Below are 57671 nucleotides of genomic sequence, written 5' to 3' on the forward strand. Positions count from 1 at the left end.
ATGGACAACAGATTACAACCGTCGCTCGATAGCGGAAACGGCGATGTACCGGGTAAAACAGCTGTTCGGGGGTTCACTGACGCTGCGTGACTACGATGGTCAGGTTGCGGAGGCTATGGCCCTGGTACGAGCGCTGAACAAAATGACGAAAGCAGGTATGCCTGAAAGCGTGCGTATTGCCTGAAAACACAACCCGCTACGGGGGAGACTTACCCGAAATCTGATTTATTCAACAAAGCCACATACTGCTTAAGGTCGTTCAAAGTAAGGATTGTGGGGAGACGACAAAAAATCCAGAGGCGCAACATACCAGCATCTCCGAGCCGTTTTTTAACCAGTCCTCAAGATTATCGTGCGATCTCGTTAGTCGTTCGATATCCGCTCTCCACTGCTGGATTTCATTACCGTTCCAGTCGATATTTAGCTCGATTTGTTTGGCAACGAACCGGTGTTTACCTCTGTTAACTGTGGGTTCATAGTCCTTACGTTGATCTTTGATGAGATCAGCCTCATAGAGGAAATCATCGTTTTTGTTGTCGGTATAATCAAAAATTACCTTAATTAAATCAATATCAACGTTTTGTTTTTTGATGAATAAACCCTGTGTTCCGCTTCCGTTCAAGTCCCGGCTAAAGTTAATGTTGAGATGGCGGCGGAGTGAGAAGAAATAGCTGTGACCGTGCATAGTCAATGCAATTATGGCTATGTCATTGCAGTTGTAGGGTGTATGTGTATCTATGATGTTACCTTTAATTCATATTCGGTCGAGAGCGCCAGGAAACTAACCTAATATACCTTTTTTCTACACCAGTATTTGGATCAATTTTCATCCCTTTGGCCTGCTTCTTGTTGATTAACTCTCAGCGATGTTTGAAATAGGCCATCAGTGGTCAGAATCATTTTTTACTTCCACTTTTTGCTCAGATTTGACCCTAAGGTCTAAGTTCCAATACGTTTCGCTCAATTACTATCACCCCTGATAAATTATTCTATGATTACGTGGAGGGCGGGGGATTCAGGCAATGTTAAGAAATGAAAGGTTTAAATGCGAATATTACAGGTGGAGGAGATGGTGGATACCCCCGACTGACAAGGGGAGTTGATGGCGCTGAGTTCACCCCCTTGCCTGAAGAGGAGTCTCCCCGGTCTTCCCCCGGGGATGATGGCAGGTAATTTGTTGTTAAATAAAGTAAATTATGAAATCCCCCATTTCCCCCGTATTCTCTGCTTCATTATGAATAATCTTAGAGAAAGGAACCGTAAAGGACCGTAGAAAGACCGTAGCTGTGAGGTGAGGGAAGGCACATCAGAGGGTGTTGAGGTGTCTAAAAGTAACGAACATCTGCGAAAATGGCGAGAAATCCAGCAAACAAATAACGTGTTGCAACGACCAGAAATCTACCGTAGCCAGAAAAGGAAAAAGCCCCGCTTTGCAGCGAGGCCTTATGAATATTGGTGCCGGACTCGGAATCGATGTTTCTTTTTAACTTGCTGATATATTTGATTTATTTTTAATGTGGTTATTTTTGTACCCTCATTTATACCCTCGCTCCCGTCAGATACGAATTTAAAACCCAAATCGGGGACGACAATGGAATGGTCATCTGAGGATAGTGTGTTGACACTTCATGGTGGTGTTTTGTCTGGCGACGCACCTGGTGCGTCACAAGGATCCAGTAACAAACCACCAGAAGAAAAGCACCAGGTACGTCAGTATTATTTTGACCTTAAGTAGAAAAGCCTGGCAAGGAGTTTGTTTAGACCCTGTGCTGATAAAGCAATTCCACTTACGTCCAGACAGGTAAATCATCCTGACTACTGTCTGGATGCCAGCGTGCCAGGGTAATGACGGGCGATAATGTCATTCAGCTTATCAACCAATTCTGGTCGCTTAAATGTGATATGCGCTGTTCCCTTCTGAAAGTACTTAACAGTAAACATCTCATCCTCATAACTGGTGCTGTGCCTGTTTTCATGAATATGGTCGCTGAGACGACGGGTGACATCAGCGCGGTTGTCAGGAACAGGTTTTCCGTCAAGTATCATCAGCATCCGCTCAAGGTCAGCTAACCGAGCGCGCTGCCAGCCCCAGTTAAGCCCATACCCCCACCGATCATATTTAACCAGCCCGTTCACGATGATCTTCTTTCCAAACTTATACGGGCAATTACTCTTGTAATTCCAGCTCAGGCCCTTAAACACGTTAATCACACCACGCTCAAACACCTCGCCTTTGCTCTGGTGCAATTGTTTAAATGTGCTAAGGATGTTTTCTTCACAGACAGCGGGAATATCGTCTTTCTCCAGGCTGTGGTACCACTCGTCGCGGGCCTTTGCGTCCATCAGGCTGAGCATTCCGGAGCGTTGCATCAAATCCCGCCATATATCGCGATCGAGATTACGGGTAATGGCTTTTATTGCCGTTTCTCTTTTTTCCATCAACCAGCAGCCGCAGCGAAAATTCTGCTTCATAGCCCAGTCCACGGCGGTTTTTCCGCCGATGCTGCGGGTCAGCGTCGAAACATCGTCAAGTTGTTGCATGAGCACTTCAATCTGCGCCAGCGCGGCATTCCGTCCGCTGACAATACGCTCAATGCTGGTGGAGCAAATCATGCCGGTGTGGTCGGTTAACACTTCGGGTTCGGTGAGAGTAAGTTCTGACATCATTTTTCCTTTATATAAAGCAAAGCGCCAGCCGGTAAGGCTGGCGCTTATACATGAGTGATGGGTCTTGTCAGGCGGCTAAACAGTTCCGGCCTGTTGCAGAAGCTGCAGATGATGGAAATCGCGAACGTCCTGCAATGCCTGGGTGATATGGGGTAACAGTGTTGCTGAATCGGTGTTGTCTTCGTCGTTGTCGAAAATAATGTCGGTGTCGCAATCGATGTTGCCCTGAAGCCAGTCAATCAGAATGGTGAGAGCGGCTTCGGTGGTTAATTCTGGCATGTGAAAACCTTGTGGTGATTGAAGTGGGCTACCAGTCAAAGGTGGCAGAGCCGGGCAGCACTTCGCCACAGGCATCAAGATGAACAATGCCAGCGGAGTAACGACGCATAATAGTCACCACCAGGCGGCGACAGGCTTTCGACAAACCAAGGCGTTTTAGCCGCAGCACTGGAAATGACCACGCATTCAGGTAGAGCAGATAACCTGAGCCGGTATAGCTAATCCATTCCGACTCGCCAAAGTCTTCATGCTGGTGCGACAGGGCATACAGCAGCGAATTGTCTTCCTCGGTGATATGTGCGGTGCTGCACTGAATGCTGTTAACGCGGGCGATGGGCGGAAGCGGATCTTCAACGACCAGCTTTCCGGGGGAGTCAGCAACGCGAAGGGAATAACCGTTGTCACAGACCACGTTAATCAGGTCGGCCAGCTCAATCCCATCAATATCTATGGCGATCCGGCCCATATTGAGGGCCAGAACGTTGATGGCATCGGCTTCCACTGTGAGGGACAGCTTCATTGTTGTTCCTTTTTGTATTTGCCGGTAATGAGATCTGTCACAGGTCTGTAGCCATGACGGGTCATCAGCCCGGTCGCCTTCCGGGCTCGGAGGATATCAATACTGCCGATAAGCGGTGACTGTGTGTCTGCGCTAAAGCCGCGTCTGTCAGTACGGACCAGGTCGTACTTTTCCACGATAAAGTTCACCGCGTCGCACAGTGAGATACCGGCGTCGATATGCTCCTGGATCACGCCATCGTTGCCAAATGGCGTGTCGTTTAGCGTCAGACCGTAGTGACGATCCAGCAGATGGTTCAGGAGGTGCTGCCAGATATCCACGGGGGACGGACGTGGTGAGGTCTCATGCGTGGAGGATAGTGGTTGGGTTTGCACAACTGGATCTCTTTGATGATGGGTTAAAATGAGGAAAAGCTGTGAGAAGGTTTACGCGGTTGCTGCAGGTGTCGGGTAAATCGCGATGTACACGTATCCATGCGAGCCGAGGCTGTCGGCCTCGCAGGTCAGCCCTTTTGAGTATAATGTGACGCAGTGCTGATGGCGGGGATTGAGTTCACCGGAAACCAGCATCAGCTCAAGCTGTTTGAGCTGTACCGGAAACGCCTGGTCAAGATGGCGTAAATCCGCGTCGCTGAACGTGCCGGCGATACTCGCGCGGTCGGCGAGATAGTGCAGCCGGTTGCCCTCCTGCACCAGACGGGCACCAAAACAGGGCGTGATACTGCGTTTAAGCCCCCACCAGGGTTCAGTGATATCGTGGTTTTCTGCCGGTATTTTATTCGACAATTTTAGCCTTCCTTAAACGTGAATTAATTCAACGTGACGCTGCGTAATACAACATAGGGGCCGTTGCGGTCCTGACGACGTTCTGCGAAGACCGCGAGCACACCGCTGATATCCTGGACTTCCCGCCCGGCATAGTGGCAGATGCTGCCGGACCACTGATACCGCCCGGTACAGAAGCGAAACAGGCGGGACTGCGGATGCTGGCGGTATATCGCCATTGCCTGGCGTTTGCTAATAATCTTCATAGGGTTATTTTCCTGTTGTGCTACAGCCAGCCACGTTCTGCAAACGAGGCGATTTCCATACCGCCGACCACCAGGTGGTCCAGCAGGCGGATATCTACCAGGTCCAGGGCCTGTTTCAGGCGTTCTGTGATTCGTTTGTCGGAATCACTGGGTTCGGCATGTGTTGACGGGTGGCAATGCGCGACAATGACAGCGGCGCAGTTATGCTTCAGACCGGATTTCACCACTTCGCGGGCATGGACCTGCGTATGGTTGATGGTGCCGGTAAAGAGCGTTTCATGGGCTATCAGGCGATGCTGGTTATCGAGGAAGAGGGCGGTAAATTCTTCACGCTCCAGTGAAGCAAGCTGCAGACGCAGCCAGTCGCGGACGGCATGGCTGGAGGTAAATGACGCGCCGGGCTCGCGTAGCTGGCACGCCAGCAGGGTTAAGGCTTCCCTGACCGTCTGCTGGTCGGCAGGGGCTAATTCACGGGCAAACAGTGGTAACTGTTGTTCCATAGCTGCTGACCTCAGTCGATGATGTGCATGATGGTGTTACATTCCGCGTGGTTGAGCGCGTAATCCCGCAGGCGGTAATAGTGCTCTGTCATGGCATCGCATTCGGTACGCATGGCGTGGTGGCTGTAAGTCATCAGACAGACCGCAATCCCTGCAGCTTCGGCACTGAGTTCACCGCCGTTACCGTTCATCGGGTTGTACAGCGTCCACGGCTCATCGGTGTCCGGTTCCGGTGCCATAAATGCGCCGCCGTTGCTGAGTGAATAAAAATTCCAGATACCCCCGCAGTAATCAGCACACAGACGGTCCATCCAGGCGAAGATCTGCGGCTCCAGGGTAATCCACTGTGGTATGCTGCCGAAGTGCTGCGGCCAGAAGCAGATACGCTGTTCGTCAGGTACCTGCGTTACGGTCAGTTCAAAATCAGGTTCGTTAGCAGCAGATGCGAGGTTGCTTTGTGTCGCGGTTGTCATGGGTATGTCTCCGTCAATAAAAAACGCCAGCGGCGATGGCTGGCGTATGGGGTAATAAAGGATGGTCCGGGAGATGGTTGTCGGGAATGGGGGTTGTCAGTCGGTGAGTAACGACCTGCGGATGCCATAGCGCCGGATATATGGGGTAAGTCCTGCACCGGCATCGGGCTCAAAATTCCAGGCACGCCAGACCATGCTGCCATCATCGTCGCGCACAACCAGACGAAAATGCGTGGTCTGGTCATCTTCGATGGTGACGTTGTGGTAACGACTGATAATGGCTTCGGCCTGCTGCCGGGTAAAAGAGCCAGGTGGTAGTAACAGGGATTCAGGCATGATGATGGCCTTAAAAAGTAAAAAGCCCTGTTGCACATGGGCAACAGGGCTGGTCGAATCACTTATGTGAAAATCCGTCAGGGTTGATCGAGACAATCCTGCCAGGTGATATCTTTCAGCGCATCGTGCAAGCCACGGGCACTGAACGGTTTCGATTCCCCTGACTGAAAGGCGGTGAAAGCCACTTTGTCTTTTGCTCCTGTGTGCTTCAGTGCTTCAAAAGCCACCTTAGCCGGAACAGCCTCGCCCGGAAGCAGTGTTTCATTCTCAAGCGAGTATTTTTCATTGTTTATCAGAAGATACACCTCGCTCATTCCTTCATCAGAGGTGGCGCGGTAATCCTCCTTCGGGAGCTGCCAGGCCACAACCATCTTTTTATTGCTGCAACTGATGGTCAGCTTCTCTCCGGCCTGATTGTCGCTGCTGAGTGCAAACTCCATACCGCCCGTATTGCCGTACCATTCACCCCACTGTTGTTCGGTCACTGTTGCATGAGTGAAGGCCGGGGCCAGAAGAGACAGCAGGACAGGTAAACAGGGTTTAATTTTCATACTGTTATCCTTTTCAGTTCATTAGCGCTGATTCAGTTTTTCTTTATACGCGTCTATCTGTGCCTTTAGCTGTGCCAGCGCAGCCGAAGCGATATCGGCGTCAACACGGATAAAATCCTCCTGAATCACGCTGAACCTGACCGGAATTTTAAATGTACTGGCACCCGGTCCTCGCAGAATAGCCGTTCCTGTTTGAGTGTTATCACCGACCTGCTGCGCATTCTCAATCATCAGGCATGAAACATTTTCCTGAATGGAATCCCATACTTTTTGACCAATGGCCCCGCAGGCGGCTGAGTGATATTGAGTAAGGTTCAGATGTGCCTTTTTCGCTTTATCGAACTCGCTCTCTTTTTGCGGGTGGGCTTTATAATAATCGCGCTTTTTCTGTAACTGCTCTTCCCGGCGCTTTTGCGCCTGCTGCTGATTGAGCTTATCAATCTCATCCGTGTCCGGACGTGCCGTAATGACACCGTCACTGAGGGTCATGCGGACCGGGTAGATATTGCCATTACTCAGGTTAGCAACCGCCAGATAACGGCCTTCAGATAAGGTTCTGGTGATATCGACTGAAACACAGGACTCCCGCGAATTGAGGTTCTCAAGCATATCGTTTACTGCCAGACAGCCTGATGCTTTGACCGTACTCTCTGGTGATGCAGCAAAGCTGGAGCCAGCAATCATTGCCAGCAGAGGTAATAATTTAATCAGTTTCATTTTTTTCCTTACTGAAATCAGATGAATAGTTTTTGTGAATACATAAATGCCCCGGATAATACCCACCGGTACATCAGTGGGTAGTGTCAGGGCAAGGAGTCGGCTGAATACCCCGATTTTTGACGATACTGGTGATAACAGCATCGGGCTCCTCTTTGCTGCCAGGTGGATAAAAAACTGCACTATTCCGGCCTGTTATCAGCCGGAACAAACGCAAGCAGTGACTGCTGAATAAATCGAAAATGGGGTAAGGCCTGAATGAACACCGGGTCTTCAGCCAGACGACATAAACTGTCGTTACGCCGGAAAGACTCCTGCAGGGGTTGAACCAGATGAATTTCATCCAGCGTGAAAACGGCAATATGTCCGTTATGCTCGGCAATCAGATACCAGGTCTGCTGGTGGATGAGTAACCGGCACGGAGCCAGTCGCTCGCAGCGCTGCCCGTCAGCAAGCAGTGTGACTTTTCTGCGGTCAGTAATTGCCTGAACCAGTCGCCAGAATGACAGAGGCACTGACGGTGAGGATGCCGGACTGGCAGGTGGTATAACGCAGGGGGCTTCATCACACATCAACAACGTATTCACCAGTCGGCGGTCAAGGCCCGGAAAAAGCCCGGCCAGCCCGCTGCGGTGGGCAAAGATAAGCACATCAGGTACCATCTGCATCTCACTGCCAGCGGTGCGCAGACGGCAGTAGCCGGACTGATACTCAAGGTCCAGGTACATCAGACGTTCACGAAAATCCCGCCGCAGCGTGCGAACCGATACGCCAAACTCAGCGGCCAGTTTGCGCACACTCAACGTTTCACCCGCCACCAGGCGGCTGATTATCAGTGACAGCCTGACAGCCAGCCGGTCATGGCGGCGTTCTGCCTGTGTCATGAGAGGTTCTCCGGGAAAGTTAACTGACTGAAAATGATGTGATTACTTTAAAGAGGGGCGCGGTCAGGGTATGGACACCACAGTAACTATTTTTCATTTCTGCAAATGTCAGTTGTGGCGGGGGTTACAGACAATCTCCGGGGAGTGAGGACCGCCAGCACGTCGCAATGCGGACAGGTGGTGTCCGATATTAACAACGTGGCAACATGAAACGTCTACTGCAGTTGTGTGAGCAGTGTTTCTGCCATCACCCACAGCGCACGGTTAAGCTTCACGTCCCCGTCAATGCCGCGCACGGCACGGGTATGTGTCCGTCCACCTTTAGCATTACGCCCACTGAGTCCGCCCTTAATCAGGTTTTCCTGCACACGTTGATAAGTAGTCCACAGGTCATTGCTCTCATCCTGCCAGCGGCGCGGGGAGAGTATCTGCGATTCAGTAACCGGCTGATGGTCCTCACCAAAACGATACGTCAGCGCGGCTTTTGCCAGTGCCTGCTGCGCAGGTGGCGGCAACAGCAACGACTGCATGGCATCCCGCTTTTCTTCCACACGGTCAAAAATCCCCAACACCTCATAGGCCCCGTCAATAACCTGACTCACCACGTCCCCCTTGTGTGGCACCCGTACCTCGCCAAAGGATTCGCCACAGACAAGACCGTTCTGACACACAGCTCTGAATAACCCCGGCAGCATCTGGTACGAGCTGGTGCCGTCATGTGAATTAAGAAGAATAATTTCCGGTACCTGCTTACCGGTAATCTGCCCCTCCCGGCGCAGACGCAGCATGTGCTTTGTGTGTTCGCGACGACCAGGATCACGTACACGGGTCTGACAGGCAAAGAACGGCTGAAAGCCCTCCCGCTGCAGACTGTCCAGCAGAGAGATGGTGGGAATATATGTGTAACGTTCACTACGGGATTCGTGTTTGTCTTCGCTGAATACACTGGGTACCACGCGGAACAGTTCTTCACGGGTTAACGGACGGTCACGACGAATAAGATTTGCAGCGCCAAAGCGCGAAGCCAGACGGGTCATAAGCAGATTCCTCATAATGGGGAAAACTAATAAAAGAAAGCCCCGTCGCACAGGCGACGGGGCTCGGAAAACAACTGGCAGGATTAAATACTCAGAAGAAGAAATTCCAGACGCTACGGGCAACCGACACCACTGTATCGCGTACCGCCCTGATAACTGCCCGCACCGGGGCCGGTATCAGCGGTAGAGCGCTCACCGCATCCAGCGTCGCGCCGACGGTTTCACCAAAATCGTTACGCGCTTTTTCCTGGACTGTCGCTGTGCGAAAGGGAGACTGCAGTTGCGCCACTACCGGGCTGCTAGCTTCACGAGGCAGGCAGCGGATCATCCGTTCGGCCATTATCCGTAATCCCCACCTGGCCCGGACCGATACGGCACATACCGGATGCACCGGCTGGAACAGTTCATGCAGCAGGCAGATTTTGCGACTGATATTCAGCTTCTGTGCTGTGGATAATTGACTGTTACTGCTGGTGGGCTCGACCTTGTCCGACTGGCTGATAACAAACAGCACTTTATGCCGATATGCTTCACCAATAACCTGTCGGTAAAAATGCTCATCCACCGCCAGCGCGCGGTCATCAGCCTTAATCAGCCACAGCACCAGGTCGAGCTGGTGTAGTTGTTCGCGGTACAGCGCAGCATATTCCGCATCGCGTGAACTACTTTCCCCGACACCGGGTAAATCCACGAGGGTCATCACACGTTCTCCCACCTGCAGACGAAAGCGCAGTGGCTCACGGGTACAGGCAGCAACATCGCTGACCGGCGATACCTCACCGGCAAACAGGGCATTGCACAGACTGGATTTACCTGCACCGGTTTTGCCCATAATTCCGATCACTGGCTCATAGTGAGTAAGCTGGTTTATCTGCTGCAGAATCCGCTCTGATGTCCACTGCGGCAGGCCAGAAAGTGATTGTATAAAGGTCTGCAGACCTTCTTTTTCGTGCATCGTCATTCCTCTGAAGAATTAAAATGAAAACGGCAGTACCCGAAAGTTCTGCCGTCACATCAGGGCTGTTCACGAGGATGATATATATCTGAATATTTTTTTGATTAATCGTTTTTTACAGATCTCATTTTCTTATAAGCATCATCAATATATGCTTTAAGTAAGGCATTTGGTTCAATGCCTGTCGCATCCTGCAACGCAAGTAATTTCTTTTTAGACTGTGCTGTCAGTTTAATACCTGAGCTGTCTTTGGCTTTTTTATCCCTGTGGCGTTTTTGGATCCAGGCGTTTCGGGCTCGAGCCAGAAAGTGTTGCTTATTTTTGTCTGCATCCAGTTCGAAACTATATGATTCATTTTTGATGAAAGCGTGCTGTTCTTTGCTCCAGCCAGCCCAGTTATCAAATGTCGCCAGAAGAAAATCATTCATTTGTTTTCTGGTGGCAGGAGATACATCGCAACCAATAAAGCTCTTTTGCATATAATCCCACAGCCAGAGGAGATTATCCTCATCATCAAGATCAATCCATGAAAAAGGTTGAGGGTAATTGCCAAACTCAGTACGCCATGATTTATAAAGGCGATCGATGACTTCTATTTTGTCATTAACGCTCATAGCCAGATTATCAACGAAAGTCATGCTTGAAGAAATATAGCTTTCTTCAGAGTCGTATAATGGACTTAGCGATTGGAAATTAACACCGTTAGCTACGTGAGAAACTACATTTTTTATGGCTGAAGGGCCATTATCAAGAGTAAAATCCTGAGCGTTAATTGTATTTATTGCTTTTTCTCTGTTTAAGTCTGCAATCAACTTTTTAACGCCTTTAACATCTTCCACGCCTGCCTTATCATTTTTTGAATCAACATCAATTTCCCATTGACTCGTTGACTGAGTTATAAGTACATCATCTTTGATGATCGGAGTTGATATCAATAAACCCTCTGCGAAATTGATGTCTGAATTATTTAACCTGGAGGTAAGTAATATATCGTTACTGACAAGCCAAAAGTATGAATAACATGCACCACGTCTGCTTGATTTCATCCAGTCAAAATACTTATCAGGAACAATATTGATAGCAGCATGCTTTTTCATCTCTCTGATTATTTTTTTTCGCTCTTTAAGATTTTTACAGAGAGAGTTTAAAGCTGTGTTAATTTCATCAGCATACTGAGCAGCAGAGTGGTAACTTTTTGTTGTATTGGTGTCAATCCATATCCCATACCTAACAGCCAGGTACCCCAGGTACTGGTTGTATCTCCTCAAACGCCTGTAGTCCATCAATGCCATACCGTTCCCCTGTCACGTTTATCGTGCATCCTGATGTATCAAAATCACCCGTCAATCAACCATGAAAAACATAATTTAACAGTAATAAAAATGCTTTAAAAGCATAATTATTTAGTAATGATAATCAGGCTGTTTTTTACAGCATAAGTGCGTTTTAATGGGGTTAATTAGGTTATCTGAAGAGTATGACAAATTTACACAATGTCAGTAAACTATCCTGATTACAGAAATGGCGATTTTTTACAGGAAAAACCTTTCATTTGCCCTGATAAGTGACACTGTCGTATCGCAAGTGATGATGTATCCGGAAGGTGATGAAACGGGCAGAGACTTGCCGGGGGCAGCTGCGTGTCGCACAGCGACTTCACTCAGACAGGTGAATAAAAATGAGAGGTAAACAGGTGTTGATTAATGTTGGCTATTAATTTGGGTTAATTAGTATAATTAATAATGACGTCACCTGAAATATACTACATCTTTACTCTGTTCCATAATCTTCTGCCTCACTCTCACCACTGCATATATTCAAACTTGTAAAAGGGTGATAATTTACATACAACGCAAATCCTCTGAGCATAAACAGCGAGGATTGAGCCATGCATTTCCCCTATCCCAGTAACACCCGTTATGATATTAACTGGTTTTTATACTCTCTCATTAACAGTCATCTGAATGATATGCTACACCGATACTCAAGGGTACTGGGTGTAAGGATTGATTTATTCTATATAAAGTCGACTTCCAGATTTCGTCAGAGCACTTACAGAACAATTGAGTCAGACGTGCGGAAATTAATGAAAAAAACAGAATCCTGTTCGTTCGTAACTGGTTACTTCTGGGTCATTGAACGTACACCAGATCATGGTTTTCATGCACATGTTATATTCTATCTCGATGGTCATCATACACAAAAACCATTTCCGCTGGTACAGAGAGTTAGTGAGTTCTGGAGAGAGATAACAAATGCAGAGGGTTATTATAACTGGAGCAATTACAAGAAAAATTATCAGGCTGATATTAACCGAAAAATTAACCATTCGGATATCAAGAGCATTAATGAATTAAGATACATCATCAGCTATCTTGCTAAAGAGGAACAAAAAAATGGGATGTATATCTGGGGAAGTAATGAGGTTCCTCCGCCAAGTGGGTTGGGCAGACCCAGAAATAGCGATAGTCTTTAGCGTGGTTTATTTTTTACAGAGCCAACAGTTGATGTGGAGGAGCGAGTAGTAATAATTACTAACACCCGCTCCGGTTAACAGATATTACCGGGAAACATCGACATGCTAACTAAACCTGCTTTACTGGACGATCAGTTTATTGACATGAAATTCATCACTCAACTTACTGGCCTTAGCGATAAATGGTTCTATAAGCTAATACAGGATGGCTTATTCCCGAAGCCAATTAAGTTGGGCAGAGCTTCCCGATGGTTAAAAAGCGATGTGGAAGAGTGGTTGCATTATCGTATTTGCGAATCCAGGAAATAATTCCACCGGCTAAACTGCACATAAAATCATCTTTACCAAAAAGTAAGCTCACTTTGATTATCCACAAATTAATATCTCCTAAGAGTATTCCCTGAGGATCAGAGATGCATGAATCTGCTTACACTCAGCATTAATGAATTCCACTCATAGTCTCTATCCTCTTGCCTAGGGAAGGTGCGAACAAGTTCCTGATATGAGATCATCATATTCATCCGGAGCGCATCCCAGAGGGACATCATGAGCCATCAACTCACCTTCGCCGATAGTGAATTCAGCACTAAGCGCCGTCAGACCCGAAAAGAGATTTTCCTCTCCCGCATGGAGCAGATTCTGCCATGGCAGAATATGACCGCTGTCATCGAGCCGTTTTATCCCAAGGCGGGCAATGGCCGACGGCCCTATCCGCTGGAGACCATGCTGCGTATTCACTGCATGCAGCATTGGTACAACCTGAGCGACGGTGCCATGGAAGATGCCCTGTACGAAATCGCCTCCATGCGCCTGTTTGCCCGATTATCCCTGGATAGCGCCCTGCCGGATCGCACCACCATCATGAATTTCCGCCACCTGCTCGAGCAGCATCAACTGGCCCGTCAATTGTTCAAGACCATCAATCGCTGGCTGGCCGAAGCAGGCGTCATGATGACCCAAGGCACTTTGGTGGATGCCACCATCATTGAGGCACCCAGCTCGACCAAGAACAAAGAGCAGCAACGCGATCCGGAGATGCATCAGACCAAGAAAGGCAATCAGTGGCACTTTGGCATGAAGGCCCACATTGGTGTCGATGCCAAGAGTGGCCTGACCCACAGCCTAGTCACCACCGCGGCCAACGAGCATGACCTCAATCAGCTGGGTAATCTGCTTCATGGAGAGGAGCAATTTGTCTCAGCCGATGCCGGCTACCAAGGAGCGCCACAGCGCGAGGAGCTGGCCGAGGTGGATGTGGACTGGCTGATCGCCGAGCGTCCCGGCAGGGTAAAAACCTTGAAGCAGCATCCGCGCAAGAACAAAACGGCCATCAACATCGAATACATGAAAGCCAGCATCCGTGCCAGGGTGGAGCACCCGTTTCGCATCATCAAGCGGCAGTTCGGCTTCGTGAAAGCCAGATACAAGGGGCTGCTGAAAAACGATAACCAACTGGCGATGTTATTCACCCTGGCCAACCTGTTTCGGGTGGACCAAATGATACGTCAGTGGGAGAGATCTCAGTAAAAACCGGAAATAACGCCAGAAATGGTGGAAAAAATAGCCTAAATAGGCTGATTCGATGTGTTTGCGGGAAAAAAATCGGCCCAGATCCGCGAAATTTTAATCAGCGAGTCAGCTTGGGAAGAAATGACCTGCTTATTCGCACCTTCCCTAGGATTATCAGTATTCTAAATACCTGTTAATATGCGTTTATCTTTTCATGTCCAACGGATCACCATGCTTAATCAACAGGCACGTACACAGTCGGCTACAGCTAAAAAAACGGCCACTCGTTTCTGCTCATTCTCAGCGCTCTGATGGCTGTTACCTCTTTATCAACCGACATCTATCTTCCAGCTATGCCCGTCATGGCAAAGGATTTACAGGGTGATGCGGAGCTGACAATCACGGGGTTCCTTATCTGCTTTTGCATTGCACAACTGATTTGGGGACCCATTAGCGATCGTTATGGACGTCGACTGTCGCTGTTTATTGGTTTAGGTCTATTCATCATCGGCTCAGTGGGCGGCGCGTTATCAACAGATATCGTGCAAATAGTCTTCTGGCGTGTTTTTCAGGCGTTAGGTGCCTGTACCGGGCCGATGTTGGCACGAGCAATGATCCGTGACCTGTTTAGCCGTACTCGTGCAGCACAAATGCTTTCGACTCTGATGATCATCATGGCCATCGCGCCGATTGCCGGGCCCCTGATCGGCGGGCAGATGATTAAAGTTACCTCATGGCATGCCATTTTCCGGCTGCTGGCGATTATCGGGACATTAATGCTGATGTCTTTATTCTGGTTACCGGAGACATTACCTGCTGATAAACGCTTGCAAGCCTCCGTAACCAGAGCATTTCACAACTACTATGCCTTGCTCACCAACGCCAGATACATGCGGTTTACTCTGTGCCTGATCTTCTACTATGTTGCAGCCTACGCCTTTATCACCGGTTCTCCGTTTGTGTACATCACGTACTTCGGCGTCGACCCGCAGCATTACGGTTGGCTGTTTGCAGTAAACATTATTGGACTGATGGCGGTGAGCATGGTCAACAGACGCCTGGTTCACCGCTAACGCATCTGCCTGAAGTGGGAATCAAAGGGAATACCCACTTCCCGTTCTCTGATTTAAATAATGTGCAGATTGCTGACCTGGTGAGTAAATTCCTGAAGGAAAAAGATCTGCAATAGGAAGCGGTAGTATTGAGCCTTCAATAAAGAAGGCTCAATACAAACATCAGTTTTATTAAAAAATGGGAACGTGACGGTCTGCTAAGAGCGAAAAGCGGACATCCAAGAATTGATGAAAAGTACAACATCTTCAGGTAATAAATAAATTTCGCCGAAATAATGTAATTACCGACCCGAAGGCCGGTAATTGTTAACGCTGATAACCTTTTACCACGCGTAAGCTTCAGGTGCCTCTCCGCCTGGCCCCGGCCAGATGGTATCCAGCCTTTTGAGCGTATCATCTGAAAGAGACAGCGTCAGGGCATTGAGATTCTGACGGAGCTGTTCAACTGTACGCGGACCACTGAGCACGGCGCTAACCACCGGGTTCTGCAGTAGCCAGGCCAGCGCGACGTCTGATGGTGTTTCCCCCAGCTCATCACACAGTGTTTCCCAGGCCTCCAGTTGTGGCCGCAGGCGGTTGATTTGTGCCTGCAACTGCGGTGATGCCCGGCGGCCACCGGCAATTTTCTTCAGAACACCGCCCAGCATCCCCATCCCGACCGGACTCCAGGGGATCAGGCCAATGCCGTAATGACGCAGCGCCGGAATGATTTCTAGCTCAATCGTGCGTTGGGTCAGATTGTACAGGCTCTGTTCCGATACCAGCCCCAGCAGGTTGCGCGCGTCAGCCTTGCACTGTGCAGTGGCAATATCCCAGCCAGCAAAGTTACTGCTGCCAACGTAGCTGATTTTACCCTCACGGATCAGCTGTTCCATGGCCTGCCAGATCTCCTCCCAGGGCGTGTTCCGGTCGATATGGTGCATCTGATAGAGATCGATATGGTCCGTTTTCAGCCTTTTCAGGCTGGCCTCACAGGCCCGGCGGATATGGTAGGCAGACAGGTATTTGTCGTTCGGCCCCGTGTCCATCGGCTGGTAAACTTTCGTGGCCAGCACTATCCGGTCACGCTGACCACTACGCGCCAGCCAGTTACCGATGATTTCTTCGGATGTTCCGTAACCCTTTGCCATATCCGGTGACTGCGGCCCGCCATAGACGTCAGCGGTATCGAAAAAGTTGATACCTGCATCCACGGCTTCATCCATGATCCTGAAGCTGGCAGACTCATCCGTCAGCTCACCGAAATTCATGGTACCGAGACCGATGCGGCTCACCCGCAGACCGGTACGCCCCAGATGTTTGTAGTTCATGTCAAATGCTCCTTAACTGAACGTGTTATTGCAGATTTTTACGGAAAAAGTCTTTCAGCTTGTCAAAAGGGATGACGTCGGTACGGTCATACAGATCGACATGCCCTGCGCCCGGTACGATGTACAGTTCTTTAGGCTGACCGGCGCGTTTGAAAGCGTCCTCGCTGAACTCTTTTGAGTGAGCCCGATCACCGGTAATAAACAGCATCGGGCGCGGCGAGATGGTTTCAATATCGTTGAACGGATAGAAGTTCATAAACTTGCCAATACTGCTCAGCATCGGTTTCGTCGTCAGTTCCTCTTTCTGACCCTGTGGGGTATAGCCGCCGCGTTCGGTGCGGTAGAAATCAAAGAACTCGCGCTGAATATCCGGTGTGGAGTCATCCAGTTTGTTCACGGTGCCAGGGATATAAGCCGTCTCGCCGCCCTTAAACTCGGCTAACCGTTGCTCAATGGCTGACTGGATAAAGGCCTTACGTTGTTCTCCCGTCTGGGAATGATTAAGGCCATTACGGAACGCGCTCCCCATGTCATACATGCTGACCGTGGCAATGGCTTTCATACGCGGGTCAATCTTGGCGGCACTGATAACAAAACTTCCGCTGCCGCAGATACCCAGCACGCCAATGTTTTCTGGATTGACAAACGGCTGTGTGCTCAGATAATCAACCGCCGCGCTGAAATCATCTGTGTAGATTTCCGGTGAAATCAGGTGCCCCGGTTTGCCCTCGCTTTCTCCCCAGAAAGAGAGATCGATAGCCAGCGTGACAAAACCCTGCTCCGCCAGCTTCTGCGCATAGAGATTTGAACTCTGTTCCTTAACGGCTCCCATCGGGTGACCAACGACGATCGCCGGGTGTCGGGTGTTCTGGCTCATCGTTTTCGGGATAAACAGGTTGCCGACCACGGCCATCTGATACTGGTTTTTAAAGGTGACTTTTTGCTGCGTCACCTTATCGCTTTTATAAAAATTATCGGCCCCACGGGACATATCCGCCGCAGAGGAAGCAAATGCACTGATCAACAGCCCCAGCGCTAACGTAAATTTTTTCATGATGGTCTCCTTATCATTAAGCCAGGGTGGCGTTATCAATGACAAACCGGTAATGCACATCGCCCCTGAGCATGCGCTCATAGGCATCGTTAATCTGGTCGGCGCGGATAAGCTCAATGTCGGCGACAATGCCGTGTTGGGCGCAGAAATCGAGCATCTCCTGCGTTTCAGGAATGCCGCCAATCATCGACCCGGCAATCGATCTGCGCTTCATGATGAGGCTGAACACTTCTGGCGAGCCATGCGGCGTGGCTGGCGCACCCACCAGGGTCATCGTGCCATCGCGTTTCAGCAGCGCAGTGAACACGTCGAGGTTATGCGGCGCAGCAACGGTGTTGAGGATAAAATCGAAGCTCTTTGCATGGGCTTCCATTTCGCTGGCATGACGGGAGACCACCACCTCATCTGCACCAAGCGCTCTGGCGGCGTCACGTTTGGACTCAGACGTGGTAAAGGCCACGACATGCGCGCCCATGGCGTGCGCAAGCTTGATCCCCATATGCCCCAGTCCACCGATACCGACCACGCCGACCTTTTTGCCGGGGCCCGCCTGCCAGTGACGCAGCGGTGAGTACGTTGTGATCCCTGCGCACAGCAGCGGAGCCACGGCGGCCAGTTGCGCTTCTGGGTGAGTGACGCGCAGGACATAGCGCTCATGCACCACAATCTGCTGCGAATATCCGCCCAGCGTGTGGCCCGGCGCATCCGGCGTCGGGAAATTGTATGTCCCTGTCATATGGTCGCAGTAGTTCTCCAGTCCGTCGTCACAGTCACTGCAGTGCCGGCAGCTGTCGACAATGCAGCCGACCCCCACCAGGTCCCCTGCACAAAAACCGGAGACGTGATCGCCAACGGCCACGACACGACCGACAATTTCATGTCCCGGTACGCAGGGATAGAGCGTTCCAGCCCATTCAGCGCGTACCTGGTGGATATCCGAATGGCAGACTCCGCAGTACGCGATATTAATCTGCACATCATGGGCACCGGGGGCGCGACGGGTGATATCCATCGGCTCCAGCGGCAGTGTGCCCGCATGGGCACCGTAAGCTTTAACTGTCATGGCATTACTCCTGGGTTTATGAATGGTCTGCGGCAGAAGTGTCTGCCCGCGAGGTCAGGAAGATCAGTACGGTTGCGATAATCAGCATCGCGGCGCTGGCCAGGAAGGTGCTCTGGTAGCCGTGATGGTCGAAAAGCAGGCCGCCCACCGTCGAACCGAGAGCAATGGACAGCTGCACCATCGCCACCATCAGTCCGCCGCCCGCTTCGGCATTCTGAGGGAAGGTACGCGGAACCCATGCCCACCATCCCACCGGTGCGGCTGTGGAAATCAGCCCCCACAGCCCAAGCAGCGCCGTCACGATGGCTACCTGACTGCCGAAGGCAATCAGTGCCAGCGCGGTGATGGCCATCAGTACCGGGATGGCCATCAGGGTCGGGTAGAACCCGCGTTTTAACACCCGGCCAATCAGCGTAGTGCCGATGAAACCCGCGACACCAATAACCAGCAGGACCAGGGTCACTGTTGCGTCATCCACCCGCGTCACCGTCTCAAGGAAAGGCCTGATGTAGGTAAAGAGCGTGAATTGCCCCATAAAGAAGATCCCCACACCCAGCATGCCCAGCGTGACCACCCGGCGACGAAACAGCATGAAAACGTTGCGGGAAGCCGCCGCCTGACGGGTGACCGACATGGAAGGCAGACTGAGTAATTGCCAGACAAACGCGATGATGGCGACCGGCACCAGGCAGAAGAAGGCGCCCCGCCAGCCAACAACCGATCCGAGCCAGCTGCCCAGAGGGGCAGCCACGACGGTAGCCAGGGCATTGCCGCTGTTGAAAATAGCCAGCGCCAGCGGAACGCGATGCACCGGGACCAGACGCATTGCCGTCGCGGCCGACATCGACCAGAACCCGCCGACCACAATGCCAATCAGGGCCCTGCCCGCCATATAGGTCAGGTAATTGGGTGCCATCGCAATAAAAGCACCGGAAATTGCCATAATGCAGGTCAGGCCGAGAAGCAGCGTTTTCCGGTTAAGCGTGCCTGCCAGCACGGAAATAAACAGGCTGGTTACCACTGCAAATGCCCCGGAAATGGCGATGCCCTGTCCGGCCATGCCTTCGGTGACACGAAGGGTCTGCGCCATCGGTGTCAGCAGGCTGACCGGCATGAATTCGGAGGCGATCAGGGCGAAGACGCACAGCGTCATGGCAAAGACACCACTCCAGTGCGCAGGCTGTTTCCCGCTTCCGGTGTTTTTTTTTCTGTTTTTGTCTGTCTTATTACTCATTCAGGGATTTCTTTTCAGTAGATAACATGAAGTCTGTGCCCCGGAGCCTTCAGCGCTGCAGGAAGAGCTGAAACGGCATACGGGGACGGGATAAGAGGGATAATCGCGGTACGGAAGGTGCTGCGGGTCAGTTGGCGACCCTGATCTGCACCGCAAGAGGTCCGTGGCGCTGCAGGACCGGCAGTCCGGAATCCACTTTCCCTAACGGGATCAGTGAACGGGCGTAAGCCCTGCCCCGGGCAAAAATCGCCAGGTTGCCCCAGGGCGCGTAGTAAGTGATATCTCCGGCTTCCGGCGTTATGCCGTCCGGTGCCTGCACCGTGGAAAGCCTGCTCGGCAGGTCGCTAATACGCTCAATATCGTCATAGTCTTCCAGCGTCAGGCTGAGGGGAAGCAAAGACGCAAAGTCCCGGCCTGTCGGCGTATCAAAGAGGGTGGCGGTGGCGGTTTCTCCCTCCACAATGATCTCAATTTTCATAAGCGTCTCCTGCGCCACTCCCCGGTCGTTGTCACCCGCCATAGCGGACTGCGTGACGAAAAGCAGGCCGGCAAGGAGCAGCAGTGATGTTCTGCGGTAAGCGTTTTGCATAAGGGTTAGCGTTGACTTTTTCATCGCATTATTGTTACCAATATGCAGCGGGTTAACTAGCTAATGAATACTTAATACCCTTATAAGTAAAATTTATAAATGGACCGGAAACGAGCATGGCCAGACGCAATCTTAACGACTTACTCTCTTTCGTCACCGTGGCGCGTGAGGGCAGCTTTACGCGCGCTGCCGCCCAGCTCGGCGTGACCCAGCCCGCACTGAGCCAGGCGATTTCCGGGCTGGAAGAACGGATGCAAATCCGCCTGCTGACAAGGACCACGCGCAGTGTGTCAGTGACGGCTGCCGGGGAGCGCCTGCTGCAGTCTGTGGGACATCGTATTGATGAGATTGAAGCCGAGCTGGACATGCTGACAGCACTGCGTGATAAACCTGCCGGGACCGTCCGTATTACATGTGGACCTAATGTTCTGAAGACCACACTGCTGCCAAAGCTGACACCACTGTTACGCGAATATCCTGATATTCATATTGAGTTTGATGCCAACCACGGCTTCCGGGATATCGTTGCGGATCGTTTTGATGCCGGCGTGCGGCTCGGAGACACTATCGACAAAGATATGATAGCCGTACCCATTGGCCCGAAACTGCGCATGGCGGCTGTAGCTTCCCCTGAGTATTTCGCCCGGTGCGCCGCCCCTCAGACGCCACGCGATCTGATGCAACACTGCTGTATTAATGAGCGCATGGTTCAATCGGGGAAAATTTACGCCTGGGAGTTTGAGCAGGAAAACGGTAAATTTCACGTTCGGGTTGAAGGGCAACTGACGTTTAACACATCGGAACACGTCGTTGACGCCGCTCTTGCCGGACTGGGCATTGCCTTTTTACCTGAAGAGGAGTTCGGCACACATCTGCAGGAAGGAAAACTGATCCGCGTGCTTGAAGAATGGTGCCGTCCTTTTCCCGGCTACTATCTTTATTATCCCAGCCGTAAACAGCCTTCCCCAGCGTTTTCACTCGTTGTGGATGCGTTGCGTATTAACCGGAAAATTTAACCCTGAATTATCGGGCCAATATTTCAAGAACGGACGTGAACTTCCGCTTTTGGCACAAAGCGGACCGCCTGAAGTGTTGCGAGGCCTGCTATGAGCGAAAGGCGGGCACCCTCATAGCGTTAACAGGCGTCCGATATTTTGAACTGGCAGATTACTTAACCCACTTCCCCGTTTCGCCAATGACCTTCTCGCCATCCTCTTTGGTAAACGCTCCTTTCTGACGTTCCGGAAGAATATCCAGTACCTCTTCGGAAGGGCGGCACAGACGCGTTCCCAAAGATGTAACCACAATCGGGCGATTAATCAGAATCGGATGTTGCAGCATAAAGTCGATTAGCTGGTCGTCAGTAAATTTATCTTCTGCAAGACCCAGTTCCTCATACGACTCGACGTTCTTACGTAGCAAAGCACGGACGGAAATGCCCATATCCACAATGAGTTTGACCAGCTCATCGCGTGAAGGTGGGTTTTCGAGGTAAAGAATAACGGTCGGTTCAGTACCGCTGTTGCGGATCATCTCCAGCGTATTACGCGACGTGCCGCAGGCTGGGTTGTGATAAATGGTGATGTTGCTCATATCAGTATCTCATTACAAAGTGAAAGAGAGACGTAACGCCAGCGCGGCCAGCGTTACAAACAGCACAGGCAGAGTCATGACGATCCCGGTGCGGAAATAGTATCCCCAAGTGATGGTCATGTTCTTCTGTGAAAGGACATGCAGCCAGAGCAGCGTTGCCAGGCTACCAATAGGTGTAATTTTCGGTCCCAGATCGCAGCCAATCACATTGGCATAAAGCATCGCCTCTTTGATAACACCTGTTGCGGTGCTGCCATCAATAGATAGAGCGCCAACCAGCACGGTAGGCATGTTGTTCATAATGGAAGACAGGAGAGCCGTCAGGAAGCCGGTACCAAACGACGCAGCCCAAAGCCCTTTATCTGCCAGCACGTTCAGTACGCCAGAGAGATATTCTGTTAGACCGGCGTTACGCAGGCCATAGACCACCAGATACATCCCCAGAGAGAAGATGACGATCTGCCATGGCGCACCGCGAAGCACTTTGCCAGTGTTAATGGCATGGCCTCGTTTCGCCACCGCAAACAGAATGACAGCCCCAACAGCAGCAATCGCGCTGACCGGGATACCCAACGGCTCAAGGACGAAAAAGCCAACCAGAAGAAGGATCAACACTATCCATCCGGTTCTGAAGGTTGCCAGATCTTTAATCGCTTTTGCCGGTGCTTTAAGGAGATCCAGGTCGTAAGTTGATGGAATATCTTTGCGGAAGAACAGATGCAGCATCACCAGCGTGGCGATAATGGCGGCGATATCCACCGGCACCATTACCGACGCATACTCAGTGAAACCCAGCCCAAAGAAGTCTGCAGAAACGATATTAACCAGGTTGGACACGATAAGCGGCAGGCTGGCCGTATCGGCAATAAACCCGGCGGCCATGACAAATGCCAGCGTAGTACCTTTACTGAAACCTAATGTAAGCAGCATGGCGATGACAATTGGAGTAAGAATCAATGCCGCACCATCGTTGGCAAACAATGCCGCCACCGCTGCGCCTAGCAAGACGATATAGGTAAACAGCAAACGCCCCCGACCGTTACCCCAACGTGAAACGTGCAGCGCCGCCCATTCGAAAAAGCCGGATTCATCGAGCAGCAGGCTGATAATAATCACGGCAATAAAGGTCGCCGTCGCATTCCAGACGATATTCCATACAACAGAGATATCACCAAAATGGACTACGCCAGAGATCAACGCCAGTACTGCGCCCAATGTCGCACTCCAGCCGATCCCTAATCCCTTCGGTTGCCAGATAACCAACACGATGGTCAGGACAAAAATAGCGCTTGCCAGTAACATAAAACCTCCTGACAGGGCGACTTTGTCGCCCTGTATATGCCAAAAAATTAACTCATCAACTCTCTGAGCTTTTCAATACCGGCGGGCTCTGACGCCAGCACAGGAACAAGCGCTATACGGTCAGCGGATGCCCTTCTGTTCCAGATGCTTCGACGAATACTTTCGCTTTCTCATTCTGAACAAAGCTCATGGGCTGCTGCGCCAGTTTGTAACGTTCAACCTGTACGCCACGTCCTTTCAGCCACTGCACATCAGCAGAGAAATGAACCAGAACCTGATCGATATCTGAACCACATACGCCGGTACTGCAGCACATTGCCGGGTCAAACACCGTTAACGTTTTCACTCCAAATACATCACATTCGAAAAATCATATATGTTCAGGCAAATTTTTTAGATGCAAACAGCCTTACCGCTACCAGAGCAGTTTGCCGATGCCAGCTTACGGGCGATGGCCTGTACGTCGTCCTGTTGGCTTAACCAAGCCTGTTCAATCACCTGAGCAGCCCAGGAAGGAATATGCGGAGATAAGCGATAGTGAACCCACTTGCCCTGCTTGCGATCCAGCAATAGACCACTTTCCCGGAGCATTGCCAGATGACGGGAGATCTTTGGCTGCGACTGTTCCAGCGCCGTACAGAGATCGCACACGCACAGCTCTCCCATCTCCCTGAGCAGCAGCACGATGCCCAGACGGGTTTCATCGGAAAGGTTTTTGAAGAGTTGTAAGGATGTTAGTGACATCTGGCCTCCTGTCCTATTGAAGCTAGGATACTCCCATAAGGACCAAAATCAATATTTACATTCGAAAAAACATATGTGTTATTTAGAAGGATTTTTTTACTAACGATCAATAATTACGACTAACACACTAAAATCTAGTGAATTAAAGTGTTATACAGTTCCTAGAATACACACTTCATTATTGGTTTAGCTGGTGTAAATAGACCCGTTTTAGTTCCAGGCATTTTTTGAGATCCCGGCCAAATGATTGTGTTGCCGATATTCCTCCGGCGTCATATTGTTCAGTGATTCATGCGGGCGTTCACAGTTATATTCTGACACCCATCTTTCCGTGATTTCCCGCACTTCATTCAGCGTTCTGAACAGATAAAAATCGAGTATTTCTGTACGATATGTTCGGTTAAAGCGCTCAATAAAAGCGTTCTGCGTCGGCTTACCCGGCTGAATAAATTCCAGTTTTACTGCATGTTGCTCTGCCCATTCAGCCAGTGCAAGTGAGATAAATTCCGGACCATTATCCATGCGTAGCATGACCGTATAGCCGCGATTTGCCGCGATCCTGTCGAGTACACGGACCACGCGCAAAGCTGGCAGATTCAGATCGATTTCAATCGACAATGCCTCACGGTTAAAGTCATCAACGACATTGAACGTGCGAAAACGACGGCCACAGACCAGAGCATCATGCATAAAATCGACAGACCAGCTCTGGTTCAGCGCTTCCGGTGTGGCCAGTGGCGAGGGATTACGCACCGGCAACCGTTGTTTGCCTTTACGGCGAAAATTCAGCTTCAGCAGACAATAAATACGATGGATCCTTTTGTGATTCCACGGGTATCCCTGCCGCCGCAGAACCTGGAAAAGTTTTGGAAAACCGTACCGTGGGTATCGCTCTGCCACTGCCTGTAACGCGACAATAACGGGTTCGTCACGCGTGGTATCCGGACGGTAATGGTAAACCGTTCTGCTCAGGTTCAGACTCCGGCAGGCCTGACGGATACTGAGTCCAAATGTCGTTATCAGATGAGTGACCAGCTCACGCTTAAAGGCTGGTTTTAAAGCTTTTTTTCGATAACGTCTTTCAGCGCCCGGTTCTCAAGGCTCAGGTCGGCAAACATCTGTTTGAGACGTCGATTCTCGTCCTCAAGATCCTTGATCTTTTTAATATCAGAAGCCTCCATGCCGCCGTATCTGGACTTCCAGTTGTAGTAGGTGGCTTCAGAGATACCGGCCTCCCGGCAGACATCTTTAACGGTTCGTCCGGCTTCAACCGATTTAATTACAGCAATGATCTGATGCTCAGTAAAACGGGCTTTACGCATAGCGATCTCCTTTGTTGGCAGAGTGATTATGCCGGAGGGTCTCTAAATGTGAATGGCACGATTATGCGGGATACTTACAGTTATATCTGGCTGTTGTTCTCGATCTCTTCTCACGTCGGGTTATAGGCTGGAGCATGGGAGGACGAATGACCGCTGAATTAGTGATGGATGCATTATTGATGGCGGAATGGCGACGTAAACCGACAGCAGAAGTATTAATCCATTCAGATCAGGGTTCTCAATATACCAGCGAAAGGTGCCAGCATTTTATGGCATCTCACAATTTGAAAAGCAGCATGAGTCGTCGGGGTAATTGCCATGACAACGCAGTGGCAGAAAGCTTTTTCCAGTTGCTAAAACGGGAACGCATAAAGAGACGGATCTATAAAAACAGGGAAGAAGCGAAGGCAGATATCTTCGATTATGTAGAGATGTTTTATAATGCTAAACGCCGCCACAGTGCCTGTGAGGATCAACCCCCTGCAATTTATGAAAGTGCCTGGTTCATGAGGCACGGAACCGTCTAGGAAACTGAGGTCTATTCAAAATAAGATAAAACATAATAATTTCATCAAGTTGCATGGTAATTTATCCAGGATCCATTTGTGTCCAGGACGTAAGTCTTCACAGCTGTCGAATCAATTCTATTTCGTAAGGCGGCTCACGTTTTTATGCCCTGAGCAGCGCTTTTCCGGCTGGAACTTTCCACCCACTCATTCATTGTGATTTAATATGCTAAACCGGTTTAATTAAGTTTAGCCTTGGAGGGTTTTAGCATGAAAGCAAAAGTTTGGGTTCTGGGCGACGCAGTGGTGGACCTGCTACCGGAGAGTGAAGGGCGCTTGCTACAGTGCCCTGGAGGCGCGCCGGCTAACGTGGCGGTAGGGGTTGCCCGCCTTGGCGGCAACAGCGGATTTATCGGCCGCGTCGGCGGTGACCCGTTTGGCCGCTACATGCGTCATACCCTGCAACAGGAGCAGGTCGACGTCAGCCATATGTATCTTGACGATCATCACCGCACGTCCACTGTGGTGGTCGACCTTGATGACCAAGGTGAACGCACCTTTACCTTTATGGTACGCCCCAGCGCTGACCTGTTCCTGGCTGAAGAAGACCTGCCACAGTTTGCCGCCGGACAGTGGTTGCACGTCTGCTCCATCGCGCTCAGCGCCGAGCCCAGCCGCAGTGCTACCTTCGCGGCTATGGAGAACATCAAGTCTGTCGGCGGTCGGATCAGCTTTGACCCTAATATTCGTCCTGATCTCTGGCAGGATCAGGCTTTGCTGCAAGCCTGCCTCGATCGCGCTTTGTCCATGGCAAACGTGGTAAAGCTATCGGAAGAGGAGCTGGTCTTCATCAGCGGCAGTAAAGATTTAGCATACGGAATCGCCAGCGTAACAGAGCGCTATCAGCCGGAATTGCTACTGGTGACGCGGGGCAAAGCGGGGGTGCTTGCCGCTTTTCAGCAGAAGTGTACCCATTTCAGCGCTAAACCGGTTGTCAGCGTGGATACCACCGGTGCGGGCGATGCGTTTGTCGCCGGACTGCTTGCCAGCCTTGCTGCCAACGGGATGCCGGCGGATATCAATGCCCTGGAGCCAACGCTCGCTCTGGCGCAAACCTGCGGTGCCCTGGCAACCCTGGCGAAAGGCGCGATGACTGCCCTGCCATACCAGCGCGATCTACACCGCCAGATTTGATCCTAAATACCGTCGTACGCGGTCCACTTTGTTGCATCCATCACACTTATTAAACCGGTTTAGCAAAATCAATTTCAAAATGTTAAATGTCGTGCTTAACATAGCAACTAAACCGGTTTAGCAAAAACACACAATGTTTTATTTTCCTTTTGGGATGCAATCAATATGTTCAGAAAAAGCACACTCGCGGTTCTTATCGCTTTGCTAACCGGCGCCGCCTCAGCCCATGCACAAACGGATCTCAGCAGTATCGAAGCCCGTTTAATTGCGCTGGAAAAACGCTTACAGGATGCCGAAAACAGAGCGCAAACGGCAGAAACCCGCGCAGAGTCGGCAGAGAAGAAAGTACAGCAGCTCACGACACAGCAACAAAAAACCCAGGACAGCACTCAGGAAGTGGCTCAGCGTACCGCCAAACTGGAGAAAAAAGCCGATGAGAAAAGCGGGTTTGAGTTCCACGGCTACGCCCGCTCCGGCGTGATAATGAATGACTCCGGCGCCAGCACCAAATCCGGAGCCTACATGACGCCAGCAGGGGAAACCGGTGGGGCTATTGGCCGCCTGGGAAACCAGGCCGATACCTATGTTGAAATGAATCTTGAACATAAGCAGACCCTGGATAACGGGGCAACGACCCGCTTCAAAGTCATGGTCGCCGACGGTCAAACCACTTATAACGACTGGACGGCGAGCACCAGTGATTTGAACGTGCGTCAGGCCTTTGTTGAACTGGGCAACTTGCCCACCTTCGACGGGCCGTTTAAAGGCTCCACCCTGTGGGCCGGGAAACGCTTTGACCGGGATAACTTTGACATTCACTGGATCGACTCGGATGTCGTGTTCCTCGCCGGTACCGGCGGCGGTATTTATGATGTCAGGTGGAACGACAGCGTTCGCAGCAACTTCTCTCTTTACGGGCGTAACTTCGGCGATATTGCTGATACCAGCAACAGTGTGCAGAACTACATCGTCAGCATGAACAATTTCATCGGGCCGGTGCAGATGATGGTCAGCGGGATGCGGGCAAAAGACAACGACGAACGCCAGGATACCAACGGTAATCCGGTCAAAGGCGATGCGGCAAATACCGGTGTACATGCGCTGCTCGGGTTGCACAACGACAGTTTTTACGGCCTGCGTGAAGGTGCCAGCAAAACCGCCCTGCTCTACGGTCACGGACTGGGTGCCGAAGTTAAAGGTGTCGGCTCTGACGGCGCGTTACGCTCGGGGGCTAACACCTGGCGCTTCGCCAGCTACGGCACCACGCCACTGAGCAAGAACTGGTTTATCGCCCCGGCGATACTGGCACAAACCAGTAAAGACCGTTATGTCGATGGCGACAGCTACCAGTGGGCAACCCTCAACATGCGTCTGATCCAGGAGATCAATCAAAACTTCGCCCTCGCTTATGAAGGCAGTTACCAGTATATGGATCTCAAACCTGAAGGTTATAACGATCGCCATGCGGTAAACGGCAGCTTCTACAAGCTCACCTTCGCCCCGACCTTTAAGGTTGGCGACATCGGCGATTTCTTCAGCCGTCCTGAAATCCGTCTTTACACCTCGTGGATGGACTGGAGCAAAAAACTCAATAATTACGCCAGCGATGACGCGCTGGGCAGCAGTGGTTTTAAATCGGGCGGCGAATGGTCGTTCGGGATGCAGATGGAAACCTGGTTTTGATGGTTAACACCTGGCGACAGTAACCGCCGGGGCGACAAAATACGTTTCGTCGCCCCGGACACAATAACAACGAAGAGAATGCGCCCCGGCTACCACGGGACGACAACTCGAAAATCAATACGCATTCAGAGGGTACTATGGATTTTGAACAGATTTCCCGCTCGCTACTTCCGCTTCTGGGAGGCAAGGAAAATATCGCCAGCGCCGCGCACTGTGCCACACGCCTGCGCCTGGTGCTGGTCGATGACTCACTGGCCGATCAGCAGGCCATCGGCAAAATTGATGGGGTGAAGGGCTGTTTCCGTAACGCCGGACAGATGCAGATTATCTTCGGCACCGGGGTGGTGAACAAAGTCTACGCCGCCTTTATCCAGGCGGCAGGGATTGGCGAATCCAGCAAATCGGAAGCTGCCGACATTGCGGCGAAAAAACTGAATCCTTTCCAGCGCATTGCCCGCCTGTTGTCGAACATCTTTGTGCCGATCATCCCGGCTATCGTCGCCTCCGGCCTGTTGATGGGCCTTCTGGGGATGGTTAAAACGTACGGCTGGGTCGACCCGGGTAACGCCATCTACATCATGCTGGATATGTGCAGCTCAGCGGCGTTTATTATTCTGCCGATTCTGATTGGCTTCACCGCCGCCCGCGAGTTCGGTGGTAATCCTTATCTTGGCGCGACGCTTGGCGGCATCCTGACTCACCCGGCGCTCACCAACGCCTGGGGTGTGGCCGCCGGTTTCCACACCATGAACTTCTTCGGCCTTGAGATTGCCATGATCGGCTATCAGGGCACGGTGTTCCCGGTGCTGCTGGCGGTGTGGTTTATGAGCATCGTTGAGAAACAGCTACGTCGCGTGATCCCCGATGCACTGGATCTGATCCTGACGCCGTTCCTGACGGTGATCATTTCCGGTTTTATCGCCCTGCTGATTATCGGCCCGGCTGGTCGCGCGCTTGGCGACGGTATTTCGTTTGTCCTCAGCACCCTGATTACCCACGCCGGTTGGCTGGCCGGACTGCTGTTTGGCGGTCTCTATTCGGTTATCGTCATTACCGGTATTCACCACAGCTTCCACGCCATCGAAGCGGGACTGCTGGGCAACCCATCCATCGGCGTCAACTTCCTGCTGCCGATTTGGGCGATGGCCAACGTCGCTCAGGGCGGTGCTTGTCTGGCGGTGTGGTTCAAAACGAAAGATGCCAAAATCAAAGCCATTACCCTGCCCTCGGCGTTTTCTGCCATGCTCGGCATCACCGAAGCGGCGATTTTTGGTATTAACTTACGCTTTGTAAAACCGTTTATCGCAGCCCTGATTGGCGGCGCGGTGGGCGGCGCGTGGGTGGTATCCATGCATGTTTACATGACCGCGGTGGGCCTGACGGCTATCCCTGGCATGGCTATCGTGCAGGCCAGCTCGCTGCTGAACTACATTATCGGGATGGTTATCGCCTTTGGCGTCGCCTTTGTCGTCTCCCTGGTACTGAAATACAAAACGGACGCTGAATAATGTCACATCCATCACGCCTGCCTGCGATTTTGCAGGCTGTTATGCAGGGCCAGCCGCGCGCGCTGACCGACAGCCACTATCCCCGCTGGCACCATGCGCCGGTGACCGGGCTGATGAACGATCCCAACGGCTTTATTGAATTTGCCGGACGTTATCACCTGTTTTATCAGTGGAACCCGCTCGCCTGCGATCATAAGTTCAAGTGCTGGGGGCACTGGAGCTCTGCCGACCTGCTGCACTGGCAACATGAGCCGATCGCGCTCATGCCGGATGAAGAGTATGACCGCAACGGCTGCTACTCCGGCAGCGCCGTGGATAGTCAGGGCACGCTCACCCTGTGCTATACCGGCAACGTAAAATTTGACGACGGCAGCCGAACCGCGTGGCAGTGCCTGGCGACGGAAAATGCCGACGGCACGTTTACCAAACTCGGCCCGGTATTACCGCTGCCGGAGGGCTATACCGGCCACGTGCGTGACCCGAAAGTCTGGCAGCACGAAGGTCGCTGGTACATGGTGCTGGGCGCACAGGATTTGCAAAAGCGTGGCAAGGTGTTGTTATTCAGCTCAGCGGACCTTCATGAGTGGACGAGTCAGGGCGAAATCGCCGGTTATGGCATCAATGGCCTGGACGACGCGGGCTATATGTGGGAATGCCCGGACCTGTTTGCCCTCGGCGACCAGCATGTCCTGATTTGCTGCCCGCAGGGCGTGCCTCGTGAGAAAGAGCGCTATCTCAACACCTACCCGGCAGTGTGGATGAGCGGCGATTTCGACTACCACCGCGCGGCCTTCGAGCATGGCGAACTGCACGAATTGGACGCAGGGTTTGAGTTCTACGCCCCGCAAACCATGCTTACCAGTGATGGCCGCCGTCTGCTGGTCGGCTGGATGGGCGTGCCGGAGGGCGAAGAGATGCTTCAACCGACCCTCACCAACGGCTGGATCCATCAGATGACCTGCCTGCGTGAGCTGGAGTTTATCGATGGTCAGCTATACCAACGTCCTCTACGAGAGCTGAGCGCCCTGCGCGGCGAAGCGCACGGCTGGGCAGGGAACTCCCTGCCGCTGGCACCGATGGAAATCGTTCTACAAACCACTGGGGACGATATTTTGAGCCTCGATTTTGACGGCGCATTAACCCTTGAACGCGATGCCAGCGGGATCCGCCTGGCCCGACCCAGTCTGGCCAGCGACGAGAAGCATTATCGTTACTGGCGCGGAGACGTCCGCTCGCTGCATATTTTCATCGACCAGTCTAGCGTGGAGATTTTCATCAACGGCGGCGAAGGAGTGATGAGCTGCCGCTACTTCCCGGCCTGTTCAGGGCAGCTAATGTTCTCCGGCATCACACCGGACGCATTCTGCTACTGGCCGCTGCGAACTTGCATGGTAGAATAAGCGTTTTGCCTCAAGCTCATGGCGTCGTAATGAAAACTAAACGCGTAACCATTAAAGATATCGCCGAACAGGCTGGCGTCTCAAAAGCGACCGCCAGCCTAGTACTGAACGGTCGTGGTAAGGAGCTGCGTGTGGCGCAGGAAACGCGTGAGCGAGTACTGGCGATTGCCCGTGAGCAGCACTATCAGCCAAGCATTCACGCCCGCTCGCTGCGCGACAACCGCAGCCACACCATCGGACTGGTGGTGCCGGAGATCACCAACCACGGCTTTGCGGTCTTTTCACATGAGCTGGAAATGCTGTGCCGCGAAGCAGGCGTCCAGCTATTGATCTCTTGTACTGATGAAAACCCCGGTCAGGAGAGCGTGGTGGTCAATAACATGATTTCCCGCCAGGTTGACGGTCTGATCGTCGCTTCATGTATGCACAACGATGCCGACTATCTTAAGCTCAGCCAACAACTGCCAGTAGTGCTGTTTGACCGTTGTCCTAATGAAAGCCTGCTGCCGCTGGTGATGACTGATTCGATTACCCCAACGGCGGAACTGATTTCCCGCATTGCACCTAAGCATAGCGATGAGTTCTGGTTTTTAGGCGGTCAGTCGCGTCTGTCGCCTTCACGCGATCGTCTGACCGGCTTCACGCAGGGTTTGGCTCAGGCGGGTATTGCACTGCGCCCGGAATGGGTGATTAACGGTAACTACCACCCGAGCTCAGGCTATGAGATGTTCGCCGCACTCTGCGCGCGACTTGGGCGGCCGCCTAAGGCGCTGTTCACTGCCGCCTGTGGACTGCTCGAAGGGGTACTGCGCTATATGAGCCAGCACCATTTACTCGACTCAGATATCCATCTGACGAGCTTTGACGATCACTATCTTTATGATTCGCTGTCGCTGCGTATCGATACCGTACAGCAGGATAACCGCCAGTTGGCCTGGCACTGCTATGATCTGATAAGCCAATTGATCGAGGGCGATACGCCCGAAACGCTACAACGCTACCTGCCCGCAACGCTGCAGTTTAGGCATCAGTAATAACTGAGCATTTTTGAATACCCTACAGAGGTGAAATCTGGTGCGAATCCAACAATCAAAAATCAATATTTGTAGTGATGTGATGCGGATAGGTCTTCACTGCATCAGTAATCACACCAATCGGTTTAAACGGCAAACTGAGTGGTGGTAAAGACTGACACCGGCATTATTACTGTCACTGTGGAACATCACTCCGGCGGGTTTACCGCGAGCTTCCCACGCAATTTCCAGCGCTTTGATGTCAGCTTGCTGTCCGGTGAGAATGACATTGCCCAACCCTCAGGTTTCCTTGCGAACAGATCGAGAACAACAGCAAGGTAAGCCCAACGCTTGCCTGTCCAGAGTAGAGTAAGAGGCAGGGCGTAGTCGGACTATTTCCCTGCCTCTCCTCCCCGAACCGGACGTGCACCTTTCAGCGCATCCGGCTCTCCATTTAAATGCTGGCGAACGCCATTGCCACTTCTGTAAAGCGCGATGTATACGTGTTTCTGGTCTCCGTCCTCAGATAGGGATTACCTTCGGGTAGCCGCCAGCGGAACAGCTTCTTGCCTTGCCCCACCAACCGGTACAGTATTTCGCCGCTGAGCTTGCCGTGATTGGTTTTACCAAATAAAACCCACGTTTTGCTCTGACCCGGTTTCGGTGATTTACACCACCACCTCATCAGGGAAGCGATACCTGTACGGTATTTGCGGGCCAGCCAGTGAGCCAGCTTCCAGAACACGACACGGTCGATATAACTGAAGACTTTGGCCTTAAAATCAACGAACTGATAGAACATGGCCCAGCCTTTCAGTTTTCGGTTGAGTTGTTCAGCCATATCGACTTTGCTTTCACTGTAGTTGCCTGATAACAGTGCTGTCAGCGATGCGGCGAAGTTTCTGGCTTTCTCCTGCGGGATCGTTGAGACCACTCGCATCTCGCCATAACGACTGCGTTTGCGAATGATCCTGTGCCCCAGAAAGATAAAGCCGTCATTAACATGGGTGATTTTAGTCTTATCCATGTTCAGCCTGAGTTTCAGACTGCCTTCGAGCACACCCCGACACTCCTCCCTGATGGCTTCCGCCTGTGCTTTGGTGCCTTTGACGATGAGGACAAAATCATCGGCATAGCGGCAGTACGCCACCGCGGGTTTCCACTGCCAGTTTTCTCTGACCGCCGTACTTCGGCCCCGTTGGATACTGTTATTCCAGTACCACCGATCTTTTCTGGCTTTCCCGCTCAGGTAGCGCTCATGCAGGTATTGATCGAACTCATTCAGCATGATGTTCGATAATAGCGGCGATATAACACCGCCCTGTGGCACACCTTCACTGGCCGCCCGAAAGAGACCGACATCGATATGTCCCGCCTTGATGGTTTTCCACAGCAGAGTCATGAAACGTGCGTCACTGATCCTGCGGCGTACAGCCTTCATCAGCAGTCGATGATGTACGGTGTCGAAGTAACTGGACAGGTCGCCTTCAATCACCCAGCGTCCCCGGGTTTCACCGCAGTCTGTGAGCTGTAATTTCACCGTGCGGATCGCGTGGTGGACACTGCGCTCAGGCCGGAAGCCATATGAGAGCGTATGAAAATCACTCTCCCATATCGGCTCCATCGCCATCAGCATGGCCCGCTGAACAATACGATCCCGCAACGCGGGGATACCCAGTGGTCGCAGTTTGCCGTTGCTTTTAGGGATGTAAACCCGTCTGGCGGGCAAGGGCTGGTAGTGGCCTGAGAGTAATTCATCCCTGAGGATTTGCAGCTCAACAGCCAGTCTGGCCTGTAGCATTGTTTTGTTCACGCCATCAACGCCGGGGGTATGCGCCCCCTTTGATGAAAGCGTGATCCGCGCCGCTTCAGCCAGCCATTCTGGTTGTGTTATCAGACGCAGCAGCCGTTGAATCCGTAGGGACGGATCGGTGGCTGCCCATGTGGCAAGCTTGCGTTGCATTTCGCTGATTATCAAAGGTCTTCACCTCGTTAGGTCAGTTAATTCACGTCGCAAACACATTCAAACTGCTTCCCTTCGCCATGTAATGGGCTTTCCCCATCGCGGACTACTACGGAAGCTCCGCCAGCCAGCGCGTCATCGGAGCCATGCCCCCTTAACATCCGTCGCTGACCTTCCCCGGTTTACCTGCCTGGACTCAGGCATACTGAGGAGGCTGCCCGTCGCACTCTTTATCCTTGCTTGCCGCAAGTTGGCAGAAGTCAGCAACGCAAGCGTGATAGACGCTGCTGCCCCGGTGTTTCGCATACATGTCAAAACACCTTCGACCGGCAGTGCTTACGTATCACTGCCAGTTCCTCCTGCACGGCCTGTCAGATCACGTAGGCCGTGGTGACGTTTTCAACCCACAGAGGCGGATTAACGGGTTCATGTTCTTCAGCCTTTCAGTACTTAACCTTGAGGATCATCTCGGCTTAGTGATCTCGCCTCAATCCCCGTTGTCAGCGGGTTACATCACCCTGCGGGCATGCCGCAGGTCACTGCCGCTCAGGTTCTCCACCGTCACACCCGGTGGGATTGTTGGGTTTCTCATCGTGAGTTACCGGTTCAATATTCCAGACAGACTCGCGGTTCATTTAAGCATCCATGCCCGCCCTGAACTCCGGGCACACTATACGTCACATCGCCGCACCACACCTGATTCGGTTCTGTCACTGCAAACTGTCGCTCAAGGCGATTCGGGATAGCGGTGTGTTCATGACCACCACGTTTATACCGGTGGGTAGGCTGCTGACAACTCACCAGACCCGGTTCTTTCATGAGCCTTCCGGCAAGCCAGCGTCCCATTCTGAAGCCTTTCAGGGTTGCCATAATCGCGATACTTCTTGCGCCAGCAGAGCCATGGCTGATGTTATGCAGTTCCAGAACCTGACTGCGTAACACAGCTCGCATGCCGTCTGGCTTTTCGGGGCTTTTTCCCCAGTATTTGTAGCTGCTGCGATGAACCCCGAACACGTGGCAAAGTGTGACCACAGGATACTGCGCTCTGAGTTTCCTGATTAATGAGAACTGTTCAGGGAGTCTGACATCAAGAGCGCGGTTGTAGATTCAATTGGTCAGCGCAACAGTTATGTGAAAACATGAGGTTGCGGAGGATCTTTGGATGAGACGGACATTTACAGCAAAGGAAAAAGCATCTGTTTTTGAACTGTGGAAGAACGGAACAGGCTTCAGCGAGATAGCTAATATCCTGGGTTCGAAACCAGGAACCATCTTCACTATGTTAAGGGATACTGGCGGTATAAAACCCAATGAGCGCAAGCGGGCTGTGGCTCACCTGACGCTATCTGAGCGCGAAGAAATACGAGCCGGTTTGTCAGCCAAAATGAGCATTCGTGCGATAGCTACTGCACTAAATCGTAGTCCTTCGACGATCTCACGTGAAGTTCAGCGCAATCGAGGCAGGCGCTATTACAAAGCTGTAGATGCTAATAACCGGGCCAACAGGATGGCGAGAAGACCAAAACCGTGCTTACTGGATCAGAATTTACCGTTGCGAGAGCTTGTTCTGGAAAAGCTGGAGATGAAGTGGTCGCCAGAGCAAATATCAGGATGGTTAAGACGAACGAAGCCGCGTCAAAAAACACTGAGAATATCGCCAGAGACAATTTATAAAACGCTGTATTTTCGTAGTCGTGAAGCGCTACACCACCTGAATGTACAGCATCTGCGCCGATCGCACAGCCTACGTCATGGCAGACGCCATACTCGTAAAGGTGAAAGAGGCACCATCAACATAGTAAACGGAACGCCAATCCACGAACGTTCGCGGCATATCGATAACAGACGCTCTCTGGGGCACTGGGAAGGCGATTTGGTGTCAGGTACAAAAAACTCGCATATCGCCACACTTGTAGACCGAAAATCACGTTATACGATCATCCTGAAACTCAGAGGAAAAGACGCTTTCTCAGTGAATCAGGCTCTTACAGAAAAATTCCTGAGCTTGCCACCTGAACTCCGGCAATCACTGACATGGGACAGAGGAATGGAGCTGGCTAGGCATCTGGAATTTACTGGTAGCACGGGCGTTAAAGTTTACTTCTGCGATCCTCAGAGTCCCTGGCAGCGAGGAACAAACGAAAACACTAATGGATTAATCCGACAGTACTTTCCCAAAAAAACCTGCCTTGCCCAATATACTCAACATGAGCTGGATAAAGTCGCAACTCAGCTAAACAACAGGCCAAGAAAGACACTGAAGTTCAAAACACCGAAAGAGATAATTGAAAGGAGTGTTGCGTTGACAGATTGAATCTACAACGGCTTTTTTTAATATGTCCCGTTCGTCGGTAACCCGCTTCAGCTCTTTCTGGAGACGGCGGATCTCGGTCTGAGCAACTGACTGTTCTTTATTAGCGGAAGAATCCGGACCGTACTTCTTTATCCAGGCGTAAAGGCTGTGAGTGGTGATATCGAGACGTGTTGCAACGCTGGCAACAGAATAACCGCGATCGACAACCTGTTTGACTGCTTCAGTTTTAAACTCTTCGGGATAACGCTTACCGCTCATGGGCACCTCTCTTTAAGCCATCTTAAATGACTCTGAGGTGTCTGTTAAACCCGTGGCGATTCAACTCATTAATTATTCTTCACCAATATCTTTATAGAATGCTATTTCCTTATATTCCGCATTAGGTATACGTAGGAAAACAAAACAACGTTTTATATAATAACGATTAATGACGTTAGCAAAACCGTTCATATACTAAAATGGTCCATCTCAATGAATTTTGCATAGGGTCTATTGATTAGGCTGTTTTTTCTACAAGCAACAAGAAAGAATAGATATTACTAATTTTGTAATGTTATTATTTTTAACGAACTAATTATCGCTCTAATTTTTTTTCGTGAGTAACGCTTTTAAATTGAAGTGCTAGTTTGTTTAGTGTATTACTATTTTTTAACCATATAGCTCATTACAATATGCTTAGAAAGCAATAGAACAGATTGAGTTGGCACTGAAATAGGCTAAAACCGACATACGTATCGGGGAAGAGAACAGAATTTTGTGAGGCGGCGTGAGGAATGAGGGCGTAGAAGATTATGATTAAGAAAACATTATGCAGCTTATTGCTGGCCGTACTTTGTGGCGGCATGGTTGGCCCCGCAGTGAGTGCGGAGAATGACCATCGGTATATTAGTATTCGTAATACGGATAGCAGTTGGGTGCAGGGCGTGTGTTCTTTGGTATTCCGGCTGGGTAACGGCGGTGATGGGACATTCAATAACCTGACAGTCAGCTTACAATTAACTGATAAATCGGGAGCCGTTCTGGAAAAAGGAACTCTTGATGTTCAGCCGTTTGGCGATAGCAGTGCAACTCGCTCAACCCTTTCGGCAACTGAATTCAGCTGTGATGCGGTTGAAAATACAGCCAACATCGTGATTACCCACGTTGAGGAAACGTCTTCGGATGGTTCAGTCCATGCTCTGCCACTGTCGATGTTTGATCCGCAATATTATCAACCATTAAAAATGAGCGTACAAAAAAGCGGATAGCTTTAGCTGCCTTCTATGGGGATGATAGATATACATCCCCATTACGACGAAATAAGCGTTTATGCTTTGTTGATTAAATCGATAATACGATCGCCTTCTGTATCTTCTTGCGCAACTCGGCTAAAGATGCTGCCATCGTTTTGTGTACCCACCTTGATAGGTTCCTTGCAATCTTTGTGGAAGATTCTTTTCCCTTTTTTTGTGACAACCACACCTGACATATCGCCGTGCTGCTCTTTATCGTAAACAATATATTCATAGGGGCCTTTGACGACACGTATCCAGTAAAGCGAGCCACCGGCGATCATCTGAGAATTATAGTAGGCGTTAACCCCCGGTTGATTAGTGACAAGATTCAGCTCAGCAGTCGGAGCAGACTGGGTTCCCAGGGCATATCCCGCGCTATCCTGCGCAATAAAGGCGCTGGCGTATTTATTATTGGTGAGCAGGCATTCCAGCGTTAATTGTTCCTGATCCTCCGCACTGTAAGACGCAGCTAAAGCTGTCTGGCTGAGTGACATACAGACAATGGTCAACGCTGCAATTCGTAGAGTTAATTTCACGTTCCTTACTCCTTTATAAACTGACATGTTTAAGATTAGTGGCCGTTCTTTACTTGTTTGCAGGTATCCAGCCAGCCAGCTGTATCAATTTTGCCGTTCGCTAGGTATTTTTGCTGATTCTGCCAATGAGCAGCGAGGAACGGCTTAAGACCGGAAAGACGTTTATTCAGCGTCAGCATCTGATTGAACACGTTCACTTCGCCTTTTAGCCCTGCTTGCCCATACAGGGTGCCGGAATCCACCAGACTGCTGGCGTAGTAGCTCGTTAGCTGCTGTAGACGATCGGTTTGTTCCGCCAGCTTATTTTTGCGGATGGCACAGTTGGCATCGCTGCTGTCTTTATCTTTGCACAGCAGCTCATAATTGTGATTGAGGAAGTCAAGGAAACGACCATCGTCCTGTAATTTGGTACAGAGAAAAGAGCCCAGATTCAGGCTGGCGCGGATAGACTGTGCTCTTTCTTCTTGCTGCTGCTGGTTGCTGGCACGAAGTTGGTTTTCCAGATCTTTCAGCTTTTTCTTCAGCTCGCCGTCTTCAACGCCAGAAGCCAGGCTACCTAACGCTTTCGCCGTATCATTGGACCCGGATTTGCTGCTCTCTGCGCCCGTTTTATCATCACCGAGAGTCGACCAGTTTTTCTCAAGAAGTTTGACCCGGTCCGTTGAGGTAATTGCCTGGGAAACCAGCACCAACCGCAGGCCCATTGTTTTACTGGTAAAAGGCTGGGCATTATCGTAATAGTTAATTTCTTTACGGCTAGCGCTGCGGATATCCGACTCACTGGACATCACGCTGCCGCCACGCACCACAAAACCGCCAGCCTGGCCATGCAATCGATTAATTTTATTGAGGTAGAAGGGGGTAAACATCATCTCAGAGACGTTGCCTAACATATCGTACAGGCCGAGCGGGTTAGGATTTAACAGACCGATGAGCTGAAGTTTCCCGTTTGAGGACTGCGAACCGGAATACCACTCATAATTTTTGATGTCGTCCATCGGATAACGGGAATCACGAAACTGTGCGGTATCCACTTTCAGACCGCCGCGCGCGGCAAACTCCCACTCTACTTCGGTGGGCAGTCGTAAAAAACCTGGCTTGTTATCTTCTTTCGGCAGCTTGTCGAGCGCGTTTGCGCGTAACCACTGGTTATATTTATCGGAGAAATTAACGGCCTCAAACCAACTGATGCTGGTTTGAGGGAGGCTAAGTTTACGCGATGGTGTCGGGCAAGTATCGGAAGTTAATGCCTGATATTGCAATGCCGTCAGCTCATATTTCGCCATTAAATAATAACGGCCTTTATTTTGGGGCGTTTCAGTAAAGCTACCGGCGATAAACGTGGGATAACTGTGTTCCACAAAGCCCCATTCACTGCCATCTTCCCCTAAGGTGATGGGAATATCATCCAGAGGACCGGCTACTGGAATTTCTACCCGACGAAATACCATCGAACCTTCGCAGGGCATAGGCAAAATCACGTCATCGCTATCCGGCTTCGGATTATAGGTTTTCTCTGCCCACGGTTCTGCCAGCGCGGGGGAGATCTTCACCAGCAGGGCTAGCGCCAGGCAGCGCGATAATGTGGAAGGAGTAAAGGCCATGAACGATCTCCGCTAAAATAGATGCTTAGGGCAAATTAAAAAAATAAGGGTTATGCCTCGCGCAGGCTCTGCGCAGGTTCAATATGGATCGCGCGCCAGGCACCGATACCGGCAACCAGCGTCGCCACAACCAGCGTCAGTAAGAGGGCGATAAGGCCGTGTAAGGGCGTTATCTTGCAAATCATCTGACCGGTGGCCTGGCTTGTGGACAGCGCCCGGTTAAATATCTGGCTGGCTAAAAAATAGATGCCAAAACCGCCTATATAGGCCATCAGGCTGAGCAAAGTGCCCTGACTAATGACGTAAACGCCTACGGCTGGTCGCGTGAAGCCCAGCAGACGAAGTACAGCAATATGCTTACGTTTACGATCGACATTGGCGATAAACGAGCCGATTAACGAGGCGATACAGCCAATGAGCGCGGTGATGGCGATCGTGTTAAAGATGATGCCCAACACACGGTTAATGCTTTTTACATTCTCAATATCCGCCAGCCGACTGGTAGTTTCGATGCGTTGGGCGCGCAAATCGCGTTCAAGGCTGGCGACATGGTCAATATCGCGTGCGTACAACCTTGCGCGGGCGTAGCGCGGCGCGTTACCGTTAAGCTGAGCGCCGCTGGCGACCCCTAACGCTGTTACCGCATAGCCATCGCGAAAATGTTCAAGAGCCATTAATAACGCGGGGCGGGTAAAGATAGCGGGGCGATTAAAATAGGTGGCTGGCAAAATCCCCACCACGGTCACGCGCTTACGTCCCCATTCGCGGCGTTCATCGAGCATACGACTCACGCGTAGCGTGAGCGTATCACCGGTTTTCACCGCCAGCTTGCGTGCCGCTTCCTGAGTAATAACAACTTCATGGTCATGATGGAGCACCTGCGTGCCGAGCAAAGGATCGCCAGCCTCTGTCGGAATGACTTCCGCATTTTCAATAAAATGTGTGCTGTCCGTCTGCAAGTCAGTCAGCGTATTGAGCGAGCGCGTTTGCCCGATGGCGAAGCCGACATCAGGCCGCTGCCGTAGCTGCGTGATCCAGTGCTGATCGTAGCTTCCGCTGCTCAACATGCGGATCTCCAGATTGCGGGGATCGTTGGCCAGATCGTTTTGTAACTGGTTCACAATGCCAAAGCGCAGGCCAAAAAGGAGCAGTAAAGGGGCGATGACCGCAACAAGAGAGGAGACGATGCAAAAAGAGATGATGCGATCGTGCCACAGGTCTTGCATTGCAAGGCGACCGAGCAGTCTTGCACGATTAAAGGACAAAGTAAGTACCTCCCCGTTCGCTCTGTGATGACGCCGTCAGCGATTCTGGCTGCGCAGCTAAACAGGGTAAATTGAAGTGTTTGACCAGAGGCCAGTCATGGCAAACGACCAGCGCCATCATGTCTTCCTGACGGACTAGTTCGATAAACAGGCTAAATAATTTCTGGGCATTGTAGGGATCGAGCGCCGCCGTCGGTTCATCTGCCAGTACCAGCGCCGGGCGATGTAATATCGCGCGCGCAAAAGCGGTGCGCTGCCGTTCGCCAAAGGAGAGCTGGGTAGGATATTTTGCCAGTAGTGGCGACAGTTTTAGCGTGTCGATGACCCTATCCAGCATGGTGCTGTCAGGGCGGGCTCCCAGCAGCTGGCACGGCAAGAGAATATTATCTTTGACGTTCAGGTAGGGAAGGAGGCCACCGTTTTGTAATACAAAGCCAAGTTCGCGTGCCCGAATCGCAGCGAGTGTATTATGTCGCTCGCCCAGAAGCAACGCGGCAATATCCTGCTGCTGTGCCCCTTTGCTGAGCGTGAAACGCCCAATTTTGCTGGGATGCAACACTAAACCAATGGCTTCCAGAAGCGTGCTTTTACCGCAGCCGCTTTCACCCGTTACCGCCACCACCTCGCCTGGCCGCAGCGAAAGCTGCGGCAGGTAAACACGGTGAGCCTGATGATCCTGACCACGAACCACGCACAAGTCTTCAATGTGCAGCATCAGGGCATCATTTCCAGTGGGATGGGATACACGCGATCGCGCGGATCGCTACCTTGCGCCAGCTCGACCCAACGGTCGACATCTGCATTATATTTTTGATAGTGACGCAGCTTGGATGACAGTGTGCGGATAAATTTCTCCTGTGACAGCCCATCCCAGCTTTTCCACGTTTCTTCATCGAGATTCAGCACATCGCTTTTGTAGGGAAGATCGGCCAGATACTCGCCCAGCACGCCAAGATCGCCGATGCTCGCGCTGTCTTGCTGTTTCAACTGGTTAGGATCGGTCCCCATTGTTGCCGCAACGGTGCGCAGTTGTTCAAACATCTTAGTGGGCGAGATCATCCCTTCATTAGCGGCTTTCAGAATCTGGCTGACGGCATCGCTTAAATCGCTCAGCTGTCCCTTGGTTAAGAGCACGCGAACATCTGTTGTGGGGATGTTCTGCTTAATCAGATCGCGATCGCTAATCCAGGCCTGGAACACCAACGGGGCTTGGGTGCTGTTGCGTTTGCCCAAATAGGCTAACTGCATCGCATGCCCGATTAACGCCGTATCCTGGAGCAATTTCTGCTCCGCCGTGAGCTTTTGCCCCTCATCTTTGGCATACAGCGCGCTGCCAATGGCGGCATCCCCCATATAGGCGGCTTTCACCTGTTCCGTAATGGCTGACGCCAGGGCATCAACCTGCTGACCGAACATTTTGATATCGCCTGCATTCACCGCCTGATAAAGGTTAGATTGCGTGCTATCAAAATTGGAGAGATCGCGGTACTGGCCCTCGGCTTTGGTATGGTTTGCTTTGCCGCTGGCGGTTTTCAGGTGCAACGTATAAATAGCAATGCCGCGGTTACCGGCTTCCAGACGGAGCTGGCTGGCATCAAGGCCGGTTCCTGAAAGTTTATTGCTGCCCTCAATCGCGCCAGCATCGGTAATCAGCACCATATAGCGGGCGCCGAATGGACTCCAGTCAATGTCATCAATAGCTGATAACACGCCGGAATAGGCATCCTCGTCGTATAAAGAGCTTGAGACCTTCGCTTCTTTAAGATCGGCGACTTTCTGCAGAAAATCCGCGCCGTCCTTGACCTGGTTAGGGTCGGCGAAAATGCGGGTGTTATATTCAAGTCCCGGTACGGCTTTGGTATTTGAACGATAAGAGACCAAACCAAACTTGACCTGCCCATCCAGATGCTCTTGTTTAATTTTGTCGTAGATCTTATTGACCGCCTCTTTAGTGCGCTCAATATACGGCCCCATTGAAATGGTTGAATCGATAACGAACACCACCGAAGCGTTAAAGCCTTTCAACTGGTTTACGTCGTTATCTTGTTTTGCCGCTGCGTTATCATCCGCCTTGCTGACGGAGGCCACGTTGAGCAGGCGCGTATAGAAGCCATCTTCGGTCATGACCTCTTCGCCGCTCAGGATTGGCAGCAGATAAAATTGCTTTTGCAGATCGACAAAATATTCCGGCTCCTGGGCCTGAATACCTTCAGCGTGGCCGTCACGCTTCAATTTGGCGCGCAGCGGCGCCACCAGAGAGACAGGATCGGGGGCAGAAAGAATGTTATCCAGACTTTCTTTCTCTTTGAAAAAGAGTAACCGATCGCGGTTGGCCGGGTTGGTAAACGCCAGCGTCAGCTGCATTTTCCAGTCTACGGTACAGGATTTCGGCAACCAGCCAAGGGTTTTGCCATAGCTATCCGGCCCGACTTTAAGCCAGCTTTGCCCCTTAGCCTCTTCCTTTTGATAAACATAAAGGCTGCTAAAGGCAGGCTGAAGCTGCCCATTTTCATCCCCGGCGTTGTCGCTAAGCTTACAGCCTGGCGTCGTCAGGATGCGCTGGTATAGCGTTTTCTTCCCTTCCTGAAGCAGCGGTTTATCGCCCTCGGCGGCAAAGAGGTGCCCGCTGAACAACAGGCCGCATAATGGCAGCGCCAGACGGCAAAAAAAAGTCCGGGTCATTTTGCTAGCTCCTCAAGGTGCTGCTTAGCCGTTTGGTTCTCGGGTTCTGATTGTAGTACCGTTTCGTACCAATAGGCCGCGGTATCTTTATCCGCCTCTTTGAAACATTCGCTTGCCTGATGGTATTTCGGATCATACTCACCGGCGTAAATCAGGGCGATTTTGGTATCGCCGCCCTGCGCGCGATTTGCGTACAGGCGCTGGGCGACGCCGCATTTCTTCGCCTCTTTCGCTGACTGGATAATGGCCAGCAGTTTATCGCTATCGAGTTTTTCCTGAACGCACGTCTGCACGAATTCAAGCTCGCTCAGCGTGTCTAAACTCTGTGCGGAACAGCCAGCCGGGGCTTTAGGCTCGGTGTTCGTCGCTTCAGGGGCGGCGGCGGCGGGGGCTTGCTGAGCTTGTACCGCCGGGACCACCTCCTGACCTTTGTCCCGGCCCATGAACCACCAAAGCGCGCCAGCAATCACCACTAAAAGCAGGATGGCGGCGATGATGAGCGGGAGGCGGGAAGCCGCAGGTTTTTGTTGCGGCTGCGGCTCGGCATGAATGGTCGGCGCAATGGTTTCAGATTCTGCGACGGGCGCTTCTACGATGGCTACTGGTGCGGAGTCGGTTTCTGGGGTTGCCAGCATACTGCTGCTGCTGTAATTACCCGTCGCGCCCCTGGCTTCAGAAGAGAGCAACTCATCACGCACCAATTGGAGGGTGGTATTGCGCACTTCTCCTGAAGCCAGCTTGATCTGAATCTGGACCTGGCTTGCGTTTGCCAGCAAAGGGTCAAGTAGAGTAGGGCCGATACGAAAGCCGCTGCCGTTGGCCAGGGAGTAACCGCCGTTGACAGTAAACCAGTGCTGTGCAGGGCTCCAGCTGCCATCGGGCTGCAGATAGTTCTGCTCGTTATTACAAAGCGTAAAGGTCAGATCGGGCAGCACCGCAGTTTCGCCGCGCAGGCGAACCATCAATTGTGCGGTACCCGGCTCTGCCGGTTGGCAGGCGATGATTTTAGCTAGCATGGCATGTTCTCTTGTTTTAATTGGCTGATAATCTGACCAAGTTGGCGATTATGTTCGACGGAAATATCGCGCGTGGCGCTATGACCAGCGTTATCAAGTACGACGCTCATCAGGGCGGATAGCCAGTCTCCCAGATAAGAGACACCCGGCTGCGGCGCAACGGCGGCGAGCTGCGGCAGCTCGTCGTTCATCAGCGGTTTCTGGCGCAGGAAGACTTTATTTTTATCGCCAACGTAGCTGTTGGGCACCTTTTCAGGCGGTAGAGTGAGATAACCAAACCAGGCGATAAAATCACGCATAGTCAGTTGGGCTCGCAGAACCTGGCGTGCCATAAGATGTTCACGCCGCGTACCCGCTTGCTCCTGACCCGCCAGCGCGCGTTTCAGCGTGCCTTCCAGATCGAGGCGCGTGGCTGCGGTGATCAATTCTTCGCTGAGATGATTAATCAGTTCGCTGTTCATCCCCAACTGATGCCACTGCGGCGCTTGCTGCGGCAGTTCACGCAGATGCGCGACCCAGGCTTTAAACGCCTGATGGGCGAAATCATCGTCCTGGCCGACTCTTTCCTGGGCAGTTGACGCTGGCGCGTCAACCACGGCGATTTCAGCCGGTGCGGCGGCGAATGGATCGCTGCCAAACGGGTTATCACCGAAGGGGTTGTTGCCAAATGGGCTGGCGGTAAACGCGTTTGCCGCCAGGCTGTCGCCATCGCTTGACGGTTCCGGGTTGCGGTCGCGAATGCTTAAATAGATGTTATTAAGCTCCTGCGTCGGCAGATCCAGACGATTAATTAGCTCTCCCATACTGTGGGAGCAGGCGGACAGCCCCTGCCATAGCTCTTTCGCGATGGCCTGTTTTTTCACGAGCTGCCCGTCGCCGTCTTTTTCGTACCAGCGGCCCAGGCGGCGATTGCCGGTCTCCTCGCGACACTGCTCAAGTTGTTGCTGCAAACGTGCCAGCTTGAATTCCAGATGCGCGACGCCGCGCAGCGCTTTGGTTAAGCGTCCCATGCCGCCATCGTTGAGCTCGAGCATCGCGTGCCAGGCTTTGCTCGGCTCGGTGACGTGTTGCAGCACGTTTTTAGCGCTAATGAAGGTGCTGCCCATTTCGTCGAGCTTCTGGCGATAGCGCTCGGTGATGCACGCTTCCTTGTTTCGCTCCTGTTCTGTACCGTCTTTTAGGTCGATGAACGGATTATCCAGCCCCGGTTTTCGCACCAGGAAACAGTTATTAAACGCCTGGCCGGGCGCCCATTGCTGCAGCCAATCATATTGGGCGAAACGCTCCAGCAAGGTCATGTGCAGCATACCTTCCCAGCCTTCTTTTAACTGTTCGGTGGTGAGTTGCAGACTGCTGTTGATGCGCATATCGCACATGGTGATGGCCCAGAACAGCCCAGGGTTACGGCCCTGACGTTCTTCGGCGCTTTTACCCTGCGTTTTTTCTACCCAGCGGTTTAATACCGGACCGACGTCAGCAACATCGCTCTGTTTGGCGGAGCTGGCGCACACGACCAGCGCGTTCATCTCTTGATTATCGGTGTAACGTTCAAACAGATAGGCGACTTTACCGCGCAGCAGAAGCTGGCAAATGGGATTAAGCCCCTCTCTACCGGCCTCTTCCAGTGCGGTAATTTTAAGACGCCCGCGATACCCAGGGAAGTCAAGCAGATCGACCTGCTCCACGACGCTGTCGGCCTCGACTTCCGCTAACGGGAAGATAAGCTCGGTGGTTAACGCTGCCAGTTCCGCCTGGGTTAAGCTGGCGCTGCCGATTTGCTGTTCCTCTTTCCAGTAGCGGATCTCCACGTGGCGATCCTGGCTGGAGCCTAGCCGGTTAAGGCTGTCGACGTTCATAATGCTGCCATTACTGTGATCGATCAGCGTCTCCAGCGGGGCGAACACCGTCCGGGCATGATTGAGTTTGGTCAGCACATTGGCTAATGAACGATAGGTCTCGGTGAGGGCCGGCAGTTCTCCCCACAATAAAGAAAATAGCTCTGCGCGTTCACCAGGACTCAGCGCAGGGGCAATTTTCAACACCTGCGGCCAATAGGCGTGTTCAAGTTTTTCAACCGATTTTCTGAACGAGGCGTTCAGGTAATCCCATAAGGCAACCACATCTTCCTGGCTCACGCCGTTATAGCTTTTTGCTTGTGTGGCGAGTTGTAGGAAGGGGCGCAGTCGCTCTTCAACCCTGGCTTCATCAAGTTGAAAGCTCAGCTGCTCGTGGTTGAAATCATTAAACCAGGCGTTTGCAAGAATTTTGGCCAGATCGATTTCACTGAACAGGCGCAGAGGCACAGGATAGCCCGCAGGCGCAGCGGGGGCCTGGCGGGTGAAGCGGGTGACCAGGCCGGTGGCCTCTTTACCGCCGCCGACGGGATTCACTTCTTTGATAAAGTCGACGCGCCGTTCGCCATAAAGGGCTTCCAGTGAACCATTGCTGCCCGCTGCCAGCGCGGAGATGAGATAGGATTTCCCGGCCTGAGAAATGCCAAAAAAACCGACGGTCATTGGCGTTCTGGCGACCAACGTCAGGCTATTGGCCTGGTTACGCGTGCGGAGCAAGCTAAGGTTGAGTTTATCCGCCTCGTTGTCGAGGCGACGTGAACCGGAACGCACTGCATCAACCCAGCCAAGTGCGTCCTGACAGCCCTGAGCGATAGCTGCCCAACCCTGAGTGAGAGATTTTTGATCGCTATTCATTATTTTTTAACACTCCCGCTATCGAGCCAGTGTCGGCTATCAATGAGCCCCGTATCGGGCATAGTATTGAGTTCCAGATCTACATCACGCTTGCTGAATGACTTATCGGTGTTGCTGGTGATATCCGCAATCATCAGCCGATCGCTGATTAAGCCCAGTTGGCGCGCCCGTTTGCCTTTGTCGATAGCCAGTCTCACTTTCAGGTACGGTGAACCGTTATCCACGGAGAAGGCGGCGGAAAACTTCTTACGGCCTTCTTCGCTAAAACGTAAGGTATAAAGCGGTGCGGCGGCCCAACGTTCGGCATCCAGTTGACGATAACCCAGCCGCAAATCGCCACGCATGATGATACTTTGCGTGGTGTTCTCGCCATTTTCGTCGGTGAATGTCGGCAGTTTTATCTGCCCGTTCTCCGATTCGATATGGCGATAAACGATATCGGCACTGCGAATCAGGTTATCCATATCAATGGTGCCAATATGGCGAATCGTTGAGTAAGGCTTCAGCGCCGAGGTACGGAAATGGAAGTTAGGAATGCTGTGATTTGCGCACAGCTGTGTGAGCATCGCGCCAACGGAGGCGGTGCTCTTCGGATCGTCGATATGGCCATTTTTATGGAACGGATACCAGGTGCCGGTCTGATAACCGTGCAGCGGTAAAATACGCCCCGGCGGCAATGGCAGGTTGCGACGGATAATTGCCTGAATGCCCGGCAGCTGCGAAGGGCGGCCCGTCAGCAGTAGCAGGTCGCAATGATAATAGCTCAGCACTTCGCACAGCGCGGTTAGCACTTTATCAATGTTGAACTTACCCGAGCACAAATCGTTATGCACTCTGGCGAGCGGCAGAGTGAGCATTACCTCAGCCAGTTTGAAATCGGTCGGGCCACCAGCTTTTTGTACTTCGCGGCGAACAAAGCCCTCGACTTCATCACGCAGAGAACCTACCGGCAGTAGATCGCCGACACGTTGGTTAATCACGATATGCGTTTGCTCGTCCAGCGGATCGAATTGCTCGTATTTACCCAGAATGTGCAACGCGAGGGGAACGAAGAGTTGCAGGGTGAGCTGCTGGCGCAGCACGGATTCCGCCGCGCTAATATTTTGCGAGCCGCACAGTTGAGACATCAGCGTCTCAACGGATATGACCCCCGTTTCACGCAGCGCCTGCTCAAAGGCTGGAAGCACATAGGACTGGATGACATCTAGCAGAATATCGTCGCCGGCAATTTTAAAACTGTCGCGAAAACGCTGCTGCGGGATGATATGGACGTTAGCGCCGCCCCCACTATGACCATTGCGATCGAGATGATAATCGGTGATGACCAGATCGGTGGTGCCGCCGCCGATATCGATAGATGCGATGGATATTCTTTCACGTTGCGTGCTGTCGGGTCGGCTAAGGGCGTCGAAAAACGACTCCGGGTGACCGGCAAAGTTTTGGTTTATCTCGGTGTAGAGATAAACCAACTGCGCGCAGGACGCTTCATCCCACTCGACCCTGATTTTTGGCAGCGGAATTTTAATGTTTGTCTGACTATGATCTTCTTGCTCATCCTCATAAGGATCGTTTTCGCCGTTGTGCCAGCGTAGCGCTTTCCAGACTAAACCGACCGCCTGACGCATACGGTCATCCAGTACGCAACGTTCAGCCATCGGCATACCGGGCGGCACGGTCAGAATAATATGGCGTAGCTGACGCGGAATACCTGCGTGTCCCTGACGTATGCGCTGTTCCGGGCTATTAATCTGACTAATCGCCTGGGTTAATACTTCCGCGAGCATAAAGGTCATCAGAGAACTGCGAGAATAGCGTGGCGTAAAGACCGGGATGCGATCCATCTCATCTTCGATGGTGTGTAACGCCTCGCCCCGTTCATCGATCAGATTCGCGAACGGCGCAGCGGTGGCGAGTGGATTACTGTCCTGCACGTAGCTACCGTTAAATCGCCAGCCCTGACCGTAATATTTTTCATCCCAAAGATAACGTTTAGGGCTGGAGAGGCCGGTTGAACCTTCGCTGCCTTTTCGGCGCGCCGCTAAACGACCCGCTTCTCCGCCGATACGAGCGATCGTCGGCCACTGGAAGGCATCGTGGCGGCCGCTACGCACCGAGCAGTGATCTTTGCCGAAGAAGGCCTGTGAAAATTCGACCCGGCTTTCAAAGGGTTCGGTATAAACATGTTCCGGCGCGCTAAGATCGCGCAATTTGAGCACATAGTTGTGCTGCATACCTGAACCTGATTGCCCATGATCTTCAATGAGAATACCGCAGGTGCGTGAGTTACCGACATCGAGGATCAAATCAACGGGAATAGGCTTGATAGCGTTAGTTTCCCGATTGGCGATGACCCTGAAATGCGGCAATTCAATGATGGGGGCGGTCTGACTTTGCAAACCTTCGACGGGAATCGCCATCAGTGAAAGAAGGTTAAGGTAGTGCGCCAGCGGATACTGCTGGTTAAGCTCCTGCTCGCGTTCGTCGATATCCCGGCCTTTGCTCGCCTCTTTAAATACCTCTTTCAGCCAGTCGACAATCCACTCTTGCGTGAGATACCAGTTAAGGGCATAGGTGGCTGTCGCCACCGCAAAGGTTGCCCCGGCATTGACATCTTCCTGGTTCGGGCTGAGGTCGGCGGCGGCCTGCTGTTTGGCCATTACGCGAGTATCGATAGCCAACGTCATTCGATGGCTATGCCCATCCATATCAGGCTTGTCCAGCTTGACGATACGAAAACGCGCCCAGTTTAGCGGCCCTTCCTGATAGACGTCAGGCGGGCTAAAACGGAGTAGGGGAAGCGGCAACCATGTCCCGTCAAACAGCTTAAGACTCTGCTCAACGGGAATATCGTACTGGCTTTTAGCCTTCTCGATATTTGCCGGGCTGGGCTGATAAAAATAGTAATCACGCTGTTCGTTGTAGATTAAACGGGTCAATACGCCATTGGCTAATTTAACAAATTCACCGGCGGGCAAACGTCCTGGAGACAAACCAAAATCCATAAACTGGATCCCGGAGTCGCCTACCAGGGTTACTTGACGATCAAAAGATACAATCTCGGGCAACATAGTTATCTCGTCCCTGTTCAGGAATTAGGTTGAAGCATACGAATCGGGAAGGTTTTTTCCCCATCGTTGCTGCCAATACAATCGGCATGACCCGCGGAAGGTGATTTGCACTCGATGGTCGGCACAATAAAGTTTGAGCCATCGCTGCAGGTCATTTGCTCAGGGTTGGTAATGTTGAGCGCCCCCTGCTGCACGTTACCGTTGGCTGGGCCACGGCACGTTACGCCGCTGGACTGGCGGACGCTGACGGTGCCGTTGCCCTGGTCAAAATTATATTGCAGCTGGAGCGGGCGTCCGGTGTGCTTGTCCTGAATACCGCCATTCACGCGCCATTCGCCGTTAAGAAACTTCGCCGGGCCGTCCGGCAGCGTGGCCGGGAGGGTTAACGGTTCGCCCTGCGGCGCAACGAGCGGCGGGGCGGTTACCGGAGTCACGCCCGGAGGCGTCTGCTCGTCGTGGGTATCCTGTACGCCGGGCGGCAGTGGCGGTTCTACGCTGGCTTCATTTGCGTTAGCCGGCGGCGGCGCATCGCCGTCTACCGCTCTGTCAGATGTGTCGGCAGGCATCGCGGGCACCGTTGAATCCAGCGCAGGATGCGCGTCCGCGGTTGACCCTTCCACAATGCCGGGTACGGCGCGAGCGCCAACGGCGGTTTCTGACCCCCTGATCGCCACGTCATGGGTGCTGGCGGCCGGGTGCGTAGCCACAGGTTCAGCGGTGACCGTGGTTTTATCCGCAGAAAGACCAGGGAGGCCCGGCAGGGAAAGAGAAGGAGCGCAGCCGCGGAGCAGCCCTAACAGCAGCGCCAGCAGCAGTAACGCCAAAAGTAGCCATAGCAACCAACGCCAGCGCCAGCGGCGCGTTCGAATATCAACAAAGGGCGCGGGAGCGGGTTCGACGGTTTTTTCCGTGGCGCTGGCCTGCGGCGGAACGGCCGCGAGGGCGGCGGCGGGAACGGACGATGAACTCAGCCAATGCATCGGGTGACGTTGTTCCCCTTCCGGGTGGACAAACCCCCAAAAGGTGATCACCAGCGTTCCATTAACGAGATAGACAAACTCATAATCGGGGAAATGGGTCACAGATTTAAGCAACTGGGCAAAGACCCGACGATCGCCGCCGGTTCCGCTTTGCTCCGCGTTGAGCAGCTGTTCGCTTAGTGACTGCACTGCCATTTGAAACGCATTAAATTGCTGGCGCGCCGATTCTCGCTCCGCTTCGCTTGCGCCGCTCCACGGGATAACATCGCCGGGAAAACTGCTGTACCAGTCGGTTCTGTCACCGCCCTGATCGTTTTGCGGGATAGCCAGATGACGGGCCAGATCGCGCCCTGCATCAAGACGATAGATGGCTTCGCGTAGCTGGAAGGCCATCTTGAAAACAGGATAGCCCGTTTCACCCAGCGCCTTGAATGAAGAGTTATTTCCGGTACGAAGTAGTGGTCCCTGAATCGAATTTCGCATTATCTAACCCTTAAAGGCTGTAATTTGACTAAAGCCACAGTGGTACAGGCTAATTTTTGGTCGCGCCGGGCGTCCATTTGAAACCCCAGCCATAGTGCTTATCCATCGACTCGCGGTCGGGGAAGAAACGGTCAAGGCGTTCAACCTGAATATTGCCATCGACATTTTTGAGCCTGGCGATGGCGGCGACATTATTACGCTGGTCGCTATCCGTGAGCATGGATGTAATCGGCTGCTGTTCGGGGACATAGAGGGTGACGGAGGCGTTTGTCCCTTGCCAGTTATCGGTGCCAGCGTAAATGAAGCTATAAATCAACACCTCATCAATGTCCTGCCAGTGGCTGCCGTTGACGAAAAGCCATTCGCCATCCACGTCATTGCCTTCACGCAGATCTTCCTGCAGCAGCAGATACGGTGGCTGGTCATAGTTGCCGGGCAAATGACTCAGCGCCTCAGCGCCGCTGATTTCACCGTTTTTTAAGCGCACAAAGGCGGCAATATCGAGATCGACAGGCTCTTTGTGGTCCCCCTGCTTCCACTGCAGATTGATTTTTATCCGGCCAAAATCCTGACGTTTCTCAAGCTTCACGCTGGGATTGGTGTCAGTTAATTCGGTATGGGTTGGTGTAACAACGGGGAGCTTCACGGCCGGGCGATGTGTAAACCACCACCAGACACCGACGAGCAGGAGCAGCAGTAGCAATAATGCCAGCCAAGGAAGAAAACCGCGCCACCAGGGGATAACCACTACTGTATGGAGGGGGGCCGCTGTGCTGGCTGTGGCCCAATTGACCAACACCGGTTCGCCGCCGACGCTATAGCCGTCGAGGTGGTGTGATTGGGTGAGCAGCGTTTGCAACGCATGTGCTGACTTATCTTCGCCGCGCGCGGCCAGCTGGCTGATTAACCCCGCCAGAATGTCCTGATATTGCTGACGTTTATTCTCAACAGTCAGCCGTTCGGCGTCATTCAGTGCGGAAAAAGGTTTAGCCAGCCCCTGACGTGCTGTCCACCACTCCAGGCGTCCTTCAGCATTGCGACGCGCGGTGGCATACAGCAGCGCCAGTGAAGGAGGAAGATGACGATGTATGATACCGACCGTCTCTTCATAGGTTGTCAGCGTTGCTTCATCAATCGGCGCGGCAGTTGTTAATCGTTGCATAAGCAAATCATTATTGTTGTGGGTGATATGCATGAGATGTGTATCATCGCATCTCAGACAGCCGGAACGTTTTCTGCGCTTTTAGCGGAGCGTATTTGCTTCTTCGAGAACTTTAATTTTGTGCTTGGCTTCGGCGACCTTTTTCTCAATCGCTGAAATTTCGCTGGCGCTCGTTGCCGTTTGTGACTGGCGCTGCAGCTCCTGCAATTTGGCAATTTCCTGCTGGCGTTCGCGGCTTTGAATCTTGCTTGATTTCAGTTTTGCGAGAGTCTGCGACAGATCCGAACGCACGGCATTTAGCCTTGCTTGTTCATCTGCCAGCTTTTGATTTAAGGTCTGCTGTCTGTTTTGGGTATAATCCTGCTGTTGCCTGGCCGATTCATTTTGATATTGGCTCAGACGAACCTGCTGTTCTTTTTGATCAACCTGCTGACGATAACCACCCGACGTGGCGCAGCTCAGTTTGGTAATAAAGCTTGGATCTTGTGCGTGTAAATCACAGTCCTGGGGGGACGTAGTACAACCCGTAAGGACAAGGGCGGCAAGAAGTGCGTATTTTCTCATCAAATAATCCATCATTAGCGTCGAATAACGCTGCTTTAAGCAGTCTTAAACCGGCCGATAATGCTATCGGCCGAAAGGGTTAACCAAGGGAGATCGCCTGGCGCTGTTCATACAGCTCGTTGGTTTCTTGTTCCAGAGCAGCAATCTTGCTATTGAGATTGGCATATTCTTTGTTCAAATTTGCCAGCTTGCTTTTCTCTGCACTTGTGGTGGTCGTTTGACCTTGTAAAGCGACCTTATAGGCAGATTCTTTATCCTTCATGCCTTTCATGGTCTCTTTCATCTTGCTGATGTTGGCATCAATTTGCGCCAGCTGGGTTTTCGCACCGACTTTATCAAATCCAGCTTTATCTTTTTGGATGCTGATTTTGGTTAAGGTGGCCTGGTTTTCGCTAATAACTTGTTTCATCGCCAGCGTCGATTTTTCAACCGCTGCGGTATCTTTGCTGATGTCATTATCCATAGCCTGCAGACGATCGGCTGTAGAGGCATAATCTTTTTTCAGGCCATCAAGATAGTAGTTAGCGGTCATACCTGCAGCACAGCCAGCTGCGCCACCAATTGCAGCGCCGGCAAGCGCTTTCTTCGAGTCACCTGCTAACGCCCCTACTAACGCGCCGAGAGCTGCGCCGGATACGGCGCCTACGCCACAACCTTGTGCACCAGAAGCGCTAAAGAACTGTGATTGTTCTGTGGTGGTAAGGCGAGGATCCGGCTTTGTCCCAGACAGGAGAGAGCTTCCTGTATTGGCACAGCCTCCAAGTAACAATGCTGCGGAAATCACGATGCATGTGGTAGTTCGGTTAAATGTATTCACAATCTTTTTCCTTAAAAATAATTAAGTAACGACAAGCAAGCTGTATCAACTAAAAATTTAGAATTAGTAATGATTTTGTCCGACATTACTGATTATTGTATTAGTTATAAGATGTCAAAAGAGCTATTCAAAGAGTATTTAAATAATAAGCAATAAATTAATTGCAATGCGTTATTATGTGTTCGTAGGTATCCCGCACTGACAGCTTATGCAATTTTGTGTTTTCGTATCACTTTATGTTGGCCTTGCTGCTGAAACACATCTTTTTTAAAAATAATCGACATTTTCGAATTCGTAGGCCTTACCATGAAACATGGGAGGATATCTCCACATAAAACATACATTCCGTGAATGTATCTCAACGTCTGACATTTTTCCAGTGTGTACAATTAGGATGTTGATTCAACTGATTAATCTGTATTAAACACACTAAAGATCATGCCAGAAATGCCGATAAATCACAAGTATGCTGCCGTCTTTGCTTGTGATGTAGGTAGGGTTACAGTTCTTGTTTTCGCCGATGTAATCTGTATTTGATACCTTAATGTAGTTGTTTATTAGTTGCAGTGTTTTGTGTATGCGTGGAAGGATGAGTGTACGTAAAGTGGCAGGCGGGAATGTTAATGGAAACCTTGAAATATACTTTTGGGAGATAGGGGGGGTTTTAATTTAATATGCATGAAATTTTCATTTACTATCACCTTCTTGATTATATGTCCGTGATCTGATGCAAGTATCTATGAATCTAAAAAAGGGTGTAGTGAATTTTTTCTAACGGAATATACAATGTGGTTTTGTTCATCCATCAATGTTTGTTAAAATCATTTTATGAATCGATTCCGCGCACGATTAAATTGGAAGACTTTTTAGTACAGGGTTAGGATGTCAACGACGGGTGAAAAGTGATCCACTTACATCTCCACCTACATTCTAATATTGATCCACCGTTTTACTCAGGATTAGCTTCAGCGATAACTGTAGTGGTTTACAGAATTTTACCACCTGAACAAAGGTGATACGCTCATCTCAGAACAATACAGGCATCCCAATGAAAAAAAAGAAATTTCAGTGCTGAATTTAAATACGAATCCGCACAAATGGTCCTTGAGTAGAACTACACCATTGCAACTGCGGACAGTGCTATGGGGGTGGTTCTTTCTACCATGACGCGATGGGGAAAGCAGTTGCGAGATGACCGACAGGGCAAAATGAATTTCTGTTTAGTTACCTGAAAGCAGATAACCATGAGAGTTGCTCATTACCAGAGCCTGCTATGATCTCTGATTGTTTCATTTCAGCCTTGAAGGACACACTGGAAATCGTTCGGGCCTCGCAGGGCCGTGGATGTCAGAAACTGCAGCGCACTCATAACCCAAGTGTATCCAGAATGCATGATCATACTTAGCGACCAGAATTCACTTGCTGCTGCCGTGAGTAATAGCGTAACCAGTACGAGCATAATGGCCGACGTTATTCGCTCAACCCGGCGATATGACCACATTGCGGTATTAATGGGAAGACCCGCAAGCTCCTGATAATCTTGTTCATCCAGAAAACCATATAACTTACTTCTCCAGGTTATTCTGTTTTGTTCCAGCAGTGAAAGGGCATTCCGGTTGATATAGACCGACATCCCGTATGAGATGGCGATATACAGGGCCAGTGCACAAAATGCCAGAGCATACACTTTTTGCGGACCACTTGCCTTTAGGGCCTCCAGACTGTAGCGAAGGATCAGAGTGCTGATAACCAGGGCCATATCTTTCCACAACGTGGAAGACAGGTCACGCGACTGCTGCAGAATTTTTTGTGTGTCCTCTGTCAGACTTTTTCGCAAATCGCCCAGCGATTTCAGGGTGTCTTTTCCCCCTGTCCGGATATGGGCCTTGTAGAGAAGTCGGGCTGACTCCAGTGCCGGGGAGAGTCGATACACAATGCCTTCACAAAACGTAACGCCCTCAGGCCATTCTCTGGCCAGTTCACTGGACAAAAAGGTATGTTTAAGCTCGGTTTCGTTTCCTTCCAGAAAAATCCATTTTGCTGTTTCCTGAATGACGTCAAAGGCGGGCAGAGCCGCATGTTCTTCCCCGAAAGGGATTTTCCGCGGCGGTTTTCCTGACAGTCCGACCTTTTTTATTTCGGCAGCAAAAAGCTCATTGACGAAACATTTCAACAACTCCCGACAAGCGAGTGACTCCCAGAGTCTCATTGATTCGTCGATCACTGTATCGCCGGATATCAGGATCCAAGGTGCAATGGTATCTGGGGGAAGAAAGTCAGTTGAAAAACAACGGATAATGCTTTTTGTGACGGAGGCCGTCTGAGTTGGGACGTCGCTTTCACTCTCATCCGGGAGCATTTTTTTCCACGGCGCGACCTTCCATTGTTGTGTTTCAAATGCTTCGTTGATAAACAGGGCGTAGATGCGGTGATACTGACAGAGCCTGGGATCCTGGAGTAAAAACGAACGCCAACCTTCCAAGGTGAAGAGGCGCAAAATTCCGGGGAGTTCATCGCTGATGATGGTGATAAAGTGCTTCTGACCGGGGATACCTTGTGCGGGGTGGATATCATCTCGACTATCATCAACAAAGGTGATCCTGAGATTTTCGGCATCGGTATCCATTACTTCCCCCCATAACTGAAGGGTGTCATTATCCATGGTTCCAGAAATGAACAATTTCCGGGTGGTGGTTTGCTGATCTTCAGTGAT

Annotated in this window: 51 protein-coding genes and 9 pseudogenes (1 of these 60 running past the window's edge); 16 read left to right on the forward strand and 44 right to left on the reverse strand. The window is 51.6% G+C overall.

Annotated elements, in window-relative coordinates; genetic code table 11:
* A pseudogene (locus V6940_RS15680) lies at nt 1-184 on the forward strand (IS5/IS1182 family transposase); the annotation flags it as partial.
* 75 nt (nt 185-259) lie between these two features.
* Here V6940_RS15680 and V6940_RS15685 read toward each other — a convergent pair.
* The 16 genes from V6940_RS15685 to V6940_RS15760 form a co-directional block, all read right to left on the reverse strand.
* Entirely contained in the window at nt 260-685 is a 426-nt protein-coding gene (locus tag V6940_RS15685; protein WP_333496503.1) for a hypothetical protein, read from the reverse strand.
* 1130 nt (nt 686-1815) lie between these two features.
* Nucleotides 1816-2664, reverse strand: coding sequence for a DUF4942 domain-containing protein (locus tag V6940_RS15690; protein WP_106107607.1), 849 nt, complete (start codon nt 2662-2664; stop codon nt 1816-1818).
* Between the two features lie 78 nt (nt 2665-2742).
* Nucleotides 2743-2946 carry a DUF957 domain-containing protein gene (locus tag V6940_RS15695; RefSeq protein ID WP_047359061.1) on the reverse strand — a complete coding sequence of 68 codons (204 nt, stop codon included), beginning with the start codon at nt 2944-2946 and terminating at the stop codon, nt 2743-2745.
* Nucleotides 2947-2974: 28 nt separating this feature from the next.
* Nucleotides 2975-3466: a DUF5983 family protein gene (locus V6940_RS15700; RefSeq protein ID WP_047359062.1), complete on the reverse strand. Its 492-nt coding sequence runs from the start codon at nt 3464-3466 to the stop codon at nt 2975-2977.
* On the reverse strand, nt 3463-3840 hold the full coding sequence (locus V6940_RS15705; protein WP_047359063.1) for a TA system toxin CbtA family protein: 378 nt from the start codon (nt 3838-3840) through the stop codon (nt 3463-3465). The genes V6940_RS15700 and V6940_RS15705 overlap by 4 nt, the downstream gene beginning before the upstream one ends.
* Before the next feature lie 51 nt (nt 3841-3891).
* Nucleotides 3892-4251: a type IV toxin-antitoxin system YeeU family antitoxin gene (locus tag V6940_RS15710; protein WP_047363950.1), complete on the reverse strand. Its 360-nt coding sequence runs from the start codon at nt 4249-4251 to the stop codon at nt 3892-3894.
* A gap of 23 nt (nt 4252-4274) precedes the next feature.
* Nucleotides 4275-4496, reverse strand: a complete 222-nt coding sequence (locus V6940_RS15715; RefSeq protein WP_000691982.1) for a DUF987 domain-containing protein — start codon at nt 4494-4496, stop codon at nt 4275-4277.
* Nucleotides 4497-4516: 20 nt separating this feature from the next.
* The gene (gene radC / locus V6940_RS15720) at nt 4517-4996 is read right to left on the reverse strand and encodes a RadC family protein (RefSeq protein WP_047359065.1); all 480 of its coding nucleotides are present in this window, start codon (nt 4994-4996) and stop codon (nt 4517-4519) included.
* An 11-nt stretch (nt 4997-5007) separates the two neighbouring features.
* A complete protein-coding gene (locus V6940_RS15725; RefSeq protein WP_047359066.1) occupies nt 5008-5469 on the reverse strand; it encodes an antirestriction protein in 462 nt (153 codons plus the stop codon).
* Nucleotides 5470-5565: 96 nt separating this feature from the next.
* On the reverse strand, nt 5566-5805 hold the full coding sequence (locus tag V6940_RS15730) for a DUF905 domain-containing protein (RefSeq protein WP_047359067.1): 240 nt from the start codon (nt 5803-5805) through the stop codon (nt 5566-5568).
* Between the two features lie 77 nt (nt 5806-5882).
* Nucleotides 5883-6356, reverse strand: coding sequence for a hypothetical protein (locus tag V6940_RS15735; RefSeq protein WP_052951289.1), 474 nt, complete (start codon nt 6354-6356; stop codon nt 5883-5885).
* A 21-nt stretch (nt 6357-6377) separates the two neighbouring features.
* The gene (locus V6940_RS15740) at nt 6378-7217 is read right to left on the reverse strand and encodes a hypothetical protein (protein WP_131797571.1); all 840 of its coding nucleotides are present in this window, start codon (nt 7215-7217) and stop codon (nt 6378-6380) included.
* 38 nt (nt 7218-7255) lie between these two features.
* Nucleotides 7256-7957 (reverse strand): DeoR family transcriptional regulator, encoded by a 702-nt coding sequence (locus V6940_RS15745; RefSeq protein ID WP_047359069.1) that lies wholly within the window; start codon nt 7955-7957, stop codon nt 7256-7258.
* Nucleotides 7958-8172: 215 nt separating this feature from the next.
* Nucleotides 8173-8994, reverse strand: a complete 822-nt coding sequence (locus tag V6940_RS15750; protein WP_032751326.1) for a DUF932 domain-containing protein — start codon at nt 8992-8994, stop codon at nt 8173-8175.
* A gap of 91 nt (nt 8995-9085) precedes the next feature.
* Complete coding sequence (locus tag V6940_RS15755; RefSeq protein ID WP_047359070.1) at nt 9086-9949, reverse strand: GTPase family protein; 864 nt, start codon at nt 9947-9949, stop codon at nt 9086-9088.
* Between the two features lie 104 nt (nt 9950-10053).
* The gene (locus V6940_RS15760; RefSeq protein WP_333496504.1) at nt 10054-11241 is read right to left on the reverse strand and encodes a hypothetical protein; all 1188 of its coding nucleotides are present in this window, start codon (nt 11239-11241) and stop codon (nt 10054-10056) included.
* Between the two features lie 677 nt (nt 11242-11918).
* Here V6940_RS15760 and V6940_RS15765 point away from each other — a divergent pair.
* From V6940_RS15765 to V6940_RS15790, 6 genes and pseudogenes are all read left to right on the forward strand, one after another.
* Nucleotides 11919-12425, forward strand: a complete 507-nt coding sequence (locus V6940_RS15765) for a YagK/YfjJ domain-containing protein (RefSeq protein ID WP_232101159.1) — start codon at nt 11919-11921, stop codon at nt 12423-12425.
* A gap of 102 nt (nt 12426-12527) precedes the next feature.
* Nucleotides 12528-12734, forward strand: a complete 207-nt coding sequence (locus V6940_RS15770; RefSeq protein ID WP_047359073.1) for a helix-turn-helix transcriptional regulator — start codon at nt 12528-12530, stop codon at nt 12732-12734.
* Nucleotides 12735-12971: 237 nt separating this feature from the next.
* A complete protein-coding gene (locus V6940_RS15775; RefSeq protein WP_000019450.1) occupies nt 12972-13952 on the forward strand; it encodes an IS5-like element ISKpn26 family transposase in 981 nt (326 codons plus the stop codon).
* Nucleotides 13934-14131, forward strand: a complete 198-nt coding sequence (locus tag V6940_RS15780; protein WP_333496505.1) for a hypothetical protein — start codon at nt 13934-13936, stop codon at nt 14129-14131. Before V6940_RS15775 ends, V6940_RS15780 begins: the two co-directional genes overlap by 19 nt.
* A 34-nt stretch (nt 14132-14165) precedes the next feature.
* Nucleotides 14166-15004 (forward strand): annotated as a pseudogene (locus tag V6940_RS15785) (multidrug effflux MFS transporter); the annotation flags it as partial.
* A pseudogene (locus V6940_RS15790) lies at nt 15004-15123 on the forward strand (alpha/beta hydrolase); the annotation flags it as partial. The pseudogenes V6940_RS15785 and V6940_RS15790, both read left to right, overlap by 1 nt.
* A gap of 207 nt (nt 15124-15330) precedes the next feature.
* On the opposite strand, the gene V6940_RS15795 reads toward V6940_RS15790, so the two are convergent.
* The 5 genes from V6940_RS15795 to V6940_RS15815 form a co-directional block, all read right to left on the reverse strand.
* Nucleotides 15331-16317 (reverse strand): aldo/keto reductase, encoded by a 987-nt coding sequence (locus V6940_RS15795; protein ID WP_047359074.1) that lies wholly within the window; start codon nt 16315-16317, stop codon nt 15331-15333.
* Nucleotides 16318-16342: 25 nt separating this feature from the next.
* Nucleotides 16343-17371 (reverse strand): alpha/beta hydrolase, encoded by a 1029-nt coding sequence (locus V6940_RS15800; protein ID WP_047359075.1) that lies wholly within the window; start codon nt 17369-17371, stop codon nt 16343-16345.
* A gap of 16 nt (nt 17372-17387) precedes the next feature.
* On the reverse strand, nt 17388-18434 hold the full coding sequence (locus tag V6940_RS15805) for an NAD(P)-dependent alcohol dehydrogenase (protein ID WP_045325187.1): 1047 nt from the start codon (nt 18432-18434) through the stop codon (nt 17388-17390).
* Between the two features lie 16 nt (nt 18435-18450).
* On the reverse strand, nt 18451-19668 hold the full coding sequence (locus tag V6940_RS15810) for an MFS transporter (RefSeq protein WP_073970858.1): 1218 nt from the start codon (nt 19666-19668) through the stop codon (nt 18451-18453).
* A 127-nt stretch (nt 19669-19795) separates the two neighbouring features.
* On the reverse strand, nt 19796-20281 hold the full coding sequence (locus V6940_RS15815) for a cyclophilin-like fold protein (protein WP_333496506.1): 486 nt from the start codon (nt 20279-20281) through the stop codon (nt 19796-19798).
* A 92-nt stretch (nt 20282-20373) separates the two neighbouring features.
* Between V6940_RS15815 and V6940_RS15820 the strand changes: the two genes are divergently transcribed.
* Nucleotides 20374-21273, forward strand: a complete 900-nt coding sequence (locus V6940_RS15820; protein ID WP_035897671.1) for a LysR family transcriptional regulator — start codon at nt 20374-20376, stop codon at nt 21271-21273.
* Nucleotides 21274-21424: 151 nt separating this feature from the next.
* Here V6940_RS15820 and arsC read toward each other — a convergent pair whose 3' ends face one another.
* From arsC to V6940_RS15845, 6 genes and pseudogenes are all read right to left on the reverse strand, one after another.
* Nucleotides 21425-21850, reverse strand: a complete 426-nt coding sequence (arsC, locus tag V6940_RS15825) for a glutaredoxin-dependent arsenate reductase (RefSeq protein ID WP_040232040.1) — start codon at nt 21848-21850, stop codon at nt 21425-21427.
* A gap of 12 nt (nt 21851-21862) precedes the next feature.
* Nucleotides 21863-23152, reverse strand: a complete 1290-nt coding sequence (arsB, locus tag V6940_RS15830) for an arsenite efflux transporter membrane subunit ArsB (RefSeq protein WP_040232041.1) — start codon at nt 23150-23152, stop codon at nt 21863-21865.
* A 47-nt stretch (nt 23153-23199) separates the two neighbouring features.
* Nucleotides 23200-23277 (reverse strand): annotated as a pseudogene (locus V6940_RS22775) (ArsA-related P-loop ATPase); the annotation flags it as partial.
* Nucleotides 23274-23498 (reverse strand): annotated as a pseudogene (gene arsD, locus V6940_RS15835) (arsenite efflux transporter metallochaperone ArsD); the annotation flags it as partial. The pseudogenes V6940_RS22775 and arsD, both read right to left, overlap by 4 nt.
* A gap of 47 nt (nt 23499-23545) precedes the next feature.
* On the reverse strand, nt 23546-23896 hold the full coding sequence (gene arsR / locus V6940_RS15840) for an As(III)-sensing metalloregulatory transcriptional repressor ArsR (RefSeq protein ID WP_000060257.1): 351 nt from the start codon (nt 23894-23896) through the stop codon (nt 23546-23548).
* A gap of 210 nt (nt 23897-24106) precedes the next feature.
* Nucleotides 24107-25218 (reverse strand): IS3 family transposase gene (locus V6940_RS15845; protein WP_088569337.1). Its coding sequence is split into 2 segments (ribosomal slippage): nt 24107-24957 and nt 24957-25218, totalling 1113 coding nucleotides; the frame shifts between segments, so codons are not numbered across the junction.
* Nucleotides 25219-25298: 80 nt separating this feature from the next.
* On the opposite strand from V6940_RS15845, the pseudogene V6940_RS15850 reads away from it, so the two are divergent.
* The 6 genes and pseudogenes from V6940_RS15850 to V6940_RS15875 all read left to right on the forward strand — a co-directional run.
* Nucleotides 25299-25745, forward strand: a pseudogene (locus V6940_RS15850) (IS3 family transposase); the annotation flags it as partial.
* A gap of 249 nt (nt 25746-25994) precedes the next feature.
* Nucleotides 25995-26918, forward strand: a complete 924-nt coding sequence (locus V6940_RS15855) for an aminoimidazole riboside kinase (protein WP_047359077.1) — start codon at nt 25995-25997, stop codon at nt 26916-26918.
* 165 nt (nt 26919-27083) lie between these two features.
* Nucleotides 27084-28601 (forward strand): carbohydrate porin, encoded by a 1518-nt coding sequence (locus V6940_RS15860; protein ID WP_003029587.1) that lies wholly within the window; start codon nt 27084-27086, stop codon nt 28599-28601.
* A 137-nt stretch (nt 28602-28738) separates the two neighbouring features.
* Complete coding sequence (locus V6940_RS15865; RefSeq protein ID WP_000345204.1) at nt 28739-30109, forward strand: sucrose-specific PTS transporter subunit IIBC; 1371 nt, start codon at nt 28739-28741, stop codon at nt 30107-30109.
* Nucleotides 30109-31509 (forward strand): sucrose-6-phosphate hydrolase, encoded by a 1401-nt coding sequence (locus V6940_RS15870; RefSeq protein ID WP_040232051.1) that lies wholly within the window; start codon nt 30109-30111, stop codon nt 31507-31509. The genes V6940_RS15865 and V6940_RS15870 overlap by 1 nt, the downstream gene beginning before the upstream one ends.
* Before the next feature lie 29 nt (nt 31510-31538).
* On the forward strand, nt 31539-32543 hold the full coding sequence (locus V6940_RS15875) for a LacI family DNA-binding transcriptional regulator (RefSeq protein WP_003029591.1): 1005 nt from the start codon (nt 31539-31541) through the stop codon (nt 32541-32543).
* 165 nt (nt 32544-32708) lie between these two features.
* On the opposite strand, the pseudogene V6940_RS15880 reads toward V6940_RS15875, so the two are convergent.
* The 3 genes and pseudogenes from V6940_RS15880 to V6940_RS15890 all read right to left on the reverse strand — a co-directional run.
* Nucleotides 32709-32896: pseudogene (locus V6940_RS15880) on the reverse strand (DDE-type integrase/transposase/recombinase); the annotation flags it as partial.
* Between the two features lie 80 nt (nt 32897-32976).
* A complete protein-coding gene (ltrA, locus tag V6940_RS15885) occupies nt 32977-34485 on the reverse strand; it encodes a group II intron reverse transcriptase/maturase (RefSeq protein ID WP_001189111.1) in 1509 nt (502 codons plus the stop codon).
* 672 nt (nt 34486-35157) lie between these two features.
* Nucleotides 35158-35583, reverse strand: a pseudogene (locus tag V6940_RS15890) (IS3 family transposase); the annotation flags it as partial.
* A gap of 64 nt (nt 35584-35647) precedes the next feature.
* Between V6940_RS15890 and V6940_RS15895 the strand changes: the two are divergent.
* Nucleotides 35648-36799: an IS30 family transposase gene (locus tag V6940_RS15895; protein ID WP_040063370.1), complete on the forward strand. Its 1152-nt coding sequence runs from the start codon at nt 35648-35650 to the stop codon at nt 36797-36799.
* A 9-nt stretch (nt 36800-36808) separates the two neighbouring features.
* On the opposite strand, the pseudogene V6940_RS15900 reads toward V6940_RS15895, so the two are convergent.
* Nucleotides 36809-37057: pseudogene (locus V6940_RS15900) on the reverse strand (transposase); the annotation flags it as partial.
* Nucleotides 37058-37590: 533 nt separating this feature from the next.
* Here V6940_RS15900 and V6940_RS15905 point away from each other — a divergent pair.
* Nucleotides 37591-38046, forward strand: coding sequence for an IrmA family protein (locus tag V6940_RS15905; protein ID WP_047363966.1), 456 nt, complete (start codon nt 37591-37593; stop codon nt 38044-38046).
* 59 nt (nt 38047-38105) lie between these two features.
* Here the strand turns inward: V6940_RS15905 and V6940_RS15910 are convergent, their stop codons facing one another.
* The 13 genes from V6940_RS15910 to V6940_RS15970 form a co-directional block, all read right to left on the reverse strand.
* Nucleotides 38106-38609 carry a hypothetical protein gene (locus V6940_RS15910; RefSeq protein WP_040232055.1) on the reverse strand — a complete coding sequence of 168 codons (504 nt, stop codon included), beginning with the start codon at nt 38607-38609 and terminating at the stop codon, nt 38106-38108.
* 35 nt (nt 38610-38644) lie between these two features.
* A complete protein-coding gene (locus tag V6940_RS15915) occupies nt 38645-40213 on the reverse strand; it encodes a formylglycine-generating enzyme family protein (protein ID WP_047358973.1) in 1569 nt (522 codons plus the stop codon).
* A 50-nt stretch (nt 40214-40263) separates the two neighbouring features.
* Nucleotides 40264-41478, reverse strand: a complete 1215-nt coding sequence (locus V6940_RS15920; RefSeq protein WP_040232058.1) for an ABC transporter permease — start codon at nt 41476-41478, stop codon at nt 40264-40266.
* Entirely contained in the window at nt 41468-42193 is a 726-nt protein-coding gene (locus V6940_RS15925) for an ABC transporter ATP-binding protein (RefSeq protein WP_047358974.1), read from the reverse strand. The genes V6940_RS15920 and V6940_RS15925 overlap by 11 nt, the downstream gene beginning before the upstream one ends.
* Nucleotides 42193-44160, reverse strand: coding sequence for a vWA domain-containing protein (locus V6940_RS15930; protein ID WP_040232062.1), 1968 nt, complete (start codon nt 44158-44160; stop codon nt 42193-42195). The genes V6940_RS15925 and V6940_RS15930 overlap by 1 nt, the downstream gene beginning before the upstream one ends.
* Nucleotides 44157-45176, reverse strand: coding sequence for a hypothetical protein (locus V6940_RS15935; protein WP_040232063.1), 1020 nt, complete (start codon nt 45174-45176; stop codon nt 44157-44159). The genes V6940_RS15930 and V6940_RS15935 overlap by 4 nt, the downstream gene beginning before the upstream one ends.
* Nucleotides 45170-47884 (reverse strand): putative virulence factor, encoded by a 2715-nt coding sequence (locus V6940_RS15940; protein WP_047358975.1) that lies wholly within the window; start codon nt 47882-47884, stop codon nt 45170-45172. Before V6940_RS15940 ends, V6940_RS15935 begins: the two co-directional genes overlap by 7 nt.
* Nucleotides 47884-50952, reverse strand: coding sequence for a virulence factor SrfB (locus V6940_RS15945; protein ID WP_040232067.1), 3069 nt, complete (start codon nt 50950-50952; stop codon nt 47884-47886). Before V6940_RS15945 ends, V6940_RS15940 begins: the two co-directional genes overlap by 1 nt.
* A gap of 17 nt (nt 50953-50969) precedes the next feature.
* The gene (locus V6940_RS15950) at nt 50970-52415 is read right to left on the reverse strand and encodes an SrfA family protein (protein ID WP_047358976.1); all 1446 of its coding nucleotides are present in this window, start codon (nt 52413-52415) and stop codon (nt 50970-50972) included.
* A gap of 49 nt (nt 52416-52464) precedes the next feature.
* Nucleotides 52465-53577, reverse strand: coding sequence for a tellurite resistance domain protein (locus V6940_RS15955; RefSeq protein WP_073970863.1), 1113 nt, complete (start codon nt 53575-53577; stop codon nt 52465-52467).
* An 81-nt stretch (nt 53578-53658) separates the two neighbouring features.
* Nucleotides 53659-54141, reverse strand: a complete 483-nt coding sequence (locus V6940_RS15960; RefSeq protein WP_023288353.1) for a hypothetical protein — start codon at nt 54139-54141, stop codon at nt 53659-53661.
* A gap of 79 nt (nt 54142-54220) precedes the next feature.
* Nucleotides 54221-54958 carry a glycine zipper domain-containing protein gene (locus V6940_RS15965; protein WP_040232073.1) on the reverse strand — a complete coding sequence of 246 codons (738 nt, stop codon included), beginning with the start codon at nt 54956-54958 and terminating at the stop codon, nt 54221-54223.
* 1294 nt (nt 54959-56252) lie between these two features.
* A protein-coding gene (locus tag V6940_RS15970; protein ID WP_040232075.1) for a hypothetical protein crosses the window boundary here: on the reverse strand, nt 56253-57671 show its 3' portion. 66 nt of this gene lie beyond the right edge of the window; only the last 1419 of its 1485 coding nucleotides appear in the window; its start codon lies off the right edge, out of view — the gene reads right to left on this strand; it ends in the stop codon at nt 56253-56255.

Origin of the sequence: Kluyvera sp. CHPC 1.251 (assembly GCF_036759945.1) — a bacterium.
In the GTDB taxonomy this organism is placed as follows: domain Bacteria; phylum Pseudomonadota; class Gammaproteobacteria; order Enterobacterales; family Enterobacteriaceae; genus Kluyvera; species Kluyvera sichuanensis.

Bases quoted from the DNA above. Each gene is read 5' to 3' on its own strand.
- V6940_RS15685 (WP_333496503.1), bottom strand. From the start codon at position 685: ATGCACGGTCACAGCTATTTCTTCTCACTCCGCCGCCATCTCAACATT.
- V6940_RS15690 (WP_106107607.1), bottom strand. From the start codon at position 2,664: ATGTCAGAACTTACTCTCACCGAACCCGAAGTGTTAACCGACCACACC.
- V6940_RS15695 (WP_047359061.1), bottom strand. From the start codon at position 2,946: ATGCCAGAATTAACCACCGAAGCCGCTCTCACCATTCTGATTGACTGG.
- V6940_RS15700 (WP_047359062.1), bottom strand. From the start codon at position 3,466: ATGAAGCTGTCCCTCACAGTGGAAGCCGATGCCATCAACGTTCTGGCC.
- V6940_RS15715 (WP_000691982.1), bottom strand. From the start codon at position 4,496: ATGAAGATTATTAGCAAACGCCAGGCAATGGCGATATACCGCCAGCAT.
- radC (WP_047359065.1), bottom strand. From the start codon at position 4,996: ATGGAACAACAGTTACCACTGTTTGCCCGTGAATTAGCCCCTGCCGAC.
- V6940_RS15725 (WP_047359066.1), bottom strand. From the start codon at position 5,469: ATGACAACCGCGACACAAAGCAACCTCGCATCTGCTGCTAACGAACCT.
- V6940_RS15730 (WP_047359067.1), bottom strand. From the start codon at position 5,805: ATGCCTGAATCCCTGTTACTACCACCTGGCTCTTTTACCCGGCAGCAG.
- V6940_RS15735 (WP_052951289.1), bottom strand. From the start codon at position 6,356: ATGAAAATTAAACCCTGTTTACCTGTCCTGCTGTCTCTTCTGGCCCCG.
- V6940_RS15740 (WP_131797571.1), bottom strand. From the start codon at position 7,217: ATGCTGTTATCACCAGTATCGTCAAAAATCGGGGTATTCAGCCGACTC.
- V6940_RS15745 (WP_047359069.1), bottom strand. From the start codon at position 7,957: ATGACACAGGCAGAACGCCGCCATGACCGGCTGGCTGTCAGGCTGTCA.
- V6940_RS15750 (WP_032751326.1), bottom strand. From the start codon at position 8,994: ATGACCCGTCTGGCTTCGCGCTTTGGCGCTGCAAATCTTATTCGTCGT.
- V6940_RS15755 (WP_047359070.1), bottom strand. From the start codon at position 9,949: ATGCACGAAAAAGAAGGTCTGCAGACCTTTATACAATCACTTTCTGGC.
- V6940_RS15760 (WP_333496504.1), bottom strand. From the start codon at position 11,241: ATGGCATTGATGGACTACAGGCGTTTGAGGAGATACAACCAGTACCTG.
- V6940_RS15765 (WP_232101159.1), top strand. From the start codon at position 11,919: ATGCTACACCGATACTCAAGGGTACTGGGTGTAAGGATTGATTTATTC.
- V6940_RS15770 (WP_047359073.1), top strand. From the start codon at position 12,528: ATGCTAACTAAACCTGCTTTACTGGACGATCAGTTTATTGACATGAAA.
- V6940_RS15775 (WP_000019450.1), top strand. From the start codon at position 12,972: ATGAGCCATCAACTCACCTTCGCCGATAGTGAATTCAGCACTAAGCGC.
- V6940_RS15795 (WP_047359074.1), bottom strand. From the start codon at position 16,317: ATGAACTACAAACATCTGGGGCGTACCGGTCTGCGGGTGAGCCGCATC.
- V6940_RS15800 (WP_047359075.1), bottom strand. From the start codon at position 17,371: ATGAAAAAATTTACGTTAGCGCTGGGGCTGTTGATCAGTGCATTTGCT.
- V6940_RS15805 (WP_045325187.1), bottom strand. From the start codon at position 18,434: ATGACAGTTAAAGCTTACGGTGCCCATGCGGGCACACTGCCGCTGGAG.
- V6940_RS15810 (WP_073970858.1), bottom strand. From the start codon at position 19,668: ATGAGTAATAAGACAGACAAAAACAGAAAAAAAAACACCGGAAGCGGG.
- V6940_RS15815 (WP_333496506.1), bottom strand. From the start codon at position 20,281: ATGAAAAAGTCAACGCTAACCCTTATGCAAAACGCTTACCGCAGAACA.
- V6940_RS15820 (WP_035897671.1), top strand. From the start codon at position 20,374: ATGGCCAGACGCAATCTTAACGACTTACTCTCTTTCGTCACCGTGGCG.
- arsC (WP_040232040.1), bottom strand. From the start codon at position 21,850: ATGAGCAACATCACCATTTATCACAACCCAGCCTGCGGCACGTCGCGT.
- arsB (WP_040232041.1), bottom strand. From the start codon at position 23,152: ATGTTACTGGCAAGCGCTATTTTTGTCCTGACCATCGTGTTGGTTATC.
- arsR (WP_000060257.1), bottom strand. From the start codon at position 23,896: ATGTCACTAACATCCTTACAACTCTTCAAAAACCTTTCCGATGAAACC.
- V6940_RS15855 (WP_047359077.1), top strand. From the start codon at position 25,995: ATGAAAGCAAAAGTTTGGGTTCTGGGCGACGCAGTGGTGGACCTGCTA.
- V6940_RS15860 (WP_003029587.1), top strand. From the start codon at position 27,084: ATGTTCAGAAAAAGCACACTCGCGGTTCTTATCGCTTTGCTAACCGGC.
- V6940_RS15865 (WP_000345204.1), top strand. From the start codon at position 28,739: ATGGATTTTGAACAGATTTCCCGCTCGCTACTTCCGCTTCTGGGAGGC.
- V6940_RS15870 (WP_040232051.1), top strand. From the start codon at position 30,109: ATGTCACATCCATCACGCCTGCCTGCGATTTTGCAGGCTGTTATGCAG.
- V6940_RS15875 (WP_003029591.1), top strand. From the start codon at position 31,539: ATGAAAACTAAACGCGTAACCATTAAAGATATCGCCGAACAGGCTGGC.
- ltrA (WP_001189111.1), bottom strand. From the start codon at position 34,485: ATGCAACGCAAGCTTGCCACATGGGCAGCCACCGATCCGTCCCTACGG.
- V6940_RS15895 (WP_040063370.1), top strand. From the start codon at position 35,648: ATGAGACGGACATTTACAGCAAAGGAAAAAGCATCTGTTTTTGAACTG.
- V6940_RS15905 (WP_047363966.1), top strand. From the start codon at position 37,591: ATGATTAAGAAAACATTATGCAGCTTATTGCTGGCCGTACTTTGTGGC.
- V6940_RS15915 (WP_047358973.1), bottom strand. From the start codon at position 40,213: ATGGCCTTTACTCCTTCCACATTATCGCGCTGCCTGGCGCTAGCCCTG.
- V6940_RS15925 (WP_047358974.1), bottom strand. From the start codon at position 42,193: ATGCTGCACATTGAAGACTTGTGCGTGGTTCGTGGTCAGGATCATCAG.
- V6940_RS15930 (WP_040232062.1), bottom strand. From the start codon at position 44,160: ATGACCCGGACTTTTTTTTGCCGTCTGGCGCTGCCATTATGCGGCCTG.
- V6940_RS15935 (WP_040232063.1), bottom strand. From the start codon at position 45,176: ATGCTAGCTAAAATCATCGCCTGCCAACCGGCAGAGCCGGGTACCGCA.
- V6940_RS15940 (WP_047358975.1), bottom strand. From the start codon at position 47,884: ATGAATAGCGATCAAAAATCTCTCACTCAGGGTTGGGCAGCTATCGCT.
- V6940_RS15945 (WP_040232067.1), bottom strand. From the start codon at position 50,952: ATGTTGCCCGAGATTGTATCTTTTGATCGTCAAGTAACCCTGGTAGGC.
- V6940_RS15950 (WP_047358976.1), bottom strand. From the start codon at position 52,415: ATGCGAAATTCGATTCAGGGACCACTACTTCGTACCGGAAATAACTCT.
- V6940_RS15955 (WP_073970863.1), bottom strand. From the start codon at position 53,577: ATGCAACGATTAACAACTGCCGCGCCGATTGATGAAGCAACGCTGACA.
- V6940_RS15960 (WP_023288353.1), bottom strand. From the start codon at position 54,141: ATGAGAAAATACGCACTTCTTGCCGCCCTTGTCCTTACGGGTTGTACT.